Annotated in this window: 52 protein-coding genes (1 of these 52 running past the window's edge); 39 read left to right on the top strand and 13 right to left on the bottom strand. The window is 61.6% G+C overall.

Features of this window, described 5'->3' with window-relative positions; all coding sequences use genetic code 11:
* From HMPREF2993_RS08535 to secG, 27 genes are all read left to right on the top strand, one after another.
* Window positions 1-161, top strand: the 3' portion of a protein-coding gene (locus tag HMPREF2993_RS08535; RefSeq protein WP_070701927.1) for a dihydroorotase. The gene continues 1198 nt to the left of window position 1, outside the view; only the last 161 of its 1359 coding nucleotides appear in the window; its start codon lies off the left edge, out of view; the stop codon is at window positions 159-161.
* A 115-nt stretch (window positions 162-276) separates the two neighbouring features.
* Complete coding sequence (gene carA / locus HMPREF2993_RS08530) at window positions 277-1440, top strand: glutamine-hydrolyzing carbamoyl-phosphate synthase small subunit (protein WP_070701925.1); 1164 nt, start codon at window positions 277-279, stop codon at window positions 1438-1440.
* A 30-nt stretch (window positions 1441-1470) separates the two neighbouring features.
* Window positions 1471-4812, top strand: a complete 3342-nt coding sequence (carB, locus tag HMPREF2993_RS08525) for a carbamoyl-phosphate synthase large subunit (RefSeq protein WP_070701923.1) — start codon at window positions 1471-1473, stop codon at window positions 4810-4812.
* Complete coding sequence (pyrF, locus tag HMPREF2993_RS08520; RefSeq protein ID WP_046649088.1) at window positions 4796-5644, top strand: orotidine-5'-phosphate decarboxylase; 849 nt, start codon at window positions 4796-4798, stop codon at window positions 5642-5644. Before carB ends, pyrF begins: the two co-directional genes overlap by 17 nt.
* Window positions 5645-5914: 270 nt before the next feature.
* Window positions 5915-6235, top strand: coding sequence for an integration host factor, actinobacterial type (mihF, locus tag HMPREF2993_RS08515; RefSeq protein WP_010186801.1), 321 nt, complete (start codon window positions 5915-5917; stop codon window positions 6233-6235).
* Between the two features lie 8 nt (window positions 6236-6243).
* A complete protein-coding gene (gene gmk, locus HMPREF2993_RS08510) occupies window positions 6244-6813 on the top strand; it encodes a guanylate kinase (RefSeq protein ID WP_046649089.1) in 570 nt (189 codons plus the stop codon).
* 38 nt (window positions 6814-6851) lie between these two features.
* Window positions 6852-7154 (top strand): DNA-directed RNA polymerase subunit omega, encoded by a 303-nt coding sequence (gene rpoZ, locus HMPREF2993_RS08505; RefSeq protein ID WP_046649090.1) that lies wholly within the window; start codon window positions 6852-6854, stop codon window positions 7152-7154.
* Window positions 7155-7305: 151 nt separating this feature from the next.
* Window positions 7306-8574, top strand: coding sequence for a bifunctional phosphopantothenoylcysteine decarboxylase/phosphopantothenate--cysteine ligase CoaBC (gene coaBC / locus HMPREF2993_RS08500; protein ID WP_046649091.1), 1269 nt, complete (start codon window positions 7306-7308; stop codon window positions 8572-8574).
* Window positions 8575-8689: 115 nt separating this feature from the next.
* Window positions 8690-9913, top strand: coding sequence for a methionine adenosyltransferase (gene metK / locus HMPREF2993_RS08495; RefSeq protein WP_070516585.1), 1224 nt, complete (start codon window positions 8690-8692; stop codon window positions 9911-9913).
* Window positions 9914-9924: 11 nt separating this feature from the next.
* Window positions 9925-11967, top strand: a complete 2043-nt coding sequence (locus tag HMPREF2993_RS08490) for a primosomal protein N' (protein ID WP_049157475.1) — start codon at window positions 9925-9927, stop codon at window positions 11965-11967.
* 127 nt (window positions 11968-12094) lie between these two features.
* On the top strand, window positions 12095-12604 hold the full coding sequence (gene def / locus HMPREF2993_RS08485; RefSeq protein WP_049157473.1) for a peptide deformylase: 510 nt from the start codon (window positions 12095-12097) through the stop codon (window positions 12602-12604).
* A 53-nt stretch (window positions 12605-12657) separates the two neighbouring features.
* Window positions 12658-13659: a methionyl-tRNA formyltransferase gene (fmt, locus tag HMPREF2993_RS08480; protein ID WP_049157471.1), complete on the top strand. Its 1002-nt coding sequence runs from the start codon at window positions 12658-12660 to the stop codon at window positions 13657-13659.
* Complete coding sequence (locus HMPREF2993_RS08475; RefSeq protein ID WP_070701921.1) at window positions 13656-15290, top strand: RsmB/NOP family class I SAM-dependent RNA methyltransferase; 1635 nt, start codon at window positions 13656-13658, stop codon at window positions 15288-15290. The genes fmt and HMPREF2993_RS08475 overlap by 4 nt, the downstream gene beginning before the upstream one ends.
* 28 nt (window positions 15291-15318) lie before the next feature.
* A complete protein-coding gene (gene rpe, locus HMPREF2993_RS08470) occupies window positions 15319-15996 on the top strand; it encodes a ribulose-phosphate 3-epimerase (protein WP_070701919.1) in 678 nt (225 codons plus the stop codon).
* The gene (gene ribD / locus HMPREF2993_RS08465) at window positions 15993-17018 is read left to right on the top strand and encodes a bifunctional diaminohydroxyphosphoribosylaminopyrimidine deaminase/5-amino-6-(5-phosphoribosylamino)uracil reductase RibD (protein WP_083306514.1); all 1026 of its coding nucleotides are present in this window, start codon (window positions 15993-15995) and stop codon (window positions 17016-17018) included. Before rpe ends, ribD begins: the two co-directional genes overlap by 4 nt.
* A 25-nt stretch (window positions 17019-17043) precedes the next feature.
* Window positions 17044-17682, top strand: a complete 639-nt coding sequence (locus HMPREF2993_RS08460; protein ID WP_070702081.1) for a riboflavin synthase — start codon at window positions 17044-17046, stop codon at window positions 17680-17682.
* 11 nt (window positions 17683-17693) lie between these two features.
* On the top strand, window positions 17694-18956 hold the full coding sequence (locus HMPREF2993_RS08455; RefSeq protein WP_070701917.1) for a bifunctional 3,4-dihydroxy-2-butanone-4-phosphate synthase/GTP cyclohydrolase II: 1263 nt from the start codon (window positions 17694-17696) through the stop codon (window positions 18954-18956).
* A gap of 74 nt (window positions 18957-19030) precedes the next feature.
* Window positions 19031-19513: a 6,7-dimethyl-8-ribityllumazine synthase gene (gene ribH, locus HMPREF2993_RS08450; RefSeq protein WP_046649097.1), complete on the top strand. Its 483-nt coding sequence runs from the start codon at window positions 19031-19033 to the stop codon at window positions 19511-19513.
* An 85-nt stretch (window positions 19514-19598) separates the two neighbouring features.
* Entirely contained in the window at window positions 19599-20225 is a 627-nt protein-coding gene (locus HMPREF2993_RS08445; RefSeq protein ID WP_046649098.1) for a PH domain-containing protein, read from the top strand.
* Window positions 20225-22279, top strand: a complete 2055-nt coding sequence (uvrC, locus tag HMPREF2993_RS08440; protein WP_070511746.1) for an excinuclease ABC subunit UvrC — start codon at window positions 20225-20227, stop codon at window positions 22277-22279. Before HMPREF2993_RS08445 ends, uvrC begins: the two co-directional genes overlap by 1 nt.
* Before the next feature lie 62 nt (window positions 22280-22341).
* A complete protein-coding gene (gene rapZ / locus HMPREF2993_RS08435) occupies window positions 22342-23223 on the top strand; it encodes an RNase adapter RapZ (protein WP_070511748.1) in 882 nt (293 codons plus the stop codon).
* A gap of 87 nt (window positions 23224-23310) precedes the next feature.
* Complete coding sequence (gene yvcK / locus HMPREF2993_RS08430; RefSeq protein ID WP_070701915.1) at window positions 23311-24309, top strand: gluconeogenesis factor YvcK family protein; 999 nt, start codon at window positions 23311-23313, stop codon at window positions 24307-24309.
* Window positions 24310-24410: 101 nt separating this feature from the next.
* Window positions 24411-25400 carry a DNA-binding protein WhiA gene (gene whiA / locus HMPREF2993_RS08425; protein WP_070701913.1) on the top strand — a complete coding sequence of 330 codons (990 nt, stop codon included), beginning with the start codon at window positions 24411-24413 and terminating at the stop codon, window positions 25398-25400.
* Between the two features lie 443 nt (window positions 25401-25843).
* Entirely contained in the window at window positions 25844-26851 is a 1008-nt protein-coding gene (gene gap, locus HMPREF2993_RS08420) for a type I glyceraldehyde-3-phosphate dehydrogenase (RefSeq protein WP_070511751.1), read from the top strand.
* A gap of 207 nt (window positions 26852-27058) precedes the next feature.
* The gene (gene pgk / locus HMPREF2993_RS08415; protein WP_046649104.1) at window positions 27059-28276 is read left to right on the top strand and encodes a phosphoglycerate kinase; all 1218 of its coding nucleotides are present in this window, start codon (window positions 27059-27061) and stop codon (window positions 28274-28276) included.
* Between the two features lie 44 nt (window positions 28277-28320).
* Window positions 28321-29100 carry a triose-phosphate isomerase gene (tpiA, locus tag HMPREF2993_RS08410; protein ID WP_046649105.1) on the top strand — a complete coding sequence of 260 codons (780 nt, stop codon included), beginning with the start codon at window positions 28321-28323 and terminating at the stop codon, window positions 29098-29100.
* A gap of 182 nt (window positions 29101-29282) precedes the next feature.
* Window positions 29283-29516: a preprotein translocase subunit SecG gene (secG, locus tag HMPREF2993_RS08405; protein ID WP_046649106.1), complete on the top strand. Its 234-nt coding sequence runs from the start codon at window positions 29283-29285 to the stop codon at window positions 29514-29516.
* A 119-nt stretch (window positions 29517-29635) separates the two neighbouring features.
* Here the strand turns inward: secG and pgl are convergent, their stop codons facing one another.
* The 5 genes from pgl to tkt form a co-directional block, all read right to left on the bottom strand.
* A complete protein-coding gene (pgl, locus tag HMPREF2993_RS08400) occupies window positions 29636-30397 on the bottom strand; it encodes a 6-phosphogluconolactonase (RefSeq protein WP_046649107.1) in 762 nt (253 codons plus the stop codon).
* A gap of 55 nt (window positions 30398-30452) precedes the next feature.
* Window positions 30453-31385 carry a glucose-6-phosphate dehydrogenase assembly protein OpcA gene (locus HMPREF2993_RS08395; protein ID WP_046649108.1) on the bottom strand — a complete coding sequence of 311 codons (933 nt, stop codon included), beginning with the start codon at window positions 31383-31385 and terminating at the stop codon, window positions 30453-30455.
* A 21-nt stretch (window positions 31386-31406) separates the two neighbouring features.
* A complete protein-coding gene (gene zwf / locus HMPREF2993_RS08390) occupies window positions 31407-32858 on the bottom strand; it encodes a glucose-6-phosphate dehydrogenase (protein ID WP_369816149.1) in 1452 nt (483 codons plus the stop codon).
* A 209-nt stretch (window positions 32859-33067) separates the two neighbouring features.
* A complete protein-coding gene (tal, locus tag HMPREF2993_RS08385) occupies window positions 33068-34156 on the bottom strand; it encodes a transaldolase (protein ID WP_070701911.1) in 1089 nt (362 codons plus the stop codon).
* A 45-nt stretch (window positions 34157-34201) separates the two neighbouring features.
* Window positions 34202-36277, bottom strand: a complete 2076-nt coding sequence (gene tkt / locus HMPREF2993_RS08380) for a transketolase (RefSeq protein WP_210401561.1) — start codon at window positions 36275-36277, stop codon at window positions 34202-34204.
* Window positions 36278-36592: 315 nt separating this feature from the next.
* Between tkt and HMPREF2993_RS08375 the strand changes: the two genes are divergently transcribed.
* Window positions 36593-37537: a heme o synthase gene (locus tag HMPREF2993_RS08375; protein ID WP_049157448.1), complete on the top strand. Its 945-nt coding sequence runs from the start codon at window positions 36593-36595 to the stop codon at window positions 37535-37537.
* Window positions 37538-37541: 4 nt separating this feature from the next.
* On the opposite strand, the gene HMPREF2993_RS08370 is transcribed toward HMPREF2993_RS08375, so the two are convergent.
* The 5 genes from HMPREF2993_RS08370 to mptB form a co-directional block, all read right to left on the bottom strand.
* A complete protein-coding gene (locus HMPREF2993_RS08370) occupies window positions 37542-38510 on the bottom strand; it encodes a quinone oxidoreductase family protein (protein WP_049157446.1) in 969 nt (322 codons plus the stop codon).
* 126 nt (window positions 38511-38636) lie between these two features.
* On the bottom strand, window positions 38637-39647 hold the full coding sequence (locus tag HMPREF2993_RS08365; RefSeq protein ID WP_070701907.1) for a COX15/CtaA family protein: 1011 nt from the start codon (window positions 39645-39647) through the stop codon (window positions 38637-38639).
* A gap of 82 nt (window positions 39648-39729) precedes the next feature.
* Window positions 39730-40491 carry an ABC transporter permease gene (locus tag HMPREF2993_RS08360; RefSeq protein WP_046649112.1) on the bottom strand — a complete coding sequence of 254 codons (762 nt, stop codon included), beginning with the start codon at window positions 40489-40491 and terminating at the stop codon, window positions 39730-39732.
* A gap of 61 nt (window positions 40492-40552) precedes the next feature.
* The gene (locus HMPREF2993_RS08355; protein ID WP_070701905.1) at window positions 40553-41467 is read right to left on the bottom strand and encodes an ABC transporter ATP-binding protein; all 915 of its coding nucleotides are present in this window, start codon (window positions 41465-41467) and stop codon (window positions 40553-40555) included.
* Between the two features lie 6 nt (window positions 41468-41473).
* Complete coding sequence (gene mptB / locus HMPREF2993_RS08350; RefSeq protein WP_046649114.1) at window positions 41474-43210, bottom strand: polyprenol phosphomannose-dependent alpha 1,6 mannosyltransferase MptB; 1737 nt, start codon at window positions 43208-43210, stop codon at window positions 41474-41476.
* Between the two features lie 198 nt (window positions 43211-43408).
* Here mptB and HMPREF2993_RS08345 point away from each other — a divergent pair, with 198 nt between their 5' ends.
* The 7 genes from HMPREF2993_RS08345 (at window position 43409) to HMPREF2993_RS08315 (ending at window position 49706) form a co-directional block, all read left to right on the top strand.
* Window positions 43409-44059 carry a helix-turn-helix transcriptional regulator gene (locus tag HMPREF2993_RS08345; protein ID WP_158395618.1) on the top strand — a complete coding sequence of 217 codons (651 nt, stop codon included), beginning with the start codon at window positions 43409-43411 and terminating at the stop codon, window positions 44057-44059.
* 61 nt (window positions 44060-44120) lie between these two features.
* On the top strand, window positions 44121-45527 hold the full coding sequence (gene sufB, locus HMPREF2993_RS08340; RefSeq protein WP_210401559.1) for a Fe-S cluster assembly protein SufB: 1407 nt from the start codon (window positions 44121-44123) through the stop codon (window positions 45525-45527).
* Window positions 45528-46718, top strand: a complete 1191-nt coding sequence (sufD, locus tag HMPREF2993_RS08335; protein ID WP_049157436.1) for a Fe-S cluster assembly protein SufD — start codon at window positions 45528-45530, stop codon at window positions 46716-46718. It begins immediately after the preceding gene.
* 27 nt (window positions 46719-46745) lie between these two features.
* On the top strand, window positions 46746-47504 hold the full coding sequence (sufC, locus tag HMPREF2993_RS08330) for a Fe-S cluster assembly ATPase SufC (protein WP_046649116.1): 759 nt from the start codon (window positions 46746-46748) through the stop codon (window positions 47502-47504).
* A 79-nt stretch (window positions 47505-47583) separates the two neighbouring features.
* Complete coding sequence (locus HMPREF2993_RS08325) at window positions 47584-48831, top strand: cysteine desulfurase (protein WP_070516605.1); 1248 nt, start codon at window positions 47584-47586, stop codon at window positions 48829-48831.
* Window positions 48828-49277 (top strand): Fe-S cluster assembly sulfur transfer protein SufU, encoded by a 450-nt coding sequence (gene sufU / locus HMPREF2993_RS08320; protein ID WP_070701902.1) that lies wholly within the window; start codon window positions 48828-48830, stop codon window positions 49275-49277. Before HMPREF2993_RS08325 ends, sufU begins: the two co-directional genes overlap by 4 nt.
* A complete protein-coding gene (locus HMPREF2993_RS08315) occupies window positions 49278-49706 on the top strand; it encodes a metal-sulfur cluster assembly factor (RefSeq protein ID WP_010186729.1) in 429 nt (142 codons plus the stop codon).
* A gap of 139 nt (window positions 49707-49845) precedes the next feature.
* Here the strand turns inward: HMPREF2993_RS08315 and HMPREF2993_RS08310 are convergent, their stop codons facing one another.
* Window positions 49846-51846: a fructose-specific PTS transporter subunit EIIC gene (locus tag HMPREF2993_RS08310; RefSeq protein ID WP_070516610.1), complete on the bottom strand. Its 2001-nt coding sequence runs from the start codon at window positions 51844-51846 to the stop codon at window positions 49846-49848.
* A 160-nt stretch (window positions 51847-52006) separates the two neighbouring features.
* Here HMPREF2993_RS08310 and HMPREF2993_RS08305 point away from each other — a divergent pair, with 160 nt between their 5' ends.
* The 3 genes from HMPREF2993_RS08305 to HMPREF2993_RS08295 all read left to right on the top strand — a co-directional run bounded on the left by HMPREF2993_RS08305 (window position 52007) and on the right by HMPREF2993_RS08295 (window position 55495).
* Entirely contained in the window at window positions 52007-53638 is a 1632-nt protein-coding gene (locus HMPREF2993_RS08305) for an ABC-F family ATP-binding cassette domain-containing protein (RefSeq protein WP_070516612.1), read from the top strand.
* Between the two features lie 13 nt (window positions 53639-53651).
* Window positions 53652-54614 carry a nucleoside hydrolase gene (locus HMPREF2993_RS08300; RefSeq protein ID WP_070681245.1) on the top strand — a complete coding sequence of 321 codons (963 nt, stop codon included), beginning with the start codon at window positions 53652-53654 and terminating at the stop codon, window positions 54612-54614.
* Window positions 54615-54739: 125 nt separating this feature from the next.
* Complete coding sequence (locus HMPREF2993_RS08295) at window positions 54740-55495, top strand: hypothetical protein (protein ID WP_070681248.1); 756 nt, start codon at window positions 54740-54742, stop codon at window positions 55493-55495.
* Here the strand turns inward: HMPREF2993_RS08295 and HMPREF2993_RS08290 are convergent.
* Together HMPREF2993_RS08290 and HMPREF2993_RS08285 are read right to left on the bottom strand one after the other, a co-directional pair.
* Complete coding sequence (locus HMPREF2993_RS08290) at window positions 55474-55902, bottom strand: hypothetical protein (RefSeq protein ID WP_232745289.1); 429 nt, start codon at window positions 55900-55902, stop codon at window positions 55474-55476. The genes HMPREF2993_RS08295 and HMPREF2993_RS08290 overlap by 22 nt on opposite strands.
* A gap of 148 nt (window positions 55903-56050) precedes the next feature.
* Window positions 56051-56740 (bottom strand): MerR family transcriptional regulator, encoded by a 690-nt coding sequence (locus HMPREF2993_RS08285; RefSeq protein ID WP_049157427.1) that lies wholly within the window; start codon window positions 56738-56740, stop codon window positions 56051-56053.
* A 211-nt stretch (window positions 56741-56951) separates the two neighbouring features.
* Here HMPREF2993_RS08285 and HMPREF2993_RS08280 point away from each other — a divergent pair, with 211 nt between their 5' ends.
* A complete protein-coding gene (locus tag HMPREF2993_RS08280) occupies window positions 56952-57551 on the top strand; it encodes a lipoprotein LpqH (protein WP_070547332.1) in 600 nt (199 codons plus the stop codon).
* Window positions 57552-57671: the final 120 nt, after the last annotated feature.

Here is a 57671-nt window from a genome sequence, read left to right as displayed (position 1 = left end):
CGGAACACCAGTGGGTATCCGATTCCACGCGCCTGGCATCGAAGTCGGAGAACAACCCGTACGAGGGGGAGGAATTCGGCGCACGCGTGGCCTACACCATCCTGCGCGGTGCGGTGACCTACGACCTAGCGGCTGAAAGCGCCAGCGAGGCGGCCGAGTAATCGGGATAATCGACAATCAGAGTTGCTCACCACTTAAGCAGTCAACGCACACCAACGCACGTCCCCAACACAATCACCCTTCACCGAGAAAATTCACTGAAAGGTTCAACACACAGTGACTTCCACTACCACCACCCCCGCCATCCTGGTCCTCGCTGATGGCCGCACCTTCCGTGGCTTTGGCTTTGGCGCCACGGGTACGACCCTGGGCGAGGCCGTCTTTACTACCGCCATGACGGGCTACCAGGAGACCATGACGGATCCGTCGTACCACCGCCAGATCGTCGTGGCCTCCGCGCCGCAGATTGGCAATACAGGCTGGAATGATGAGGACAATGAGTCCCACGGCGACAAGATCTGGGTCGCCGGTCTGGTCATCCGCGACCTTGCCCGCCGCGTCTCCAACTGGCGCGCCGAGCGCTCACTGCCGGAGGAGATGGAAAAGCAGGGAATCATTGGTATCAGCGGCATCGATACCCGCACCTTGGTGCGCCACCTGCGCAACCACGGCTCCATCAAGGCCGGTATTTTCTCCGGTGCCGATGCTGAGCGGGACGTCGAGGAGCTCATCGCTGAGGTGAAGAACCAGCCCTCCATGGCCGGACTCGACCTGTCGGCAGAGGTCTCGACTGATGAGGTTTATACCTTCCCGGCCGTAGGGGAGAAGCGCTTCACCGTCGTGGCCTACGACATGGGAGTCAAGACCGCCACACCGAAGAACTTCGCCGAGCGCGGCATCGAGACCATCGTGGTTCCCGCCAACACCCCGTTCGAGGAGATCAAGCAGTACAAGCCGGATGGTGTGTTTGTCTCCAACGGCCCGGGCGACCCGGCTACTGCGGACACCATGGTTGGCATTGTCCGAGACATCCTCGCCGCCAAGTACCCGTTCTTCGGCATCTGCTTCGGCAATCAAATCCTCGGCCGTGCGCTGGGCATGGATACCTACAAGCTGAAGTTCGGCCACCGCGGCATCAACGTGCCGGTGCGCAACCAACTGACCGGAAAGATCGACATCACCTCTCAGAACCACGGTTTCGCCCTGGCCAGCCCCTCGGGCAAGGAAGACCCGGCCGGTGAGGAATTCGATACCGACTTCGGCCCGGCAGTGGTGTCCCACACCTGCCTCAACGACAACACCATTGAAGGTGTTGCGCTCAAGGATGGCATGGCGTACTCCGTGCAGTACCACCCAGAGTCCGCGGCTGGCCCGCACGATGCTAACCCGCTCTTTGACCAGTTCATCGAGCTCATGACTGAAAAGTCCCCGAACAAGTAGAACGCAACCAGGAAAAGGAAGAAGAAACACATGCCAAAGCGCAACGACATCAATCACGTCCTGGTTATCGGCTCCGGTCCGATTGTTATTGGCCAGGCCTGCGAGTTCGACTACTCCGGTACCCAGGCCTGCCGCGTGCTCAAGGAGGAAGGCCTGCGCGTTACGCTGGTCAACTCCAACCCGGCAACGATCATGACGGACCCGGAGTTCGCCGACCACACCTACGTGGAGCCCATCGAGCCCGAGTTCATCGAGAAGATCTTCCAGAAGGAAAAGGAAGAGGGCAACCCCATCGACGCCGTGCTGGCAACCCTGGGCGGCCAGACCGCTCTGAACGCCGCGGTGCAGCTGGACCGCCTGGGTATCCTGAAGAAGTACGATATCGAGCTCATCGGTGCCGATATCGATGCGATTGAGCGCGGCGAGGACCGCCAGAAGTTCAAGGATATTGTCGCCTCCATCGGCGGCGAATCCGCGCGCTCCCGCGTCTGCCACACGATGGAGGAGGTCCACGAGACCGTCGCCGAGCTCGGCCTGCCGGTTGTCGTTCGCCCGTCGTTTACCATGGGCGGCCTCGGTTCGGGCCTGGCCTTCAACGAGGAGGACCTTGAGCGCATTGCCGGCGGCGGCTTGGCTGCATCCCCAGAGGCGAACGTCCTCATCGAGGAGTCCATCCTGGGCTGGAAGGAATTCGAGCTCGAGCTCATGCGCGATGGTGACGATAACGTGGTGGTCATCGCGTCCATCGAGAACGTCGACGCCCTCGGCGTCCACACCGGTGACTCCGTCACCGTGGCGCCGGCCCTGACTCTGACGGATCGCGAGTACCAGAAGATGCGCGACCAGGGTATCGCCATCATTCGCGAGGTGGGCGTCGACACCGGCGGCTGCAACATCCAGTTCGCAGTGAACCCGGATGATGGCCGCATCATCACCATTGAGATGAACCCGCGCGTGTCCCGCTCCTCGGCGCTGGCCTCCAAGGCCACCGGTTTCCCGATTGCCAAGCTGGCCGCCAAGCTGGCCATTGGCTACACTTTGGATGAGGTACGCAACGACATCACCGGTGTGACCCCGGCTGCATTCGAGCCGACTCTGGACTATGTCATCGTCAAGGCTCCGCGCTTTGCCTTTGAGAAGTTCCCGGGCGCCGATGACACCCTGACCACCACCATGAAGTCTGTGGGCGAGGCCATGGGTATCGGCCGCAACTACATTTCCGGCCTGAATAAGGTCATGCGTTCCCTGGAGTCCAAGCCCGCAGGTTTCTGGACCCAGCCAGATGAGTACTTGGCCGGGGAGCGCGCTACGGATCTCGAGGCCGTTCTCAAGGACCTGGAGCGCCCGACAGAGGGCCGCATGTACGACGTCGAGCTGGCCCTGCGCCTCGGCGCTACCATTGAGCAGCTGCACGAGCACTCTCACCTGGACCCGTGGTTCCTCGCTGAGTTGGAGGCGCTGGTCCAGTTCCGCGAGGAGCTCGTGAGTGCGCCGGTTCTGGACGCTGATTTGCTGCGCCGCGCCAAGGTCTTCGGCCTGTCCGATGCCCAGATCGCGGCTCTTCGCCCAGAGTTCGCTGGCGAGGATGGCGTGCGCTCCCTGCGCTGGTCCTTGGGTATTCGCCCGGTGTACAAGACCGTCGATACTTGCGCTGGTGAGTTCGAGGCGCAGACCCCGTACCACTACAGCACTTATGAGCTGGATCCGAACGCTGAGTCCGAGGTCCGCGCAAGCGAGGAGAAGACTAAGGGCAAGGTCATCATCCTGGGCTCTGGCCCGAACCGCATCGGTCAGGGTATCGAGTTTGACTACTCCTGCGTGCATGCCGCCCTGGAGCTTTCCCGCGAGGGCTACGAGACGGTCATGGTCAACTGCAACCCGGAGACGGTGTCGACTGACTATGACACGGCAGACCGCCTCTACTTCGAGCCGCTGACTTTCGAGGACGTCATGGAGGTCTACCACGCGGAGGCCGCGTGCGGTGAGGTTGCCGGCGTCATCGTCCAGCTGGGTGGCCAAACCCCGCTGGGCCTGGCTGAGCGCCTGACCGCTGCCGGAGTTCCGGTCGTGGGAACCTCGGCCGCTGCCATCGACTTGGCCGAGGACCGCGGTGAATTCGGCAAGGTGCTCGCCGAAGCCGAGCTGCCCGCACCGGCCTTCGGCACCGCTACCTCCTTCGAGGAGGCCCGCCAGGTCGCCTCGAATATCGGCTACCCGGTATTGGTCCGCCCGTCCTACGTGCTGGGTGGCCGCGGCATGGAGATCGTCTACGACGAAGATTCGCTGCGCAACTACATCGAGCGCGCTACCGAGATCACCTCGGACCACCCGGTCCTCGTCGACCGCTTCCTGGATAACGCCATCGAGATTGACGTCGACGCGCTGTGCGACGGCGAGGAGGTCTACCTCGGCGGCGTGATGGAGCACATCGAGGAGGCCGGTATTCACTCCGGTGACTCTTCCTGCGCCCTGCCGCCGATGACGCTGGGCCCGGAGGATATTGAGAAGGTGCGGGAGTCGACGCGTCGCCTAGCGCATGGCATCGGCGTCAAGGGCTTGATGAACGTTCAGTACGCCTTGAAGGATGACACCCTCTACGTCATCGAAGCCAACCCGCGTGCCTCCCGCACCGTGCCTTTCGTCTCCAAGGCCACCGGCGTCCCGCTGGCCAAGGCCGCCGCGCGTGTCATGCTGGGGGCATCCATCGCCGAGCTGCGCGAGGAGGGCATCATCCCGTCTACCTACGACGGTGGTTCCCTGCCGCTGGAGCACCCGATTGCGGTCAAAGAAGCCGTGCTGCCGTTTAACCGCTTCCGTCGCCCCGATGGCCAGCTGCTGGATACTTTGCTGTCCCCGGAGATGAAGTCCACCGGTGAGGTGATGGGCTTGGCCGATAACTTCGGCGCCGCCTACGCCAAGGGTGAGATGGCCGCCTTCGGCGAGCTGCCCACTGAGGGAACCGTGTTTGTCTCCGTAGCCAACCGCGATAAGCGCACGCTCATCTTCCCGATTCAGCGCCTGGCCTACATGGGTTACACCATCGTGGCTACCGCTGGGACCGCGCAAATGCTGCGCCGCAACGGTGTCGAGTGCGAGGTCGCCCGGAAGGTATCGGAGGCCACGGAGGGCGAGGAGTCCATCGTGGACCAGATTCTTGCTGGAAAGGTTGATCTCATCCTTAACACCCCGGCAGGCTCCGCCGGTGCCCGCCACGACGGCTATGACATCCGCGCTGCTGCGGTATCCGTGGGCATTCCGTTGGTGACGACCGTCCAGGGCGTGACCGCCGCCGTGCAGGGTATTGAGGCTCTGCGTCGCGGGGATCTCAAGGTGCGCGCGCTGCAGGAGCTTGAGCATGACCCAGCCAACTAGGAAGTTGCCGTCTTTTGGTGAGCGCCTCGTAGCAGCTGGTGCGGAGCGCGGGCGCCTGTGCGTAGGCATCGACCCGCACCCGCATCTGCTCGAAGCCTGGGGCCTGTCGGTTGATGTGGATGGTCTGCGCACGTTTACGCTGCGCTGTGTAGAGGCCTTCGGCGAGACCGCCGCGGTGGTGAAGCCACAGGTGGCTTTCTTTGAGCGTTTCGGTTCGCGCGGCTTCGCAGTTCTTGAGGAGGCCCTCGCGGGGCTCCGCGAGCAGGGCTGTCTGAGCCTAGCGGACGCGAAGCGCGGAGACATCGGTTCCACCATGGCGGGCTACGCACAAGCCTGGTTGGGGGAGGACTCGCCGCTGCGTTCCGATGCTGTGACGGTCTCGCCCTACCTCGGTGTGGGTGCTTTGAGTCCAGTCTTCGACCTAGCGGAGGAAACTGGACGAGGTGTCTTTGTTCTTGCGGCGACCTCCAATCCGGAGGCCGTGGCGTTGCAGTCGTTGAGTGTCGACGGCCGCAGCGTTGCGCAGCGCGTCGTCGATGAGCTTGCACAGCGCAACGCCTCTGCGGCTGGGCCAGACACCACCGTGGGTGCCCTTGGTGTTGTCGTGGGCGCGACGTTGGAGGCTCCGCCTGCACTAGACCAATTAAACGGTCCGGTGCTGCTGCCGGGTGTGGGCGCCCAGGGCGCTACGCCCGCCGATGTAAGGGAACTCACCGCAGCGGCGCCCGAGCTCGGCTTTGCCAACGTTTCCCGGGCCATTCTTTCGCAGGGGCCGAGTGTCTCTGACCTGCGGAAAGCCGTAGTGGATACCGCGGCGGAGTTCCGGGATTAATACTCAGACCAGGTGGCGGCGTGCTGGATTAACGGGCGCGCCGTTTACCTGGTATTTTGTTTAAGGCATGTGCGTTGACGTGCGGGAACCTTTAAAAGAAGGGGGCCGCGTTGCGTCATCGCGTACAGACCAGTGCTAGGATTGCCAGAAGTCGGTTCGTGGAGGTAGCAAAAGCTATCCCGCGCTGGGGAAACCTTCCCACCGTGAGCCGAGATTCTGGTGCTAGCCATCAGAAGACAATGTTCGAACTAATGAAATCGGAGGAAACCCGTGGCCCTTCCCAAGTTGACAGATGAGCAGCGCAAAGAAGCTCTCGCAAAGGCCGCCGAGGCCCGCAAGGCTCGCGCTGAGCTCAAGGCTGCGCTGAAGCGTGGCGAGACCAACCTGCAGGAAGTTCTGGAGAAGGCCGAGACCGATGAGATCATCGGCAAGACCAAGGTCTCCGCTCTCCTCGAGGCCCTGCCGAAGGTTGGCAAGGTCAAGGCTAAGGAAATCATGGAGGACCTGGAGATTGCTCAGACCCGCCGTCTGCGTGGCCTGGGTGACCGTCAGCGCCGCGCCCTGCTCGAGCGTTTCGGCTACGGCGAGTAATTAGCGCAATGGCTGACGAAACTGCACGCGGGCGCCTGGTCGTTCTGGCCGGGCCGTCCGCTGTGGGCAAATCCACGGTGGTTTCGCGCCTGCGCGACGATGTCGACAACCTCTACTTCAGCGTCTCCATGACGACGCGCCAGCCCCGTCCCGGAGAGACTGATGGGGTGGACTACTTCTTCGTCTCACCAGAGACCTTTCAAGAGCATATCGACGCCGGTGACATGCTCGAATGGGCAGAGATCCACGGCGGTTTGCAGCGTTCCGGGACACCCGCTCAGCCGGTCCAAGAAGCGATGACGGCTGGACGCCCGGTGTTGGTAGAGGTTGATCTTGCAGGCGCCCGCAACGTGAAGGCGGCGATGCCGGAGGCGGAAACCGTGTTTCTCGCCCCACCATCCTGGGAAGTTTTGGTCGAGCGCCTGACAGGGCGTGGGACCGAGCCGCAGGATGTCATCGACCGCCGGTTGCAGACCGCAGAGTCGGAGCTTGCCGCGCAAAAGGAGTTCGACCACATCGTTGTCAATGAAGATCTCGATGAGGCCGTTGCCGCTATTAGTGCTATCCTGCGTGGATAGACCACGATTTTGACCATCTACCAACAGTAAAGGTGCATGTGACCAACGTGACCACACCTGCTAATTCTGAGGCCGTTAAGCCGGAACCAGTATTCGATCCGCCGACGGGCATTACCGATCCGCCGATCGATGAGCTGCTGGGCAAGGTCTCGTCCAAGTACGCTCTGGTGATCTTTGCCGCTAAGCGCGCACGCCAGATCAACAGCTACTACCAAGAACAGGATGAAGGCGTCTTCGAGTTTGTCGGACCGCTGGTGACCCCGGAACCGGGGGAGAAGCCGCTGTCCATCGCTTTGCGCGAAATCGAAGCCGGCCTGCTGGACCACGAGGAAGGCAACTAAGCTTTTCCGTGCCGGTCGCTGCCTACAGCACATTCTGAACTGAACCCACCCACGTGTCTGCCAAGATACTGGGTGGGTTCAGTGCGTCTTGGGTAACATCGTCCGAGTGAAGGACGTACAGCATTTCCAAGAAGCTCAAGAAAGTAGCGCCGTGAATCATCCAGAGTCCGCAGGGGCGGGGTCGGCTCAACGGCGGCGCATCCTCATCGGAGTGGCGGGAGGAATTGCCGCCTACAAGGCGTGCCATCTTATCCGCGATTTCACTGAGCATGGCGATGATGTTCGCGTGATTCCTACCGAGGCTGCGCTGAACTTCGTTGGGGCAGCGACCTTTGAGGCCTTGTCGGGGCATCCGGTGTCGACCACGGTCTTTGATGCGGTGGATGAAGTCCAGCACGTCTCCCTAGGCCAGCAAGCGGACGCCATCGTTATTGCCCCGGCAACCGCGGACCTGATCGCGCGTTTGGCTGGTGGTCGCGCCGACGATCTTCTCAGCGCATCCGCCCTTGTTGCGACGTGTCCGGTGATTATCGCCCCAGCGATGCACACGGAGATGTGGCTTAACCCGGCAACCCAAGACAACGTGGCTACGCTGCGCCGTCGCGGAGTTACTGTCATGGAGCCCGCCCACGGCCGCTTGACCGGTACCGATACGGGCGCAGGCCGGTTACCGGATCCGGAGCAGATCGCGGAGTTTGCTCGCACCATCATTGCCGGGCACCGCGTGGGCCATGATTGGCAGGGCCGGAAGGTCGTGATCTCCGCTGGCGGCACGCAAGAGAACCTTGACCCAGTGCGCTACTTTGGCAACCGCTCGTCCGGACGACAAGGCTTTGCGTTGGCTGAGATTGCCGCACAGCGGGGTGCCGATGTCACCATCGTTGCCGGTAATACGGAGGCGCTTCCGGTTCCCTCCGGTGCCGCGGTCGTGCGGGTGACCTCAACCCGCGATATGCAGGAGGCAATGAATGCAGAGTCCGCCGACGCGGACATCGTCATCATGGCCGCGGCCGTTGCGGACTATCGCCCAGCCTCCGTGGCTGATTCAAAGATGAAGAAGGGTACCGCGGACGCTGATTTGGCGCATCTGGAACTGGTGGAAAATCCGGATATCCTCAAGGGCCTCGTCGAGCGTCGCGACAGTGGCTCCCTCAACCCCGATGCCATCATCGTCGGCTTCGCCGCAGAGACCGGTGATGAGACGACGACTGTCCTGGAGTACGCCCAGCGGAAGTTCGCAAAGAAGGGCTGCGATGTACTCATGGCCAATGAGGTCGGGGAGGGAAAGGTCTTTGGCCAGCCCACAAGCGCTGGGTGGATCCTGCGGCGTGATGCCGAGCCAGTGGTGGTTGAGCCTGGCTCGAAACAGGTCGTGGCCGCGCAGATACTTGAAGCTGTGAATGAAATCCTGAAAAAGTAGTGGTCGTTCTTGCAGCTGTAGACCGCTTGGTCTACGATGGGGCGGTGTTATCAGCCGAGGCGTGGGCAAGGCGCTGTCCCACCCACGACGCGCAGAACTAGCTTAAGGAAAACTTGTGACTGACAAAGCTGCACAGGCGGTACGCCTCTTTACCAGCGAATCCGTAACTGAAGGCCACCCGGATAAAATTTGTGACGCGATCTCGGACGCCATTCTTGACGCCCTCCTCGAAGAAGACCCCAACGCCCACGTCGCCGTAGAAACCCTCGTGACGACGGGGCAGGTGCACGTCGTCGGCGAGGTGCGCACCACTGGTTATGTAGAGATCCCCCAGATCGTTCGCAAGACCCTCGTGGAGATTGGCTTTACCTCCTCCGATGTTGGTTTCGACGGCCATACCTGTGGCGTCAACGTCGCCATCGGTGAGCAGTCCCAGGAGATCGGGGCTGGCGTGGATGCCTCCACCGAGGTTCGTTCCGGCACCTTCGAAGACGATGACCAGTACGGTGCGGGTGACCAGGGCCTCATGTTTGGCTATGCCACCAATGAGACCCCGGAGTTTATGCCTTTGCCGATTTCCACGGCGCACCATCTATCGCGCCGTCTCACCCAGGTGCGCAAGGAGGGCATCGTGCCTTCCCTACGCCCCGATGGCAAGACCCAGGTCACCTACGCCTACGACGAGAATGATGTACCCACGCGGCTGGAGACGATCGTCATCTCTACCCAGCACGATCCGGACGTCACCCAGGAGTGGTTGGCCGAGCAGCTGCGCACGCACGTCGTCGAATGGGTCGTCAACGACGCCGACTTGGGCAAGTACTACACCGAGGACACCGAGCTGCTCATCAATCCTTCTGGCTCCTTCATCCTCGGCGGACCCATGGGTGATGCCGGGTTGACCGGCCGCAAGATCATCGTGGATACCTATGGTGGCATGGCCCGCCACGGCGGCGGTGCCTTCTCCGGTAAGGATCCGAGCAAGGTGGACCGCTCCGCTGCCTACGCCATGCGCTGGGTGGCCAAGAACATTGTGGCCGCCGAGCTTGCCGACCGCGCCGAGGTACAGGTGGCGTATGCCATCGGCCGCGCCAAGCCAGTTGGCCTCTACGTCGAGACCTTCGGTACTGCGCACGGCGGGCTGAGCGACGCCGACATCCAGGCCGCAGTGGACAAGGTCTTCGATCTGCGCCCGGCCGCCATCATTCGCGAGCTCGACCTCCAGCGCCCGATCTATCGCCAAACCGCGGCCTACGGTCACTTCGGTCGCACCGATGTTGACCTTCCGTGGGAGGACACCTCGCGGGCCGTCGACCTGCGCCGTGCCGCCGGCCTGTAGAATCGGGCGCTATGCCCAAGAAGACACCCGCCGCCCAGCAACCGGTCGCGCGGGTGTTGCCCTTGCTAGGGGTAGCGCACCTCGACCGCGGCTTCGATTACCTCATTGAGGAGGCGGATTCCGACGCCGCGCAACCGGGCGTCCGGGTGCGTATTCGCTTCAACGGCAGGTTGGTTGACGCCATCTTGCTCTCCCGCAGCAGCGATTCTGATTTTTCCGGTTCGCTCCGCTATATCGAACGCGTCATTTCCCCCTATGCGGTGTACACACCGACCATGGCGGCGCTCATCGAATCCCTTGCAGCCCGCTACGGCGGCGTGCGCTCCGATATCATCCGCACCGCCATCCCGGCGCGCCATGCCAAGGCCGAAGAAGCGGATATCACCACTCCCTGGGAAGAGCTCGGCACGGCAGAGCACCCGGATCTCTCTGCGTGGTCGAGCTACCAGCATGGCGAGTCTTTCGTGGATTCGGTGCTGACGGGGAACATTGCGCGGGCAGCGTGGCAGATCGCACCGGGGTCAGATTGGGCTGGCGCGCTTGCGGCCTTGGGCGCTAGCGTGGCGCTGCAAGGCGGCGGGGTGCTCATGGTTGTGCCGGATCAGCGTGACCTTGACCTGTTGGAAGCGGCGTTTCGTCGCCACCTCTCCGCCAAGCAGATCACGGTGCTCGCGCACAGTACTGGCCCGCAGGCTCGCTACCGCCGCTATCTGTCCGCACTGACGGGGCAGGCACGCATCGTTATCGGCACGCGCTCCGCGGCCTTCGCCCCAGTAAAGAACCTGAAGCTGGCCGTTGTCCTCAATGACGGTGACGATAGCCTGGTGGATAACCTCAAGCCCTACGTCCACACGCGAGAGGTATTGAGCACGCGCTCCGCGCAGGAAGAATGCAGCCTTATCCTTGCTGGCCACGCGCGCACGGCCGAAGCGCAGCTGCTCGTTGAGTCGGGATGGGCACACGATCTTCTCCCAACTCCGGAAGCCCTGGAAGCGGCGCGCCCCGATATTGTTGCGGTGGGTGCGTTCGGTATCAATCTGGCGCGGCACATGCAGGGCGGGACGACGTCGGTCAGCGGCCCAGCTTTTCAAGCCACTCGGGCGGCGCTCGACCGCGGTGAACCCGTCCTTGTCCAAGTCCCGCGCAAGGGCTACGCCCCAATTCTGGCTTGTGGGCAGTGTTCATCCCCGGCACGGTGTCGACACTGCAACGGGCCACTAGGTTTGCCCTCTGTCCGTGGCGCGGCGGATGGGGCGCAGGATTCCGCCGCGCTTCCCACGTGTCGCTGGTGCGGGCGTGTCGACGCCCATTACCGCTGTTCCGAGTGTGGTTCCCCACGGCTGCGGGCCATTGTGCTGGGCTCCGAGCGCACCGCCGAGGAGATGGGGCGCGCCTTTCCCAACACGCGCGTTATCCAATCAGGTGGCTCCACAGTCGTCGACGAGGTCCCTGCCGGCCCCGCGCTGGTGATTGCCACGCCTGGCGCGGAGCCACGCGTTGCCGAGGGAGGGCACTATGGTGCTGCGCTCCTGGTGGAAACCGGGGCGTTGCTGGGCCGTCAGGATCTCCGAGCTACGGAGGATACCTTGACCACATGGGCTGCCGCAGCCACCCTCGTGGCCCCGGCTGCGCAGGGCGGAGCGGTGATCGTGGCAGCAGATGAGCAGCTCCCGCTCGTGGGCTTCTTTAGCCGGTGGGACATGGTGGGAGCCGCGGCGGCCGAGTTGCAGGCACGCCGCGAGGTACGCTTCCCGCCCGCGGTGCACATGGCGGCCGTCGACGGTGCCGATGCCTCGCTCGACGCTTTCCTGGAGCTGGCAGAACTACCGGAGCACGCGGAGCTTCTTGGCCCGGTCCCGCTGCCGCCCGGGGTGAGCTTGCCGGGCGAGTATGACCACGAACGCGGCGGCGAGCCCCAGCGCCTGCTGATCCGCACGCCATTGGGGCCGCGCTCGGAGCTTGGGCAGGCGCTGCGAACGGCCAATTCGCTGCGCAGCGCGCGCAAGGACGTGTTGCCTCTGCGCATCGCCGTGGACCCGATCAACATCGGATAGACAGAGCAGCCGACCCCACCCCTGGAGGGCACGCACTGCTTACTGTGAACTATTCTCGGTGCAGGAGCACTACGGATGGCAATCCCTGCTTACCGTGAAAGACTGCAAACCACGAGGAGTTCATACTATGACCGTGCGCGAGGTTCGCCTCTATGGCGATCCCGTCCTGAGCACCCGGGCCGAGGAGATCACCGAATTCGGGCCATCGCTCGAGCGTCTAGCTCAGGACATGTTGGAGACCATGGAAGACGCCGGGGGAGTAGGCCTAGCGGCTAACCAGATCGGCGTGACCAAGCGCATCTTCGTTTTTGACTGCTCTCACTATCAGCACGGCCTGCGCGGTGCCATCATCAACCCCGAGTGGGAAGCAGTGGGAGAAGAGACTCAGCTGGGACCAGAGGGCTGCCTGTCCATCCCCGGTATTTCCCAGCCCACCGAAAGGTTCAATACCGTACGCCTTACAGGCTTCGATCCCCTAGGCCGCCCAGTGTCTATGCTCGCGTCCGGACTGATGGCACGCTGCATCCAACACGAAACGGATCACCTCGACGGAATTTTGTTCCTCAAGCGCCTGAGCGATGAGTTGCGAAAGGAATCCATGAAGATCATCCGCCAGTCGGAGTGGTTCAACGCATAGGCGTCAGACTTTAATCAACAATCAACCTTACGAGAGAAAGGCATGCACCCACTGTGCGCATCGTTTTCGCCGGAACCCCCGAGCCCGCCGTCGTGGCTTTGGAGAAACTCATTGCCTCACACCACGACATAGCCGCCGTCATCACCCGTCCTGATGCCCGCCGCGGCCGCGGGCGCACCCTGCACCCCAGTCCCGTGAAGGCGCTGGCCCAGGAACACGGAATCGAGGTTCTTACGCCAACCACACTCAAGCCAGGCACCGAGGACGGCGACGCCCTGCGCGCGCGGTTGGCGGAGATTGCTCCGGAGGCTATTCCGGTGGTGGCCTACGGAAACTTGATCACCGAGGATCTGCTGGGCCTTCCAACGCACGGCTGGGTCAACCTGCACTTCTCCCTGCTTCCAGCGTGGCGCGGCGCAGCACCGGTCCAGGCAGCCATTGCGGCCGGCGACGAGCGCACTGGCGCCACGACCTTCCGCATCGATCAGGGCCTGGATACCGGGGACATCCTGGCCACCATCGAGGAAGCAATCCTGCCCACCGATACCGCTGATGACCTGCTCACGCGACTGGCATACGCGGGTGGTGACCTCCTAGTCCAGACTATGAATGGCCTGGAGGACGGCAGCATTACGCCGCAGCCGCAGGAAGGTGAGGCCACCTATGCGCACAAGATTGCGACCGACGACGCCCGCATTGACTGGACCCGGCCTGCTGACGTCATTGATCGCCACATCCGCGCCCATACCCCGGGGCCGGGAGCCTGGACCTTAATGGGGGAATCCCGCCTGAAGGTAGGGCCTGTAAGCAGCGTGGTACCCGCCGAACTCGAGGCGCTGCCAGAGCCTGCCGCAGTGCGCGCACTCCAGCCAGGAGAAGTGCACGTGGCCAAGAATGCCGTCATGGTCGGCACCGGTAGCTCCCCAGTACGTTTGGGCAAGATTCAACCGCCCGGCAAGAAGATGATGAACGCCGCCGATTGGGGCCGAGGTCTTGCTAGCCAAGGCTCTTGCGGCACGGATTCCACAGACACAGACGAGGTGAAGTTCTCATGACCGGAGGGTTTAGGTCCCGCAGCAAGTCTGGTGACCCGGCGCAGCGCGCGGGGACAGGCGCAGAGAAGGGAAAGCAGCAGCGGGGCAGCCAACAGCGTGGAAACTCGCGCGGTGGACGCGACCACAAGGGACGCGGAGGCTATCAGAACACCGGTGCGCAGCGTGACCGCCGAGGCGGACAGCGCCAGACTGCTCACCACGATCGCCAGAACCCGTCGCTGATTTCCGCGGCACGGCGCAGCGGGGTGGACGTGCCGCGCGCGGTCGCCTTCGAGGTACTGCAGCGGGTTGCGGTGGATGACGCTTTTGCCAACCTCACGCTGCCGAAGGCCGTGAGCGCGAACAAGCTCAGCGGCCGCGACGCCGCCTTTGTCACGGAACTGACCTATGGCACGCTGCGCACCGAGGGCGTTCTCGATGCGGTCATCGCTGAATGCTCGTCGCGCGGGCTCGACGCCATTGCGCCCGAGGTGCTCACGGCCCTGCGACTGGGCACCTACCAGGTGCTCTACACCCGAGTGGAGGCGCACGCGGCGGTCGATACCACCGTTCGCCTCGTGGAGGCGGCCGGCCACGAGAAAGCCAAGGGCTTTGCCAACGGCATCATGCGGACTATCACCCGCACACCGGCGCAAGAGTGGATGGACAAGCTTGCTCCGAGCGGAGAGGTCGCGGCTTTGGCCTTCCGCCACGCTCACCCCGAGTGGATCGCCCGCTCCTTCGGCCGCGCGTTGGGGCTCCTCGACACCGCTGACGATAACGCGCTCAGCGCCGAGCAAACAGCGGAGCTGGAGCGCGCACTCGAGGCAGACTCTGAGCGGCCCCTCGTGCACCTGGTAGCGCGACCGGGCGAGATATCCGCCGAAGAACTCGCGCTCATTACCGGCTGCGAGGAAGGACGCTACTCCCCTTATGCGGTTTACCTTGAGCAGGGAGACCCGGGCTCCCTCGAGCCTGTCCGCCAGAAACTCGCGGCGGTGCAAGACGAAGGCTCCCAGCTCATCGCACGCGCGGTGACGGAAGCTGAACTTATTGGCGAGGACAGCGGACGCTGGTTGGACCTGTGCGCCGGCCCCGGTGGCAAGGCCGCCCTGATGGGTGCCATCGCTCGCGTCGAGGGGGCGGAGGTCGATGCCGTAGAAGTCTCCTCGCACCGCGCTACCTTGGTGGAAAAGACGGTGGGTGACTTGCCTGTCCGCGTGCACCGTGCGGACGGTCGTGCGCCGGGTCTCGACGCAGGCTTTGACCGGGTGCTTGTCGACGCCCCCTGTTCCGGCCTCGGTGCACTCCGTCGCCGCCCCGAAGCCCGCTGGCGCAAAGCCGAGTCCGATATTGCGGAACTCAACACACTGCAGACCGAGCTCCTCGAGTCCGCGTTGGACCTCGTGCGCCCAGGTGGCGTCGTGGTGTACTCCACCTGTTCGCCCGACCTGCGCGAGACCCGGGGCATCGTGGACGCTGCCGTGGAGCGCCATGGCGTTGGGGCAGAGATCCGCGTCGAGGAGCTGGATGCGCGCGACGTGCTTCCGGACATGGGGGATCTCGGCAGCGAGCTCTCTGCCCAGATGTGGCCGCACCGTCACGGCACAGATGCAATGTTTTTCGCCGTCCTCCGCCGAGTAGCGGACTAGCGGGGCGTGAGGGACTAGGCTGAGTGTCATGTCTGCACACTCGTCTGCTCCCATTATCTCCCCATCCATTCTGGCCGCCGACTTCACCCGCTTGGGCGAAGAGGTCAAAGCAGTGGCCAACGCGGATTGGATCCACGTTGACATCATGGATGGACACTTCGTGCCGAACTTGTCCTTCGGCCCGGATATTACCGCGACGGTGGACGGGATTACCTCGCAGACCCTCGACGTTCACCTCATGATCGAGGAGCCGGAGAAATGGGTGGAAACCTACGCCAAGGCGGGCGCTGATTGCATCATCTTCCACGTCGAGGCCGTGGCCGACAAGGACGCGGCCATCGCCTTGGCCCGCAGGATTCGGGACCTAGGGGTGCGCGCGGGCTTCTCGATCAAGCCGGGCACCCCGATTGAGCCCTGGCTGGATGCGCTGGAGCACTTCGACGAGGTTCTCGTCATGTCTGTCGAACCCGGCTTTGGTGGTCAGAGCTTCATGCCGGATCAGCTGGATAAGGTGCGCACCTTGCGCGCGGCCATTGACGAGCGTGGCCTCGATGTCCTCATCGAAATCGATGGCGGTATTTCTGCCGAGACGATCCGCTCCGCCGCCGAGGCGGGCTGTGATGCCTTTGTCGCGGGTTCGGCCATTTACAAGCAAGCAGATAAGGCGGCGGCCGTCGAGGAGCTGCGCCGACTGGCCACGCTGTGATTCCACGCCACGATTCTGCTGTCCTATCGCAAGCATTGCGCGTCGCCATGGAGGCCGGCGAGCGGGTTCGCGGTACGACGAGTCCGAACCCGCCGGTCGGCGCGGTGATTCTCGATGCTGCCGGCCAGGTCGCCGGCGTCGGCGCCACCCAGCCCCCGGGCGGGCCGCATGCTGAAGTCATGGCGCTGCGCGATGCGGGGGACAAGGCCCGCGGTGGAACCGCCGTGGTGACCTTGGAGCCCTGCAATCACACGGGTCGTACGGGCCCGTGCGCGCAGGCGCTTATCGATGCCTCCGTGGCCGCCGTGTACTACCTCCACCCGGACCCCACCCCACAAGCCGGGGGCGGATCAGCAACACTGCGCCGCGCCGGAGTCACGGTGGGACAGCTCGCGCCGGCGGAGGGCGTGGACGATGCGCTCGAACCGTGGTTGAGCGCGGTGAGTCTCGGCCGCCCGCACGTCACGCTCAAATTTGCACAGAGTCTGGATGGTTTCACCGCTGCCGCGGATGGCAGTAGCCAGTGGATTACCGGAGAGCGGGCCCGCGAGCACGTGCATCGTGATAGAGCTCAGCGCGATGCCATCCTTATCGGAACGGCCACGGCGTTAGCGGATAATCCATCGCTGACCGCGCGCTACCCCGATGGTTCATTGCGTGAGCGGCAACCGCGGCGCGTTGTCATCGGTTCCCGCGATGTTAGCCGGGGCGGGGCTAGTAACCTGGTCGAGCTAGGCTTCGAGCACTATTCCACGCCGCAGGAGGCACTAGATCAGCTGTACGCCAGCGGCGCGCGAGACATCCTTGTCGAAGGCGGCGCAGGGCTAGCCACCAGCTTCATGGAGTTGGGCTACATCGAGCGTATTCAGGCCTACCTGGGCAACGTCATTCTCGGCGAGGGCAGAGGAGTTCTCACCCGTGCACTGTCCCAGAATCTGGCCCAGGCTGAGAGGTGGCAGCGCGTGGCGGTTACCGAGCTAGGCGAGGACCTGCTCGTGGAATATAGAAAGCTCAAAGGTTAAAAGATAGGGAAGGGGAGTGCTGGCTATGTTTACTGGACTCGTTGAAGAAGTTGGCCACGTCGATAGCGTGGAGCTGCAGGGTGATGCCGTGCGCCTCGGCATCGCCGCAACCATCGTGCTGGGGGACGCCCAACTGGGAGATTCCATCGCGGTCAACGGCGTGTGCCTGACCGTTGCTGAGTTGGGAGAAGGAACCTTCACCGCAGATGTCATGAAGGAGTCTTTGAACCGGAGTTCCCTCGGCGAACTCGAAGTGGGCGCGCCGGTCAACCTCGAGCGTGCGGTGCTCCCGACGACGCGCTTGGGTGGCCACATTGTGCAAGGGCACGTCGATGGCACCGGGACCTTGCTGAGCCGCACGCCGTCGGAGCACTGGGAGGTGCTGCGCTTTAGCCTGCCGGCCGAGCTGGAGCGCTACGTGGTGGAGAAGGGTTCCATCGCGGTGCAGGGAACCTCCCTGACGGTATCGGCCTTGTCAGACGGGCAGGGAGAGCCCGACGCGGAGAGCTATTTCGAAGTCTCTCTCATTCCCACCACGCTGCGCGATACCGTGTTTGGTTTGATGGCGCCAGGCGCTCGCGTCAACCTCGAGGTAGACGTGGTTGCAAAGTATGTGGAGAAAATGGTTCACCCCAACGCCTCCGCCAGTGGCACGGAGGGATAGAGTAAGTCCTTATGAGCGCTGCAGATTCAGCTTTTAGTTTAGATAGCGTCGACCAAGCCATCGCGGACATCGCGGCCGGCAAGGCGGTCGTCGTCGTGGACAATGAGGACCGCGAGAACGAAGGTGACCTCATTTTTGCCGCTGAGCTCGCCACCCCGGAGCTCGTGGCCTTTATGGTGCGCTATAGCTCCGGCTACATTTGCGCACCCCTGCTCCCAGAAGACTGCGAGCGTTTGAACTTACCCCCGATGTTCGCGGTGAACCAGGACGTACGGCAGACCGCCTACACCGTCACGGTGGACCTGGCTAATGGTTCCACTGGTATCTCTGCCACCTCACGTTGCGAAACTATCCGCAGGTTGGCCGATCCCTCCTCTAAGCCCTCGGAATTTACCCGCCCCGGACACGTGGTCCCGCTCGCCGCGCGCCCGAATGGCGTGCTCGAACGTGACGGGCACACGGAAGCCGCCATCGATCTGGCTCGCTTGGCAGGCCTTCGCCCAGCTGGCGTGCTCTGTGAGATCGTCTCTGAAGAGGATCCCACGGACATGGCGCGCTCCCCGGAGCTGCGCCGCTTTGCCGACGCCCACGGGCTGAGGATGATCTCCATCGAGCAGCTCATCGAGTGGCGTCGCCACAACGAACAGCAGGTTCACCGCCAAGTCGAAACTCGCCTGCCCACCGAGTACGGCGAGTTTCGCGCGGTAGGTTATTCGAATGACGTCGACAAGCGCGAGCACATCGCCCTTTTCGTTGGTGACGTGGAAAGCTATTCCGGTGCCGAGGATGTACCCGTTCGCGTACACTCTGAGTGCCTTACAGGTGACGTCTTTTCCTCCCAGCGCTGTGATTGCGGTCCGCAGCTGCAGGAATCCCTCCGTGCGGTGCAAGAAGCGGGACGCGGCATCGTCATCTACCTGCGTGGACAGGAAGGGCGCGGAATTGGCCTGGTCAACAAGCTCAAGGCTTACCGTCTGCAGGACGAAGGCCTCGATACCGTTGATGCCAACGTGGAGCAGGGCCTGCCGGAGGATGCACGCGAATACTCCGTGGCCGGACAAATCCTGCGCGACGTCGGCGTGAAGTCCGTGAACCTCTTGACCAATAACCCGCACAAGGGCGAGGGGCTGCAAGGCTTCGGCATTGATGCCCCCGCGCGCACAGCGCTGGCTACCCCCGCCACAGCGGAGAACATCAGCTATCTGCGCACCAAGCGTGACCGAATGGGGCATGATCTGCCCCAGGTAGCCGAATGGGATCAGAAACACTCCTAGAGTTGGGATGAAGCGCTTCAGCGCCCCTAACCATCACGCATTGAGTATCAAGCTTTGAGCACAAGGAGCACACTATGAGCAAGGAAGGCCTGCCCACCCCGAACAATGTCTCCGGGGAAGGTATCCGCGTCGCCGTCGTTACCGCAACGTGGAACGCAGAGATCTGTGATCAGCTGCATCGTCGAGCGCTCGAGACTGCCGAAGCCGCCGGCGCCGCGGTCACGCCCCTGCGCGTGGTCGGGGCCCTCGAACTGCCCGTCGTGGCCCAAGCCGCCGCGCGCACCCATGATGCCGTGGTTGCGTTGGGCTGCGTTGTTCGTGGTGGCACCCCGCACTTTGATTACGTCTGCGATTCCGTGACGCAGGGCCTGACGCGCATCGCGCTCGATGAGTCGACCCCGGTGGCCAATGGAGTGCTGACGGTCAACGACTACGAGCAAGCCGTCGATCGCGCCGGCTTTGCGGACTCTGAAGAGGATAAAGGTGCCGAGGCCATGCACGCAGCTTTAGAAACCGTGCACACGTTGCGTACACTGAACGAGTCAAACCAAAAGTAGGCTGCCAAGTGCAACCACGCCGCCTGGCGTATCCGGCAGGGGGAGTGGCCTGCCTCAGCGGAGTGATGAGGAGATGGAAAACTCGATGACGGACTCACAGGTGCCTTCCGGGCACGAAGAGCGGGCACAGTCGGCCCATGCCAACCAGTCCTCCGCCTCTTCGCAGCCGGCTGCGTCGATGGCGGCCGGGGGACCAGGACGCGGCATGAGCGATGAGCAAATGCTGGCCTATACCAGCGCGGATCCTTTCGCCCAGACGTCGTCCAAGCCCTGGGAGTATGAAGTTACCTCTCCCTACCTGCGCAAGGTGGCCATCATCTGGATCATTCTCGTTATGGCCGCGCACCTTTTCATGGGCTTTACGGTGGGTCTGTCCTTTACCGGTGCGACGGTGACGACGATTGATAAGTTCGCTTTTCCCGGCGTCGGCGTGGTAATTTCCATTTTGTCTTGGCTGGCGCTGACTCGCCCGCGGCTGCGCGCGAACTCCGACGGGGTGGAGGTCCGCAATATCGTGGGAACCCGTTTCTACCCGTGGCAGGTCATCTACGGCTTGTCCTTCCCCGAAGGCTCCCGCATGGCGCGCATCGAGCTTCCGGACTTTGAATACGTGCCGGTCTGGGCCCTGCAGTCGGGCGATAAGGACGACGTGATCACCAATGTCCGCTCTTTCCGCGACCTAGAAGCCCGTTACATGCCGCAGGATGACTAGTGGCTGATCCCTCTCAGTACCGTCCCGCGCCCGGAAGCATCCCTACAGATCCGGGCGTTTATAAGTTCCGTGATGAGAACCGCCGGGTCGTCTATGTGGGCAAGGCAAAGAACCTGCGGGCGCGGTTATCCAATTACTTCCAGGACATCACTCAACTACACCCGCGCACTCGCCAGATGGTGCTGACGGCGGCCTCGGTGGAATGGACCGTGGTGGCCAGCGAGGTGGAAGCGCTGCAGCTGGAGTACACGTGGATTAAGCGCTTCGATCCGCGCTTTAACGTGATGTACCGCGATGATAAGACTTATCCCATGCTCGCGGTATCCGTTGGGGAGACCATTCCGCGTGCGTTTTTCTACCGGGGCCCACGCCGCAAAGGCGTGCGCTATTTCGGTCCCTATTCCCATGCCTGGGCGGTGCGTGAATCCCTGGATCTTCTCACTCGCATCTTTCCCATGCGTACCTGCGCCAAGGGTGTGTTCAACCGCCACGAGCGCTTGGGGCGGCCCTGTTTGCTGGGGTATATCGGCAAGTGCGATGCCCCCTGCATCGGCCGCGTTAGCCCGGAAGAACATCGCGATACGGTTAACCAACTCATCAGCTTCATGAACGGTAACACCGCACCCGTTCGCAAGCGGGTCACGCAGCGCATGGAGGAGGCCGCGGAGAACCTGGAGTTTGAGTTGGCGGCCCGCCTGCGCGATGACTTGGGTGCCATCGACAAGTTGATGGAGCAGCAGGCAGTGGTGTTGCCTGATGGCACGGATGCGGACCTCATTGCGTTTAGCTCGGATGAATTGGAAGCTGCAGTTCAGATCTTCCATGTGCGTTCGGGACGCATCCGCGGGCAGCGCGGCTGGGTTGTGGAGCGTTCCGGAGATCAGGCAACGACTGACGCGGTGCGCGAAGGCGAGCCAGATCCTGGTCTGCCGGCTTTGATCCAAAACTTCCTCATTCAGTTCTATTCTGACGCGGCAGAACGCCAGCGCCTAGAGGCTGAAGAAGACGCGAAGTTGGAGCGTAGGGGAGTGGACCAGGAATCCCATGCCGAGGAGCATCGTGGAAACGCTATTCCGCGGGAGATCTTGGTCCAGGAACTGCCCGATGAAGCCGATGAGGTCAAGATCGTTTTGGAGGAGCTGCGTGGCGCCCAGATCGATCTGCGCGTTCCGCAGCGAGGGGATAAGCGCGCGTTGATGGAGACCGTCGAGCGCAATGCCAAAGAGCAACTGAAACAGCACAAACTCAAGCGCGTTGGCGACCTCACTGCGCGCTCCGCCGCACTCCAGGAGCTGCAGGAAGCACTGGGCATGGATTCCGCGCCGTTGCGCATCGAGTGCACGGATATCTCCCACATTCAGGGCACCGATGTTGTGGCCTCCCTGGTGGTTTTCGAGGATGGGCTGCCCCGTAAGTCCGACTACCGGCGTTATCGCATCAAGGAAGCGGCGGGCGATGGCCGCTCGGACGATGTCGGTTCCATCGCCGAAGTCACCCGCCGCCGGTTTAAGCATCACCATGACGATAAGCGGGCGGTGCCTGACGAAGAGCTAGAGAACACCACCTTCGCTGAGGAGTTGGTGCGCGAAGAGGCGGCGAGCCAGACCAAACGCAGCTCTTATCCGCCTCAGCTCTTCATCGTTGATGGCGGCGCGCCGCAGGTGGCAGCCGCGCAAGCTGTGTTTGATGAGCTCGGCATCGTCGATGTGACACTCATCGGTCTGGCCAAGCGCCTAGAGGAGGTGTGGGTGCCTGGTGATGACGAACCGGTGATTCTACCGCGCAATTCGCAGGCGCTGTTTCTACTGCAGCACCTGCGCGACGAGGCCCATCGCGTAGCTATCTCTTATCACCGCCAGCAGCGTTCAAAGCGGATGCGCTCCTCCGTCCTCGACGCGGTCCCGGGCTTGGGGCCGCAGCGTCGCACGGACCTAGTGAAGCACTTCGGCTCGGTAAAGAAGCTCAAGGAAGCAAGCGTGGAGGACATTGCTGAGGTGAAGGGATTCGGCCCCAAACTAGCTCAGACCGTCTTTGATCACCTTCACGACTCTTAGGAGGGATTCCCACCGTATTCCTAGACAGGATTCCTACCGTGGCAACCACTTAAGTGGTAAGAATGGAGGCCATGACGTTGTTTGATTCTCCGCCCATTTTGATTACCGGCATGTCGGGCGGCGGCCTGACGTCGGCGGCAAAAGTGTTGGAGGATAAGGGCTACTACGTCGCCCACAACATCCCGCCGAAGGCCATCGTTGACCTCTTGAAGCTGTGTGCGCGTCCGGATTCTCCAGTTACGAAGATCGCCGCGGTCACCGACGTACGCTCCCGCATGTTCCCTGGTTCTTTGGCAGAAACCTTGGACGAACTAGAGCAGCTGGATATGAAGCCGACCCTGCTTTTCCTCGATGCGCGCGATGACGTGCTGATTCGCCGCTTCGATTCGGTGCGTCGCACGCACCCGCTGCAGGACGGTGAAACACTGAAGGCCGGCATCCAACGCGAGCGCGCCGCCGTGCAATCCATTCGTGAGCGTGCGGACATTATCATCGACACGACGAACCTGTCCGTTCATGACCTACGCCGTGCCATCGAGGCTGCCTTCGGTGACATGCGCGGGGAACGCCAGCACGTCACGCTCCAGTCCTTCGGCTTCAAGCATGGTTCTCCGCGGGACGCTGACCTTGTCGTCGACGTCCGTTTTCTTCCCAATCCTTACTGGGTACCGGAACTGCGGGGCTACCGGGGCACCGATGAGCCGGTGTCGGATTATGTTCTGTCTCAGGACGCCGCTGAGCCTTTTATCGAGCGCTTCATCGACATGTTGGACTCGATGCTCACGGGGTATCGCCACGAGGGGAAGAATTTCATCACCGTAGGCATTGGTTGCACGGGTGGGCACCACCGTTCCGTGGCCGTCACGGAAGAGATCGCCCGCCGCCTTAGCGAGCGCGGAGACTTGGACGTGAGCACCCTGCACCGAGACATCGCCCGCGACTAGGCGCGATACGTATCGAGAAGATTCGTATTCATTCCTTTTATTACATGACTGAAAGCTAGTACTTACGTGACGACTCTCCCACTCCACATGGCTAGCCTGGGCGGCGGCCATGGTCTTTATCAAACCTTGCTCGCTGCTCGCCGCACGGGCGCGGAGGCAATCTCTGCCATCGTCACCGTGGCCGATGACGGCGGTTCTTCCGGCCGGTTGCGCCGCGAGATGGACATTATTCCGCCAGGTGATTTGCGCATGGCCCTCGCCGCTTTATCCAGCGATACGGAGGAAGGCCAGCTGTGGGCCGAGACGCTGCAGCATCGTTTTCAGAGCACCGGTGCGATGGCTGGCCACGCCGTGGGCAACCTTCTCATCGCTGGACTCACTGAGGTGTTGGGGGATTTCCAGGCGGCTCTCGATGCCGTTGCACGCTTGACGGAGTCAGCCGGCCGGGTACTGCCAGCCGTGAACTTACCTCTGGAGATTGAGGCGGATGTTTCTGGGCTTGACGACGACCCCCGTATCATTCGCTCGGTCCGCGGCCAGGTGGCTGTTGCATCGACCGTGGGGCAGGTGCGCCGAGTGCGCATCATTCCGGAGAAGCCTGGGGCCAACCCGGAAACCATTAGCGCGCTGCACGACGCGGACCTGATCACCCTAGGTCCTGGTTCCTGGTTTAGTTCCGTTCTTCCACACGTCCTGGTGCCGGATATCGTCGACGCGATTACCTCGTCGGATGCTCTCCGCGTGGTGGTGCTCAATCTTTCTGCTGAGCCGGGTGAGACCCAAGGTTTTTCTGCCGAGCGCCACCTGCATGTCCTAGCGCAGCATGCCCCGAGCCTGCGGGTAGACCGCGTTATCGTCGACGCATCCGGGCTTCCGAACGAGTCGGAGCGCGTCTTTGTTCAGCGCGCCGCCAGTGTTCTGGGCGCTACGGCAGTCTTCCGAGACGTGTGCCAATACGACGAGGACGGAAGGTCGATCAATAAGCACTGCCCAGACAAGCTGGCGCAGGTGCTCACCGAGCTTTACACCGAGTATGCCGCCGAACGCGATGCCACAGCGGGAGCCCCAGACACTCATCGCGGTTAAGCACGCGATAGACTATGGGGCATTCATCGTTCACCGCCGCGTCTCGCCCACGCCAATCTGCGCGGTGCGCTACGTCCACGAGTTGAAAGGGGAGGCACGAGGTGTCTGCGTCATTGACCGATCAGGTCAAGGAGGAACTTACGGCGGTGTCCGTGCCGCGCCAGTCCGCCCGCGCGGCGGAGGTTGCCGCGATCCTCAGGTTCGCTGGCGAGCTCCACATCACCGGGGACCGCGTGATGTACGAGGTGGAACTGGAGTCACAAAGCGTAGCGAACCGCCTCGTCACCGCACTCGATGAGCTCTATTCGGTGTCCGCCAGCGCCCACGTCGCTGGGCCTGCGGCTTCGTCCAAGAAGAGTCGCGTGCAAGTGCGCATTACCACCGGTGCCAAGGAATTGACCAGACGCCTTGGTTTGGTAACACGCTCCGGCCACCCCGTGGTGGGTTTGCCTCCACAAGTCATCTCCGGTTCTGTAGCCGATAATGAAGCAGCCTGGCGCGGCGCCTTCTTAGCGCAAGGTTCCTTGACCGAACCGGGCCGCTCCTCAGCGCTTGAGGTGACCTGCCCATGCCAGGAGGCTGCACTCGCTCTTGTCGGCTGCGCGCGCCGTTTGGGCGTGGCGGCGAAGACAAAGGAAACGCGCGGCGCGGACCGCGTCGTCGTGCGCGACGGCGACGCCATTGGCGCGCTGCTGACCCGTATGGGCGCCCAAGAGACGCGCCTGACATGGGAAAAGAAGCGGATCCAGAGAGAAGCCCACGATACGTCTCGCCGTCTCGATAATTTCGATGATGCCAACTTGCGCCGCTCTGCCCGCGCGGCCGTGACGGCTGCAGCACGCGTCGAACGCGCGATGGTCATCTTGGGCGATGACGTTCCGGAGCATCTCGCGGATGCCGGCCGCTTGCGCGTGCAGCATCGTGAGGCCTCTTTGGAAGAGCTCGGCCGCCTGGCTGATCCGCCGATGACTAAGGATGCGGTGGCCGGGCGTATTCGGCGCCTTTTGTCTATGGCGGACAAGCGTGCCAAGGAGCTTGGGGTCCCAGATACGACGAAGGCCGTCACTGAGGATCTTTTCGAAGAGTCCTAGTTACTCGTGCCCGTTCGGGCATTAGACCGGGTATCACGCCCGATTTCCGTGCGGCTGTTGCCGCATTTCTTTTTGGATTAATCCGCTCTTTTTTGCTTTAGTGAGATATCCCACCCCGCAGTGAAAGTCCCCAACATAATCCCACACAAACGGGCATATCTGCAGGTGTATAGCTCGAGGGTTGTCTCAAATTCTCTGCGACGGCCCAACCACTATACGCCTCTTTTTGGCCTCGTGCGACCACTCGCGTTGGGGACGGGCAGGAGCACTGCGGGATGCACAAACCGTGGGTACTATCGGCCGTGTTGGGAAAACCACCGAGCACGTCACGGAAGTGGCAGGGCAACGGTGCCGCAAGAACGGTCCACCGCACTGCCTATAAAGACAAAGTCTCGGAAGCCCCCACGATAGAACTTCACTCGATTATTTGAGGAGACATTACAGTGACCATTCGCGTAGGTATCAACGGATTTGGCCGCATCGGCCGCAACTTCTTCCGTGCAGTCGCACAGGGCAACAATGACCTCGAGGTCGTCGCAGTCAACGACCTGACCGACAACGCAACCCTGGCCAACCTGCTCAAGTACGACTCGGTGCTGGGCCGCTTCGACGGTGAGATCGAGCACGACGACGAGTCCATCACCGTCAACGGTCACAAGATTGCAGTCTCCGCAGAGCGCGATCCGAAGAACCTGAACTGGGGCGAGCACAACGTCGACATCGTCATCGAATCCACCGGTTTCTTCACCGATGGTGAGGCCGCCAAGGCTCACATCGAGGCCGGCGCCAAGAAGGTCATCATCTCTGCTCCGGGCAAGAACGTCGACGCAACCTTCGTCTACGGCGTTAACTCCGATGAGTACGACGCTGAGAAGCACAACGTCATCTCCGCCGCATCCTGCACCACCAACTGCCTGGCCCCGATGGCCAAGGTCCTCCACGAGAAGTTCGGTATCGAGAAGGGCCTGATGACCACCATCCACGCCTACACCGGTGACCAGCGCATCCAGGATGCTCCGCACCGCGACCTGCGCCGCGCCCGCGCCGCAGCCGTCAACATGGTTCCGACCTCCACTGGTGCAGCAAAGGCCGTCTCCCTGGTTCTCCCAGAGCTGGAGGGCAAGCTCGACGGCTACGCAATGCGCGTTCCGACCATCACCGGTTCCGCCACGGACCTGACCTTCCAGGCATCCCGCGACGTCACCGCTGAGGAAATCAACGCTGCTATCAAGGAAGCCGCCACCGGCGAGTTCGGCGAGACCCTGGGTTACACCGAGGATCCGATTGTCTCCACCGACATCATCACCGACTCCCACGGCTGCATCTTCGATGCGGGCATGACCAAGGTTTCCAACGGCAACTTCGTCAAGGTCCTTGGCTGGTACGACAACGAGTGGGGTTACACCAGCCAGCTCGTGCGCACCACCTCCCTGGTTGCCTCCAAGCTCTAAAGCTGACTCTTTAGAATGACCACAGTGAACCAAGCTGTGATCGCCTGTGACAGCTCCACAGGCTAGACACCGGCCCATGCGCCACGCCTCACCCTCCATAATTTCGTGGCGTGCGCTGGGCCGATAGTCGTTTATAAGGAACCAGCACACTTTCCCATTGAATAGCATTAACCTTTAGCTTGAGTACCTACTTTTAAGGAGAACATCATGGCTTTCAAGACTCTGGACGACCTGCTCGCAGAAGGCGTCTCCGGCCGCCACGTCCTCGTCCGTTCTGACTTCAACGTCCCACTTGATGATGAAGGAAACATCACCGACTCCGGCCGCATCACCGCTTCCTTGCCGACAATCAAGGCCTTGATTGAAGGCGGTGCGAAGGTCATCCTGTCGGCGCACTTGGGCCGCCCGAAGGGCGAGGTCAACCCGAAGTACTCGCTGGCCCCAGTAGCAGAAGCTCTGTCTGAGGCACTGGATCAGTATGTCGCCCTCGCCGGGGATGTCAGCGGCGAGGACGCCCACGAGCGCGCTAACGGTCTCAACGAGGGCGATGTCCTGTTGCTGGAGAATGTCCGCTTCGATCCACGCGAGACCTCGAAGGACGAGGCAGAGCGCGGCGCCTTCGCTGACGAACTCGTCGCTCTGGCTGCAGACAACGGTGCTTTCGTCTCCGATGGTTTCGGTGTCGTTCACCGCGCACAGGCGTCCGTGTACGACGTGGCTAAGCGCCTGCCTGCTTACGCCGGCAAGCTCGTGCAGAAGGAAGTGGAAACCCTGGCGGCGGTAGCAGAGAAGCCAGAGCACCCGTACGTTGTCGTTCTTGGCGGCGCCAAGGTATCCGACAAGCTTGGTGTGATTGAGGCGCTTGCCGGTAAGGCCGACAACGTCATCATCGGCGGCGGAATGTGCTACACCCTCCTGGCAGCACAGGGCTACAACGTCCAGAACTCCCTGCTGCAGGAAGACCAGATCGACAACTGCAAGGAGCTGCTGGAGCGCTTCGGCGACAAGATCGTCCTGCCGGTCGACCTCGTCGCTGCCACCGAGTTCAATGCCGATGCAGAAAATAAGGTTGTGGGCCTCGACGGTATCCCGGAGGGATGGATGTCCCTCGATATCGGACCGGAATCGGTGAAGAAGTTCGATGAGGTCATCGCTTCCTCCAAGACCGTCTTCTGGAACGGCCCGATGGGTGTCTTCGAGATGGAAGCCTTCTCCAAGGGCACCGCAGGTGTGGCGCAGTCCATCATCGATGCCACGGCCAAGAATGGTTCCTTCACCGTCGTGGGTGGCGGTGACTCCGCAGCTTCCGTCCGACTGCTCGGCCTCGACGAGGACGGCTTCTCCCACATCTCCACCGGTGGTGGTGCTTCCCTGGAGTTCCTGGAAGGCAAGGAGCTGCCGGGCGTCAAGGTCCTGGAATCCTAATCAACCATCCTCTCAACACAGTCTGACTTCGAGAAAGGCTAATCATGGCACGTACCCCGCTTATCGCTGGTAACTGGAAGATGAACCTCGACCACAAGGAAGCTATCGGCTCCCTGCAGAAGTTCGCTTTCTCCTTGCCGAAGGAATACTACGAAAAGGTCGACGTGGCTTTTATGGTCCCGTTCACCGACATTCGCACGGTCCAGACGCTTGTCGACGGCGACGACCTGCAGTTCACCTACGGCGCGCAGGACATCTCCAAGCACGAGTCCGGCGCCTACACCGGTGAGGTATCCGGCAAGATGCTCTCCGCCCTGGGCTGCTCCTGGGCAGTGGTGGGCCACTCCGAGCGCCGCGAGTACCACGGCGAAACGGATAAGCTCGTCGCAGAAAAGGCCGCAGCGGCGTTGGCCAACGGTATCAGCCCCATCGTGTGTGTCGGCGAGCCCTTGGATGTCCGCGAGAAGGGCACTCACGTCGATTACGTGGTGACCCAGACCCGTAACTCCCTGGAGGGCCTGTCCGCTGAGGATCTGGCAAAGACCGTCATCGCTTATGAACCTGTCTGGGCTATCGGCACCGGCAAGGTTGCTTCCGCTGAGGATGCACAGGAAGTGTGCGCAGCTATTCGTCAGCTCGTCCGCGAGCTCGGCGGCGACGAGGTTGCTGAAGGCATCCGCATCCTCTACGGCGGCTCCGTCAAGGTGGACTCTATCGCGGAGATCGTGGGCAAGCCCGACGTTGACGGTGGTCTCGTCGGCGGCGCCTCCCTCAAGGGCGAGGAGTTCGCCAAGCTGGCGGCTAACGCCGCCCAGGGCGCCTAATCTCCCCGCATCCTGCCGTGGCGGGTCGGAATAGTTTCTGGCCCGCCACGTGGTGTATCATCGAGGATTATTGCGCGCGCTGTCTTCGCGCCCTTTTTTCCACGCGTGACGGTGGCTCACCACGGTGATTCACTAACGCGCGTCATACTCACTGTACATACGCGTAAACAAGGAACTACTTCATGATCTTGGCACTGGAAATCCTCCTCGTGATTGCCGCAATCTTGATGACTATCTTCGTGCTGCTGCACAAAGGTAAAGGTGGTGGCCTGTCGAGCCTTTTCGGCGGCGGCGTACAGTCCAACCTCTCTGGTTCCACCGTGGTAGAGAAGAACCTTGACCGCTACACCGTGGTCATGGTGGTTATCTGGCTTGCCTGCATCGTGGCTCTGAACCTGCTGCAGGCTTATAGCTAGAAGGTCTTTCGGCCCCGCCGCACATACGCCAAACGCCGCGTCCCTCCTCCAATAAAGGTGAAGGACGCGGCGTTGTAGTTTTCATTGGCGGCCCTAGAGAAGCCGCCGGGGAGCTGTTGTTAGAGACGCTGCGCGGCATCGTCGCTTAAGAACAGCAGCGTTTCCTCAGTGCCCTGAGCACCTGCGGCCGGCCAGTCCTCAGCCGCAGCGCCAGCCACGAGGTGGGAGACAGCCTCGGCCTTCTCCTCACCGGAAACCAGGAACCAAATGCGCTGGGAGCGGTTGATGGCCGGGTAAGTCAACGTAACGCGCTCAGAAGGCGGCTTGGGGGAGTCGTGGACCGCGAAGGCATAGTCGGTGTCTTCATAGACCGCTTCTGAATGCGGGAACAGGGAGTTAATGTGGCCTTCGTGACCCATGCCCAGCAGGTGAATATCGAAGCCTTCCGGCGCAAAGTCACGGATCTCGCCCTCATAGGCTTGTGCTGCGTGCTCCATGGATACGGCTCCCAAGTCATAGCCGTGAATGTGGCGCTCCGGGATATCCACGTGTGCCAAGAGAGCCTCACGGGCTTGGCCCTCGTTAGAGTCCGGATCGCTTACCGGCACGTTGCGCTCATCGCCGAAGAAAACATGGATGCGCGTCCAGTCCACAGCCAATGCTGGGTAGTCGCTGCCTTGCTGTTGAGCGGCGTCGTGAAGCCGTGCCAGCTCGCGCAGCATGCCGATTCCTGCTCCGCCACCGGTGAGCACGACGCGGGCGACACCATCCTTGTGGAGGCCGCCGCCTGGGGCTTGAATCGCCGCAACCGTCTCAATAAAGGCGAGTGCGGCGGAGGATATGAGCTCGTCGATGTCGCTAACGCGGCGAAGCGTGACCATGGTGCAGAAAGATCCTTCTGAATGATGAGACTAGGAAACGATGAAATGATTATGCCTACACACTGTAGTCCACGCGGGCTAAGGCGCGGAGAGCGTGAGCGTATGTCTTATCCGCATCGAGATGGCGGAGTTCTTCCGAAAGCACTTCTGCTTCGGAACGCACCGCGAGGCTAACGAGTGATTCCGGGGAGCCCGGAACACTGACCTTCACTGTCGCAGGGTCAACGACAGTGACGCTAACATCGGCAGTGGGACGTTGGAAAACCACCGAGGTAATCGGGAAGGTACCCGCCGCGCAGTCCGACACAGTACGGGTAACGGGGACGGAGAGGGCGTCGAGAAGCCAGCCGGCAGCAAAGTCGACGGCGGCGTGGTGCTCGGCACCGGAGATCTTCACAGAGGTGATCGGCTCGTGCGGGAACCTGTCGAGGGCCGAAGCGACGATACCGCGCCAGAGGGTGATGGCACCCCACGACATGTCGGAATCTCCGGGCTTATAGCCAGAGGAGAGCACGTGGAGGTCATACTGATCGACGCCACTGCCGAAGGCAACGTTGGTAATACGGCGCTGGGCCAGCGCACCGATCGGAACAGAGGACGGGGACGGCGGGCATGCCGTAGGCCACCACGCCACGATTGGCGTATCTGGAAGAAGCAGGGGAGTTACCACCGCTTCTGCCTGATCCGCGAGGGCGCCATGCAGGTGCATGACGACGATCTCCGAGGCACCCGCTTCGCCACCGACGCGCAACTCGGCGTCGAGCCGAGTGTCCTCGTCGAGATTTCCAGTAGCGATGACGATGACACGGGAAGGGTGCTCGTGGGAGGCATCGCGCACCGATGCGAGCAGGTTGTCCAGGTCATCGCCCTCTTCGGTCATGACGATGAGCGTGAGGACCCGGCCGGTCGTGAGCGTGTAGTGCTCCTGCATCTCTACAAGCTTCTTAGAGATCTTGCGCGTCGTCGTATCGGGCAAGGGGATAATCATAAGGCCATTCCTCCTAAGGACCTACGGACGGCGCCAGGAATGACCCCGGCGGCGCAGCATTCTATTAGCGGACTCCGGCCCCCACGTGCCAGCGCGGTATTGCTCCGGCTGTCCGATACTGGACCAGTACTCAATGATGGGGTCGAGGATGGACCACGACAGCTCCACTTCCTCGTTGGTGGGGAAGAGGGAGGACTCGTCCAAGAGGGCGTCGAGAATCAGGCGCTCATAGGCTTCCGGCGATTCTTCCGTAAAGGCCTCGGCATAGGCGAAGTCCATGTTGACGTCACGCACCTCCATGGTGGAGCCCGGAACCTTGGAACCAAAGCGCATGGTGACGCCTTCATCAGGTTGGACGCGGATCACCACGGCATTTTGGCCCAGCGCATCGGCTTGGCCCTGATCAAAAGGCTGGTGCGGGGCGGTCTTAAACACCAGTGCAATCTCGGTTACGCGGCGGCCCAGCCGCTTGCCGGTACGCAGGTAGAAAGGAACGCCCGCCCAGCGACGGGAATTAACCTCGAGGGTGCACGCGGCATAGGTCTCCGTCGTGGATTCCGGATCGAATCCTTCCTCCTCCCGCAGGCCCTTGACATACTCTGAGCCCTGCCAGCCGGCGGAGTACTGGCCGCGGGCGGTGGTCTTGTTAAGCGGGTGCACCGCATTGGTAGCGCGCAGCACCTTGATCTTTTCCGCCTGGAGCGCCTCTGGGTCGAAGGAGGAGGGTTCCTCCATGGCGACGAGGGCTAGTAGCTGCAGGAGGTGATTCTGGATGACGTCGCGCGCAGCGCCGATGCCGTCGTAATAGCCGGCACGTCCGCCCAATCCGATGTCTTCGGCCATCGTGATCTGCACGTGATCGATGTAGTGCGCGTTCCACATCGGCTCGAAGATCTGGTTGGCGAAGCGCAGCGCCATGATGTTCTGCACTGTTTCCTTGCCCAGGTAATGATCGATGCGGAACACCGAAGACTCCGGGAAGACGGCATTGACGATCTCATTGAGCTGGCGCGCGGAAGCCTGATCGTGGCCGAAAGGTTTTTCAATGATGACGCGGCGCCAGGAGCTTTCCGTGCTGTCCGCCATGCCGACGCGCTCTAGCTGGTGGCAAATATCGGAGAAGAACTCTGGCGGAACCGAAAGATAATAGGCCCAGTTTCCACCGGTGCCGCGGGAAGCGTTGAGCTCAGACAACCGGGCGGAGAGCCTATCAAAGCCAGCGTCGTCGAAGTTGCCTTGGACAAACTCGATTCCTTTGGCGAGGTGCTCCCACACATGCTCACTGAAGGTGGTTCGGGCACCCGCCTCGGCGGCCTCGCGGACGTAGTCGCAAAAGGCTTGCTTGTCCCAGTCTCGGCGGCCGTAGCCCACCAGCGTGAAGCCGGCGGGCAGCAGCCCTCGGTTGGCCAGGTCGTAGATGGCAGGGAGGAGCTTTTTGCGCGCCAAGTCACCCGTGACGCCGAAAATCACCATGCCGGATGGCCCGGCGATACGTGGCAGGCGCTTGTCCTTCGCGTCGCGCAACGGGTTGACCCACGCGCTGGTAGTGCTCACTAAGTGTCCTTTCGGTCTGTGTGAGATAAGTCCAACAGCTCAGCATAGCGACACGCGCCCCGCCGGCCACAGTTGCATGGCCGTTGGTGGCGCGCGCCGATGGTGAGCACTTAAAACCTCATGCTCTTTTAGGAGAGGCGGTCTGTCATCGAGGCAAGCAGTTCCTCCCACGCATCGACGAACTTGTCGACGCCCTCCTGCTCGAGCACGGTGAAAACATCGGCGAAGTCGATGCCGACAGCCTCCAGCTGTGCCCATACCTTCTCTGCGTCGTCAGAAGCTTCAGTCAGCGTATCGCCGTGCAGGTTCCCCTGCGCAAGAACCGCATCAATGGTCTTCTCGGGCATCGTGTTGACGGTCTCCGGCCCAGCGAGCTCGGAAACGTACAAGGTGGCAGGGTAGTCAGGGTTTTTGACTCCCGTTGACGCCCACAGTGGCCGCTGCGGGTGGGCACCGGAAGGCAAGTCGCTACCGTTGTCCTTGAACTCCTTCAGGAAAAGCGCATAGGCGCGTTGGGCGTTGGCCACGCCGGCCTTTCCACGCAGCGCGAGGGCTTCATCAGAGCCGTTCAACTCGAGGCGCTTGTCGACTTCGGTGTCCAAGCGGGAGACAAAGAAGGAGGCCACGGAGTGAATAGTGGAGACATCCTTACCTGCTTCGGCGGCGCGCTGAATTCCCTCCTTGTAGGCGGCAATCACCTGCGCGTAGCGCTCGACAGAGAAGATCAGGGTGACGTTGACGGAAATACCTTCTGCCAGAGCATCGGAGATGGCGGGCAGGGAACCGTCGGTTGCCGGGATCTTGATCATGAGGTTGGGGCGGTTGACCTTGGCCCACAGCTCGCGGGCCTGCGCCAAGGTTGCCTCTGAATCCGCAGAGATTCGTGGATCAACTTCGATGGACACGCGACCGTCCCGGCCTTCAGTTGCTTCATAGATCTCGGTGAAGAGATCGCAGGCATTGCGTACATCGTCTATGGCGAGCGAGTACACCGCGTCGTCCGCGGTAGCGGACTTTTCCTTCAGCGCTTCGATGTCGGCATCGTAGGAGGTGCCGGAGGACATTGCGGCAGCAAAGATCGCTGGGTTCGTGGTGACACCCACGATGGACTTGGTGTCGAGGAGTTCGCGGAGGTTGCCGGAATCCAAGCGCTCGCGGGAGAGATCATCGAGCCACGTCGAGGTACCGAGACGGGCCAGCTCATCAATATGTGTCATGGTGTGTGCAGGGTCCTTTCGTATTGGACAGCAGTAGGGAGGGAATCAGCCTGCCTGAGCAGCGGTGAGGGACTCGCGGGCGGCGTCAGCAACGGCCTCGGCTGTGAAGCCGAACTTCTCAAAGAGCTCCGCAGCAGGTGCGGAAGCACCGAAGTGCTCCAAGGACACGGTGCGGCCGAAAGTGCCGGTGTACTTGTGCCACGGCATGGAGACACCGGCCTCGACGGAGACGCGTGCGCGTACCGAGGAGGGGAGGACGGATTCGCGGTAGGAAGCGTCCTGCTCATCGAACCACTCCAGGCACGGTGCGGAAACGACTCGGGTGGCAGTACCTTCAGCCTCGAGTTGCTTGGCGGCCTCCACGGCGAGCTGTACCTCGGAGCCGGTGGCGATAAGAATCACGTCCGGGGTTTCCTTCGATGCCTCAACGAGGACGTAGGCGCCGCGGCGCACACCTTCGGCAGCTTTCTCCTTGGTTCCTTCGAGTACAGGCAGGTTCTGGCGGGACAGAGCGAGGCCCTTCGGAGCGGCCTTGTACTCAAGGGCCGCCGCCCACGCCTGAGCGGTCTCGTTGGCATCTGCCGGGCGGATGACGGAGAGGTTGGGGATGGCGCGCAGGGCAGCGAGCGTTTCCACTGGCTGGTGGGTGGGGCCGTCCTCGCCCAGCCCGATGGAATCGTGCGTCCAGACGTAGTAGGTATCGGTGGACATGAGCGCGCCGAGGCGGACAGCCGGGTACTGGTACTCAGAGAAGATGAGGAAGGTACCACCGTAGACGCGGGTATTGCCGTGCAGTGCAATGCCGTTCATGACTGCGGACATGGCGTGCTCGCGGATGCCGAAGTGCAGGTTGCGGCCGTAGGGGGTGGCAGTCCAAGTATCGGTGGTGATGGACTCTGGGCCGAAGGAATCCGCGCCCTTGATCACCGTGTTGTTGGAGCCTGCCAGATCGGCGGAGCCGCCCCACATCTCCGGCAGGGAGGCTGCAAGTGCCTGGATGGCGGCCTCGGAAGCCTTGCGCGTGGCCAAGGATTCGCCCGCTTCCCATGTCGGAAGTTCTGCGGCGAAGTCAGCCGGCAGCTCGCGAGCCTGGAGGCGGTCGAAGAGCTTCTTCTCCTCCGGGTTGGCAGCTGCCCACGCGTCAAACTTTTTCTGCCACTCTGCGTGCTTCGCGGCACCGCGAGTGGTCAGCTCGCGGGTGTGTGCGAGGACTTCCTCGTCGATGTGGAAGGACTGCGCCGGATCGAAGCCGAGGACCTCCTTGGTGGCGGCTACCTCATCCTCGCCAAGAGCTGCACCGTGGACGCCACCGGTGTTCATCTTGTTCGGTGCCGGGTAACCAATCACGGTCTTAACTCGGATGAAGGAGGGGCGGGAGGTTTCGGCGCGTGCCGCGGCGGCAGCTGCTTCGATGGCTTCGACATCTTCGCCGGACTCCACGGTCTGCACGTGCCAGCCATAGGCCTCGTAACGCTTAGCCACGTCCTCGTTGAAGGCAATGTTGGTGTCGTCCTCAATGGAGATGCGGTTGTCATCCCAGAAGACGATGAGATTGCCCAGCTTCTGGGTGCCCGCCAAGGAAGAAGCCTCAGCGGTGACACCCTCTTGCAAGTCACCGTCGGAGGCGATGACGTAAACGAAGTGATCGAAGGGGGATTCGCCGGCCGGGGCCGAGGCATCGAACAGGCCGCGCTCTTTGCGTGCGGCCATTGCCATGCCGACCGCGGACGCCAAGCCTTGGCCCAGGGGACCGGTGGTGATCTCGACGCCATCGGTGTGGTGAACCTCGGGGTGGCCCGGAGTCTTCGAGCCCCAGGTGCGCAGCGACTTGAGATCCTCCATCTCGAGACCGAAACCGCCGAGGAAGAGCTGGATGTACTGCGTCAGGGAAGAGTGTCCAACGGAGAGTACGAAGCGGTCGCGCCCTGCCCAGTGAACATCGGCCGGATCGTGGTTAAGCACGCGCTGGTAGAGCGTGTAGGCCAGCGGTGCCAGGGACATGGCGGTACCGGGATGGCCGGAGCCGCAATTCTGGACGGCGTCGGCAGCTAGGACGCGCACGGTATCCACGGCGCGAGTATCGAGGTCACTCCAGTCCGAAGGATAACGGCGCTCAACCATAGCCTGCAGTTCCGGGGACAACTTTTCGTTCGACACGGCGAAAACCTCACTTCGCTTCTGGAAACAGATATACCGTTAATCAGTGTAAAGGTTTTTCGATCTTCGGCGGGGGATTATATAAACCAGGTTTCGGGCGGTAGTCTGGCATGGTTGACGCTGTTGCCCCGCTGCCAGCCAGTGGGCGGCGACTATCCCCGAAGAACGCTTGGGGGATTCGCCACGAAGTTCTCGGGAACTTTTTGGCGCGGGCAGCCGACCAGTACGTCAGACCCATAAGCCATACACCCACGTGCCGGATATACGGAGGATTGTTCCTTGGAGACCATCAAGGCCTATTTTGCGCTAACGAAACCGAGGATCATTGAGCTCCTCCTCGTGGCGGCAATTCCGGCTATGCTCCAGGCGCAGCGTGGATTCGAGGCAGTGTCCTCCAACTTCTGGCTCATCGTCTCCACCATCTTCGGTGGATGGATGGGTGCCGCGGCTGCCCACACGTTCAATAACGTCGTCGATTATGAGATCGACCAGAAGATGCAGCGCACCCGTGCCCGGCCGCTAGTGCGCAAGACCATCTCGCGGCGCAATGCCGCGATCTTCGCGTGGATCATGTTGGCGCTATCCGTCTTTTGGCTGGGTGTGTTAGCTAACTCGTGGTTGGCCGCGTTCTTCGTGCTCTTGACCAACTTCTTTTATGTCATCGTCTACACGAAGTTCCTCAAGATGCGGAACTCCCAGAACATCGTCTGGGGTGGCCTCGCTGGCTGTATGCCCGCCATGGTGGGTTGGGCCGTCATTCGTGATAATGCACCGGCAGGGGAGCCGGACCGTTGGTGGCAGGCCGTGGTGCTGTTCCTCATTATCTTCTTCTGGACCCCGCCCCACACGTGGGCGCTGGCGATGAAGTACAAGGAGGACTACCGCAAGGCTGGGGTGCCGATGCTGCCCGTCGTTGCCGGGGAAGTAGAGGTGACCCGCCAAATCGTGTGGTACACGATCGGCACGGTTATCGTGACCTTCCTTATCATCCCTGCGGCCTCGTGGATCTACTTGGTGGCCGCGGTGTCTTCCGGCGCGGTCTTCCTTTGGATGGCGATTCGTCTGCACCAAGGGGTAAAGAAGGGCGCAAAGGTCAAGCCCATGCGCCTGTTTATTTACTCCAACAACTACCTGTCGGTTCTCTTTATCGGCCTGTCCATCGACGCCGTCGTGGGCTGGGAGCCCATCGGGCGCATGCTGGGATGGTCGGCCGCGCTGTTCTAGCGAGCTAGTCTTCGCGTACCCGGAGGACGATCGAGCCTGTGGTCTTGCGCTCTTGGAGGTCGCGGTGGGCCTGAGCAGCTTCGGCGAGCGGATACTCCGCGGAGATGCGGAAGTCGAGGTCGCCATCGATGACCGCCTGCACCACTGCCTGGGCGCGCATCTGGAACTCGCCTTCCTGGGAGGTCCAGGCGCCGAGTGAGGGGCGGGTGAGGAAGATGGAGCCGTGCTTGTTCAGCAGCTGCGGGTCCATCGGCGGGACGGGGCCCGACGCGGCACCGAAGAGCGCTACCGTGCCGCGTGGTCGTACAACCTCAAGGGATTCACCGAAGGTGGCTTTGCCGACGCCGTCGTAGACCACGTCCACGCCGCGCCCACCGTTGTGACGACGCACCTGCTCGGCCAAGCCGCTGCTGTAGCGGAACACGTGGTCTGCGCCCGCGCCATAGGCCAGCTCTTCCTTCTCATCCGTGGAGACCACGGAATAGACGGTGGCGCCCAGGGACTTCGCCATCTGGGTGAGGATCAAGCCCACGCCGCCTGCACCGGCAGTGATCAGACAGGATGCTCCTTCCCCTAGCTGATACACACCGTGGGTGAGGTAGTGCGCCGTCATGCCCTGCAGGAGCATCGAACCGGCGACGGCGGAGGGAATCTCGTCGGGGACGGCCACCACGCGGTCGCGCGGCACGCAGACCTGCTCCGCATAGGAGCCGAAAGCGTGATCCCAGGCCACCATCGTGCCCGGGGCGATTTCTCCCTGGGGGTCGTGCACAACGCGTCCGGTTCCTTCGAGACCGATGATGAAAGGCACGGAGGCGTTGTAGATGCCTTCGCGGTAGTAGGTGTCGATGTAGTTGACACCGGCCACGGAGACGTCGACAAGCAACTGCTCCTTCGTCGGCGTGGGGGATTCTACCTCGGCGTAGGTGAGGACCTCGGGCCCTCCGGTCGTGGTCACCTGAATAGCATGCATGGTGTCTAGGCTAAACGAAGCACAGGCACCCGCGCAGCAAAAAGCACCGCCATCCTCACTTCCTGGTGAGAACGGCGGCGCTACGAGTACCTGTTGTAGTGGCTTTACTGGCTCCGCTGACTCTGCTTAGCCTTGGGCGGCGGGAACGTTCTCGTCACCGCGCTGGGCAGTGCTGGCAGTAGTGCCATCCTCGTTTCCGACGCGGCGCAAGCCATGCGCCCACAGCAAGGCGGTGAAGGCCGTGACCACTGAGGACATGCCCACGTGGAAGGGGACGGTCCAGCGGGGGATGTGGAGATAGAACTGGGTGACACCGATAGCCCACTGGATGACGATGCACGCAATGAGCACCCAGCCGGCTTTCTTGGCCACCTTGGGGGCGCCGGTGCGGTGCAGGAGGAAGACCACGATGAGTGTCAGCGCTAAGTAGACGTACATGCAGACCGCGTGAATGATGGCCATGCCATAGGTGTCCACGCCGAGGCGTCCCTCCATGCCCACACCGGCATCACCGGAGTGGGTACCCGAGCCAGTCACAAAGGTACCGGTCAGCAGAACGATGGACAGGGCTACTGTGGCCACCACCGCGAGCGTGCGCACGGCGGCGGGGAAGAGGCGAGTGGGAGTGCCGTCATCGGGTTCATTGATGCGGGAGAACAGCATGGCCGCAATCCACACTAGGACCATAGATGGGAGGAAGTGAATTGCCACACTCCACCAAGAAAGCTTCAGCACGACCGACAGAGCGCCGATGAGTGCCTGCACGAAAATACCTGCGAGCCCCGCCCAAGCATAGACCTTGAGCTCCTTGCGACGCTGCGCCTTGTGGACCACCACGATGCTGGCGATGGCCGCCGCCGCCACAACGAAGGTCAGCAGGCGGTTGCCGAACTCAATGGCCTGGTGGAGCATGGGAGCCGCGCCCTGGATGGGAACCAAGGAACCAGGGTGGCAGTTAGGCCAGGTGACGCAACCAAGACCGGAGCCGGTTACGCGCACGATGGAACCCGACACTGTAATGCCACCCTGGCAGAGCAGGAGGATGAGCGCGACGATGCGCTGCGTCTTTAGCGACGGGCCAGAGGCCGCGCCGGCAGGCGCAAAGGGACGTTGAGAAGAAATATTGGCGGTACTCACGGCTATTCAGCCTACCGCCCGGCCCCATCCGGGAACCAATATCGACGGGTGGGTCACACCACGCAAGGGAGAAGAATCACTTTTAGCCCTCGAAGCGGAACCAACGCACTGCGGCAAACGACGCCACCGCTGACCACCCGACGAGTACAAGGAGCTCAATGCCCGGGAAAGACCCGTTCAGGGCGGTATCGAGACCGGCGGCCATGGCCACCGTGGGCACTAGGGTGAACACCCCGTTATCACCGAGCCCCTGGGAAAACATGACCCAGCCGACGGTGCCGAGGAGGATGAACCAAATGAGGTTGGCCACCGCCAAGACCACCTCCGAACTCAGTGTGCCGCCGAGCAGTAGGCCTAAGGCCGTAAACGTAGCCACACCCAAGGCGAGCGTGAGCACACCGATGGCCGCACCCCCAGCGGTGATCCGCAGCCCCAGGAAGGCGGCAATCGTCCCCAGCACAAGGACCTGCAGCACCACCATCGACAGCACGGCGAGAATCTTTCCCACCACGATGGCCCAGGCAGGAACGCCTGAAGCGCCTGTGCGCTTCAGCGCACCATAGCGACGGTCGAAGGCCAAGGAGATGGCCTGACCCGTGAAACCGGAGGAGGTCGCCGCAACGGCCAGCACCATGGGGAAGATTTCCTCCACGCCGTGGCCAGTGCTGTCTTGCAGTGTCGCGGCGCCGATCAGGATGGCCACAGGGATGATGATGCTCAGCAGCTGCTGCTCACCGTGGCGCAGCATGAGCTTGGATTCGATAGCCCCTTGGGCACGTGCCATAGCCGCTACGCCCACGCGCTGCGGGTGCGGGCTAAAAGTGCCGGGTGCGAAGGTGCTCATGGAGCTTCTCCTTGTTCAAACAACTTGATAAAAGAATCGTGCTAAATGGCCGAGGGCGGTTCTAGCTGCGCATGTCGCGGCCCGTGAGATCGAGGAAGACTTCCTCGAGATTCCGGTGTGAGGTGTGCAGGTTGCGGAGGATGACGTTTTGCGCGGCCAAGCATGAAGCCAGCGCTGCGATGCCGGCGGGGCTGGCCTCCGAGGTGAGACGGGAGTGCAGGGGGCGGAGAGCTTCCGCCGCGATGCCGGCGTCCCGCAGTGCTTCGAGGTCCACCGGTGTTGCGGTATCGAAATTCACCTGCGGAACATCGTCCGAGTCCGTCAGCGATGCTGCGGTGCCGCTCGCCACGAGTTGTCCGTGGTCAATGATGACGACGCGGTCGCTGAGCGCTTCCGCTTCATCCATGAGGTGCGTGGTGAGGATGACGGTTACGCCATCGGCCCGGAGGGCGCGGATGAGGTCCCACACGGCAAGGCGCGACTGGGCATCCATGCCCGCGGTGGGTTCATCGAGAAAGACCAACTCTGGGCGCCCGATGATCGCTAGGGCTAGGGAGAGACGTTGTTGTTGCCCGCCGGACAGGCGGCGGTAGCTGCTCTTCGCCACCCCGCGCAGTCCGAGCGTGTCCAGCAGCCACTCCGGGTCCAAGGGATTCTCGTTATAGGAGGCGCTAAGCTCAAGCATCTCCTTGACTTTGATTCCGGAATAGGAGCCGCCGCCCTGCAGCATGATGCCGATGCGGGAGCGCACGGCATCGGGATTGCGCGCGGGGTTAAGCCCCAGCACCTCGATGCGGCCCGACGTGGGCTTCTTGAAACCCTCACACATCTCGATGGTGGTGGTCTTACCTGCACCGTTAGGGCCCAGCAAGCACAGGATCTCGCCGTAATTGGCGCGGAAACTCAGCCCGTTCACTGCGTTGACGTCGCCATAGGTCTTCATGACGTTATCTAAGACAAGAGCTGATGTAGTCACGAATCGCTAGTTTAGGACACGCACGCCCGCCCTGCGCAAAGCAACCCACCCCACGCCGGCGAGGACGAGGAATGTCACCAAGGCGGCGAGGTAAATGACGAAGACTGTCCCTGGGGGAAGGCCGAGGCCGCGGGGAAGCACGATGAAACTCATGAACCCGGAGTAGATGATCACAGCCATGCGGAAGAAGCGCCGGTTGGCCCAGGCCGCCAGCGGCAGCACCGCCCACAGGATGTACCAGGGTTGGACGACAGGAAAGAACACCACGAGCACGAAGGTCGATACCCCCAGGCCGCCCACGGGGTGGATGGCGCCGCGGTAGGTGGCAAAGAGCATGCGGATCATAAAGCCCGCGGCAATGATGACGCCCACAGTCCGGGTCACGGTGAGGATGGCCTCGGTGTGATCACCCAATCCCAACAGCATCCCAAGGAAGCCGGCGCCGACGCCTACGGAGGTCGTCGCAGACAGCCACGACCGGATGGTGGCCGCGCCGCCCTGGCCAAAGACCCAACCAATGTCGATCCCCGTGAGTACCGTCACTGCGGCGATGGAGGTGGCAAGCAGGAGAAGCTGCGCGGCCCCGGCGCCCAGCACTGCCCGCACGCCGGACACGCCGTGCTTGTCGACGAGCCTGCGTGCCGCCGCCATGCCAACGAACCCGAGGCCGATAAAGCCAGTCACCTTGACCATTCCGGCACACGAGATCAGGACGCCAGATGCGATAAACAGCGACCATGCTCGCCAGCGGGCCTCGTGGGAATCGTTAACCGCCCGCAACCCCAGCTCCACACCGACGAGAGCTAGCCCCAGCATGAAGGATTCATTGTGGATGCCTCCGACGAGGTGGAGGATGGTCAAAGGGTTAAGGATGCCCAGCCACAGCGCTGCCTCCGGGGATACTCGGCAGCGCGTAGCAAGCCGCGCGATGGCCCAACCGGCGGCGATGATACCGACGAGGGACAGTACCCGGTGCAGGACAACACCCCAGATAATGGAGTCGTTGGTCAGCCAACTGACCACCGCCGCTACACCTAGCGCCACAGGGCCATAAGGGGAAGGTGAGTTCGCCCAGATGAACGGGACGGAGCGGGCCAGGTCGTTATCGGCGCCTAGTAGCTCCACCGGCCCCGCCGAATAGGGATCGAGGCCTTGGAGCACGATGGAGCCGTTAGCGAGGTAGGAGTAAATGTCCTGCGTGAACAGGGGAGCGGTCACCAAAAGCGGGAGAACCCACCCTAGCCAGGTGCGCCACATCTGGCTCTGCGTGACCCCCCGGGGCGAGTGGCTAAAGCGCCGAACCTTGGCCGGCTTCTGTAGGCGCAGGGGCGCGCCCACCAGCGGTGCCATGCAAATCCACGCCGTGACCATGAAACCGACCCCGATGAACACGATGGCGGAGGCTGACTGCAGCATCCGCGTCATGAGCGAGCCAAAAGGCAGAGACTCATAGGGGTTGCCCACCACCGGAAGCGCACCGGCGCCCAATCCGCCGAGCGCAATGAGTAGCGCACCAATGGTGCCGAGCCACCGGAGGCTAAAGAGCGTGCGCAGCTGGGCGATGGTGTGGCGGTGGACGTCGCCAAGCGCGGCGCCCTCTGCACCGTCGGAAGAATCTGGAAAATCTTGGTGCAAGAGCGCGGAACGGGATCCGGGCAGGCCCATGCGGGGGAGTTCATCGCGCACGCCCCAAAAGACGCGGTGCAATCGCCCCGATCGGGTGTAATCGCGCTCCATATTCATGAGTGTCTACCTTAGTCGCTCGGTGCTGAGAGAGGACGAGCTGCCCGCGACACGAATGAAAGAGTGGAAATCGGGAATGAATTAAGGAACACTAGTGTTGTCTAAAGAGAGAGTGTTTCATTCAAGGAGGTGTACACCGTGACGAAGGAGCTACCTAGGGAGACTCGCTCGACTGAGGGCGACACCCGCCGACACGTCATGTTGTTGCTCCTAAAAGACGGCCCGGTAACGGCGTCGTATCTGGGTGAACGTCTCGGTCTCTCTGCAGCCGGCATCCGTCGGCACTTAGACATTTTGGTGGAGGAAGGACTCACCGAGGTGGTGCATCGCCGCCCATCAGCCCGCCCTGGGCAGTCGGTGGGCCGTGGTCGCCCCGCCAAGCATTTCCGCCTCACGGATCAGGGCCGCGCCCAATTTGGGCACGCCTACGATCAGCTGGCGGCGGAAGCGCTCACCGCACTGCGTGAAGCGGGCGGGCCGGAGGCGGTTCGTCGCTTCGCCAAGGCTCGCTTCGAGCGCCTCGTGGAGGACGTGAAGCCCCTGGTAGAAGATCAGGAATCCGTTCCGGAGGTGGCGCGTCAGCTGGCCGAAGTGCTCGACGCGCATGGCTACGCGGCCACGGTGACGTCGGTGGGCAACGGAGTACAGATTTGCCAGCACCATTGCCCGGTCGCCCACGTGGCGGCCGAGCATCCGGAGTTGTGTGAAGCTGAACAGGAAGTCTTCTCCGCGCTATTAGGCAAACATGTGCAGCCCTTGGCCTCCATTGCGGATGGTCATGGAATCTGCACCACGAATATCCCCTTAACCCCAGTCCCGCCTTCCGCGGCGGAGCCGGGGAAGAACTAATCGAACTAGAAAGGAGCGGGCTTTGACACAGGCACAACCGGCACCAGGCCTTGAAACCAAGATGAGCGATGACGAGATCATCTCCTCTATCGGCGGCTATGAGTACGGCTGGCACGATTCCGACGAAGCCGGCCAGGCAGCACACCGCGGTTTGAGTGAGGACGTCGTCCGCGATATTTCTCGGAAGAAGAACGAGCCGGAGTGGATGCTCGAGTCCCGTCTGAAGGCTCTGCGCGTCTTCAACAAGAAGCCAGTTCCGACCTGGGGCCCAGATCTGTCCGGAATCGACTTTGACAACATTAAGTACTTTGTCCGCTCCACCGAGAAGCAGGCCCAAACCTGGGATGACCTGCCGGACGACATTAAGGAGACCTACGACAAGCTGGGTATCCCGGATGCTGAGAAGAAGCGTCTGGTCTCCGGTGTTGCCGCGCAGTACGAGTCCGAGGTGGTTTACCACAAGATCCGCGAGGACCTGGAGGCCCAGGGCGTTATCTTCGTTGATACCGACACCGCGGTGCGCGAGTACCCGGAGATCCTCCAGGAATACTTCGGCACCGTGATTCCGGCCGGCGACAACAAGTTCTCCGCGCTGAATAACGCCTGCTGGTCCGGTGGTTCCTTCGTGTACGTTCCGAAGGGCGTCCACGTGGATATTCCGCTGCAGGCCTACTTCCGCATTAACACCGAGAACATGGGCCAGTTCGAGCGCACCCTCATCATCGTGGAGGAGGGCGCCTACGTTCACTACATCGAGGGGTGCACCGCGCCGATCTACAACTCGGATTCGCTGCACACCGGTGTCATCGAGATCATCGTGAAGAAGGGCGGCCGCTGCCGCTACACCACCATTCAGAACTGGTCCACCAACGTCTACAACCTGGTGACCCAGCGCGCCAAGGTCGAAGAGGGCGGCACCATGGAATGGGTCGATGGCAACATCGGCTCCAAGGTCACTATGAAGTACCCGTCCTGCTGGCTTACCGGCGAGCACGCCAAGGGTGAGGTACTCTCCCTGGCCTTTGCTGGCGATAACCAGGTCCAGGACACCGGCTCCAAGATGATCCACATGGCGCCGAACACCTCCTCCAACATCGTCTCGAAGTCCGTGGCCCGCAACGGCGGCCGCGCGGCCTACCGCGGCTTGGTGCAGGGCAACGCTAACGCTACGAACTCCGCTGCCAACGTCGAGTGTGATGCCTTGCTTGTGGACAATGACTCGAGGTCGGACACGTATCCGTACAACGACATCCGCAATGATCACGTCACCCTCGGCCACGAGGCAACGGTCTCCCAGGTCTCTGAGGAGCAGCTGTTCTACCTCATGTCCCGCGGTATCGCTGAGGAAGAGGCCATGGCGATGATTGTGCGCGGCTTCGTCGAGCCGATTGCTAAGGAGCTCCCGATGGAATACGCGCTGGAGCTGAACCGTCTTATCGAGCTGCAGATGGAAGGATCGGTGGGCTAAGTGGTAGCTTCCAACGAATTTAATCCGGCTGACGTCACTAAGGGAGACCAGTTCACCTCCTTCGATGTCGAGGACTTCCCGGTCCCGCACGGCCGCGACGAGGTCTGGCGTTTCATCTCCTTGCGTAACCTTCGCGGGCTGCACAATGGTGAGTTCGCGCCGGCAACCGCCCAGAAGATTGACGTGGTGGCCCCGGAGGGCGTAACGGCCGAGACCGTGGCGCCTGACGACGACCGCCTCGGCACCGCCGGTGCACCTGCTGACCGCGTTGCAGCTCAGGCCTGGTGCTCCATGCCGGAGGCGCAGATCGTCAGCGTTGACGCCGATGCACGACTGGATAAGCCGGTGGAGATCACCATCACCGGCGCTGGTGAGGGCGTGACCTCCTTTGGTGCGACCTCCATCCACGTGGGCAATCACGCGGAGGTCACCATCGTTCTTAAGTACGTCGGTTCCGGTACCCACGCAGACAACGTGGAGTTCGTGCTGGGCGACGGCTCCCAGGTCACCGTCGTCGTCGACGCCGACTGGGAAGACGATGCAGTGCACCTGTCCCATCAGATTGCGAAGGTGGGCCGCGACGCCGTACTGCGCCACAACACCGCCATCTTTGGCGGCGAGATTGTGCGCCTTGTTCCGCGCGTAGTTTTCGATGGCCCCGGTGGCGATGCCGAGCTGCTCGGCGTCTACTTTGCTGATGCCGGCCAGTACTTCGAGAACCGCCTGCTGGTGGACCACGACGTGCCGAACTGCCGCTCTCGCGTCTTCTACAAGGGCGCTCTGCAGGGTGCTACTGCTGCGCAGAAGGCCGAGGCCGGCTCCGCCTCCCGCACCCCGGAGGCCCGCACCTGCTGGGTCGGTGACGTGCTCATCCGCAAGAATGCGAACAACACGGACACCTATGAGACGAACAACAACTTGATCCTCACCGAGGGTGCGCGCGCTGACGCCATCCCGAACCTGGAGATCCAGACCGGTGAGATCGTCGGTGCTGGCCACGCCGCAACGGTGGGCCGCTTCGATGACCTTGAGCTGTTCTACCTCATGTCCCGCGGTATTCCTGCCGCCGAGGCACGCCGCCTCATCATCCGCGGCTTCTTCTCCGAAGTCATCTCCCGCATCCCGGTCGAGTCCCTGCGCGAGGATCTGGAATCCCGCGTCGTCGACGAGCTCGCCAAGATCAACGCTTAAAACTTCCCGAAAGCAGGTACCAACTCAATGTCTACTCTGGAAATCAAGAATCTCCACGCGCAGGTGCTCCCACACGAGGAGGACGGTGAGCCCACGCCGATCCTCAAGGGTGTCAACCTCACCATCAATTCCGGTGAGACCCACGCCGTCATGGGCCCCAACGGCTCCGGCAAGTCCACCCTGTCCTACGTTATCGCCGGTCACCCCAAGTATGAGGTGACCGAGGGCGAGGTGCTTCTCGACGGCGAGAACATCCTCGAGATGGAAGTCGACGAGCGCGCCCGCGCTGGTCTTTTCCTGGCCATGCAGTACCCGACTGAGGTGCCGGGCGTGAAGATGTCGCAGTTCATGCGCTCCGCCGTGACCGCTATCCGTGGCGAGGCTCCGAAGCTGCGCGAGTGGAACAAGGAGCTCACCGAGGCCCGCGAGAAGCTGGCCATCGATAAGTCCTTTGCACACCGCTCCGTGAACGAGGGCTTCTCCGGTGGTGAGAAGAAGCGCCACGAGGTCATGCAGCTCGACATCCTCAAACCGAAGTTCGCCGTCATGGACGAGACCGACTCCGGCCTGGACGTCGACGCCCTGCGCGTCGTCTCCGATGGCATCAACAGCTATCAGGAGGAGACCAACGGCGGCATCCTCCTCATCACGCACTACAAGCGCATCCTCAACTACGTTGTCCCGGACTTCGTTCACGTCTTCGCCGACGGACAGATCATCAAGACCGGCGGCGCCGAGCTGGCTGACCAGCTTGAGGCAGACGGCTACGAGCAGTTCCTCAAGTAGGCTGTACCGCCGACCCCGGTAACACCACGACAGACCACACCACGACACGCTAGAGAAAAAGAACCGAGCACAAGGACCTATGCCTGAACTAGACGTTAATGCGATTCGGGAACAATTCCCTATCCTCTCGCGCACGGTGCGCGACGGTAAACCTTTGGTGTACCTGGATTCGGGAGCGACCTCGCAACGTCCCCTGCCGGTATGGAAGGCCGAGGAGGAGTTCGTGCTCGGCACCAACGCTCCGGTGCACCGCGGTTCCTACCAGCTGGCGGAGGAGGCCGATGACGCGTACGAGTCCGCTCGCCAGGCCATCGCCGCCTTCGTTGGTGCCGACCGCGATGAGATTGCCTTCACCAAGAACGCCACTGAAGCGCTCAATGAGGTTGCCTACGTGCTCAGTGATGAGCGCGCCGGCGAGCTTTATGTCGGTGAGGGCGATACCGTCGTGGTCACCGAACTGGAGCACCACGCGAACTTGGTGCCGTGGCAAGAGCTGTGCCAGCGCACCGGCGCGACGCTGAAGTGGTACTCCATGACCGAGGACGGCCGCATTGATCTCGATTCGCTTGAGCTCGATGACTCCGTGAAGGTCGTGGCTTTTACCCACCAGTCCAACGTGACCGGGGCCGTGGCTCCCGTCGCAGAGTTGGTACGTCGTGCCCGTGCCGTAGGTGCCATGGTGGTTCTCGACGCCTGCCAGTCGGTGCCGCACATGCCGGTGGATTTCCACGAACTTGATGTGGATTTTGCCGCGTTCTCTGGGCACAAGATGTGCGGGCCGACCGGCGTGGGCGTGCTCTACGGTAAGCAAGAGCTGCTGGCGCAGCTGCCGCCTTTCCTCACCGGCGGTTCCATGATCGAAGTAGTCAAGATGGAAGGCTCGACGTTTGCCGCGCCACCCACCCGCTTCGAGGCCGGAACCCAAATGACCAGCCAGGTTGTGGGCCTTGGTGCAGCAGTGAAGTTCTTGAGCGAGGTGGGCATGGAGGCCATCCACGCCCACGAGCAGAAACTCACTGCACTGGCCTTGCAGAAGCTTGCCGAGATCCCCGGCGTGCGTATCATCGGGCCTGAAAACACCGAGGATCGCGGAGGAACGGTCTCCTTCATCGTGGATGGGATCCATCCGCATGACCTAGGCCAGGTTCTTGACTCTCATGGCGTATCCATCCGCACCGGCCACCACTGTGCGTGGCCGCTGCACCGCGCGTGCCAGGCTAATTCGACCGCACGCGCTAGCTTTTACCTGTACAACACTGAGGACGAGGTCGACGCCCTCATAGAGGCGGTGCGGGCTGCCCGCACCTTCTTTGGAGTGAGCGAATGAACCTAGATTCCATGTACCAGGACGTCATCCTGGACCACTACAAGAACCCGAAATTCTCTGGCCTGCGCGAAGGCCAGGCAGAAGTTCACCACGTCAACCCTTCCTGCGGTGATGAACTCACCCTCCGCGTGAAGCTTTCCCCCGACGGCGCAACCGTCGAGGACGTGTCCTACGACGCCGAGGGATGCTCCATTTCGCAGGCCTCGACCTCTGTTATGGCGGAGGAAATCGTCGGCATCCCCCTCGAGGAGGCAAACGCCAAGCTGGCCGAATTCGAGAGGATGGTGACCTCCCGCGGCGAAGTGGAAGGTGACGACGAGATCATCGGGGACGGCATCGCCTTCGCCGGCGTAGCCAAGTTCCCCGCCCGTGTTAAGTGCGCTCTCCTCGGGTGGAAGGCTTTCCAAGCCGCCACCGTGGAAGCGTTGAACGAATTGGAGAAGTAGATGGCTGATAACACTGAAACCACCGGTGGCAGCACCGATCCTTACCAGGACCAGAATGCCTCCTTCGATGGCGCTGCTGTCAAGCCTGAACAGACCGAAGAGCAGATTGCGAAGACCTTCGATATCACCGAGTACCTTCGTGATGTCATCGACCCAGAGCTTGGAATCAACATCGTTGATCTGGGCTTGGTCTATGACGTCTGGCTCGACGATATTGACGGCAAGAACACCTGCGTCATTAACATGACGCTGACCTCCCCGGCCTGTCCTCTCACCGATGTCATCGGCGAACAGATCGAGGATGTCATCGTAGGCAACAAGCTCGCCGAGGCAGTCCAGCTCAACTGGGTCTGGATGCCGCCGTGGGGCCCGAACATGATTACCGAGGAGGGCCGCGAGATGCTCCAGGCCCTCGGCTTCGCCGTCTAGTTTCGGCTGCAAGTCCCCATTACCGTCAGCCCGAGGCGCCTAAGGTCTTCACAACATGACCTTGCGCACTCGGGCTGGCGGTTTCTTTTTCCATAATGCGCGGTATTTTAAGTAGCTTTAAGAGCTTGAGTACTCACTGCTATGACGAAGCGGGTGAGGACGCCGGATCCAAAGCCGAGGAGATGATGTCCACCGCTTCATCCTTGGATGCGGCGGATTGTAGGCGAGTACGGAAATCATCCTTCATGATTGCCCGCGCCAGCTTGGAAAGCAGCTTGAGGTGCTGCTTGCCGGCGTCCTCAGGCACTGCAATGAGGAAGACCAACGTCGTTGGTTCCTCGCCCTCTGCCCACGTAATCCCCTCGGGAAGACGAGCAAAGGCCAAAGTCGGCACTGTCACTCCCGCGGAACGAGCATGTGGGATAGCCACACCATGCCCCACACCGGTCGAATGCTTCGCTTCCCGCTCTAGGGCCGTAGTGATAACTGCGGAAGGATCAGAAAGCCGAGGGGAGACAAGCTGGACTAGCGAATCGATCGTTTCCTTGCGATTCGTGCCAAGGTCTTGGTCAAGGCTCACCGTGTCGGCAGAAAGCAAAGGTTCTTCCTGGACCGGTGCTTCTGACACATCCTCCTTAGCTATGCCCGCTTCACCCCGTTCACCAGAGCTCTCATTCTTACTCTGGGCCTTTCTATTTTGGGTAAGTCCGATCAACAGAAGCATGACGGAAGCACAGACAACGACACCAATAAGCAGTGCGATGAAGAAGCCCACGACGTTGTCGACAGCCCCGAGCACAGCAACGATGGGGCCACCATGCATGACATGGTCCTTGACCCCGAATGCACCTGCCAGGGCGCCTGCTACCGCACCACCGATGACGTTGGCTGGGATGACCTGCAGCGGGCGTGCCGCCGCAAGAGGGATAGCGCCTTCAGTGATGCCAAAGAACCCCATGAAGAGCGCGGCGATACCGGCGTCCTTCTCCGCCTTATTGAACCAAGCACGGCGTACGAGGGTCGCAACACCCACCGCCAGGGGCGGTACAGCGATGGCGGTAGCCGCCATGCCCATCGGAGCCGCATTGCCGGCTGCAATCATGCCCCCGCCGAACAGGAAGGCAGTTTTATTAAAGGGACCGCCCATGTCGAAAGCGATCATCGCGCCAATGACGAGACCGAGGACAATGACAGAGGAGCCTTCCATCCCGGCGAGGTACTCGGTCATGGCTTCAAAGGCGCCGGCTACTGGCGCACCGACAAAGTAGATAAAGATTAGCCCCACGATGAGTGTGGTGAAGATCGGAATAACGATGATCGGCCAAATCGGGGCGATGTACTTATTAACGGGAATCTTTTTGATTCCCAGGGCTACGTAGCCTGACAGGATGCCTGTGACGATGCCGCCTAGGAAGCCCGCTCCAGCTTCAGAGCCGTAAAGCGAGCCGGTCGTAGCGATAAGACCAGTGATGAGTCCCGGCGCTAAACCGGGGCGGTCCGCAATGCCGACCGCGATATAACCGGAAAGGATCGGCACCATGAGAGAAAAGGCTAGGCCGCCAAGCTCATTCAGGGTGTTCCAGAAGGAGTCTTCGGGGATAGCCAGGCCCTCGGGCGTGGGTGTTCCTCCGATTGAGAGTGCTACCGCGATGAGGAGACCACCGGTGACCACGAACGGAATCATGTGGGAGACACCATTCATTAGCGCCTTGTAGAGGGTCTCACTCACGGCACGGAACCCAGTGGCGCTGCCGGAGGTCTCTACGCCTTGATTCCCTTGTACCGCTTCGCTCGAAGTCTCCTCTTGCCACTTCGCCGCTGACAGTGCGCGAGTGAGGAGTTCCTTTGGATGCTTAATAGCTTCATCGACACCAGTGGCTGCTAGGCGCTTTCCGCGAAAGCGGTCCTTTGCAATGACGGTGTCGGCACCGATCACGATGGCATCGGCTTCCTCGATGTCCTGAGAGCTAAAAGTGCCTTCGACGCCAATTGAACCATGTGTCTCAATCTTGATGCGGTAACCCAGTTCAGCGGCAGCAGCCTCCAGGTTCTCAGCGGCCATGTAGGTGTGGGCGATTCCGGTCGGACATGCGGTAATCGCGAGGATTAATGGAGATCTCGATGTGTCTGATGTGCTCATGACGCCAATCTAGTCACATCGAACTTCATGCATAAGTGAAACGCGCCGAACAGGAACCAGGTTTTCCAAGGTGCTCTTCACTCTGGATTCCCAGATACAAGCTGAAGCGTCCTTGCCGCCGGTTCGGGATTAACTACCCTGGTTGCTAGACTGTTTCGACGTGATTGTGACCAATGATTTCGAGGTGCGCGTGGGCGCACGCACGCTTCTCGACGCCCCCGGCCAGCACCTTCGCGTGCAGCCGGGGGATCGCATCGGCCTGGTCGGGCGCAACGGCGCGGGCAAGACGACCACCATGCGCATCCTGGCGGGGGAGACCGAGCCCTATGGTGGCTCGGTGACGCGATCAGGTCCCATTGGTTACCTGCCGCAGGATTCCCGCGAGGGCAATATTGAGCAGACTGCGCGTGAGCGCGTACTCTCTGCGCGCGGTTTGGATGAGATCAAGCGCCGCATGGCCAAGCAACAAGAGCTGATGGAAACCGCCACGGACGATAAATTCCGCGACAAGGCCATTCGTAAGTTCTCCCGCCTGGAGGAGGAGTACCACACCTTAGGTGGCTATGAGGCGGACTCCGAATGCGCGCAGATCTGCGATAACTTGGGGCTGCCGCAGCGTGTGCTCGACCAGCAGCTTAAGACGCTGTCCGGCGGTCAGCGCCGCCGCGTGGAGCTGGCGCAAATTCTCTTCGCAGCTTCGGCTGGGTCAGGCAAGTCCCAGACAACGCTGCTTCTCGACGAGCCCACCAACCACCTCGACGCGGACTCGATTACGTGGCTGCGCGGCTTTCTGTCCAAGCATGAGGGTGGCCTCGTGATGATTTCGCACGACGTCGATCTGCTGGAGGCCGTGTGCAACAAGGTTTGGTTCCTCGATGCCGTTCGCGCCGAAGCAGACGTCTACAACATGGGCTTTAAGAAGTACCTTGATGCCCGCGCCACCGATGAGGCTCGTCGCCGCCGCGAGCGCGCCAACGCGGAAAAGAAAGCCGCAGCCCTGCACAAGCAAGCCGCCAAGTTGGGAGCGAAGGCCACGAAGGCCGCCGCCGCCAAGCAGATGCTGCACCGTGCAGAGCGCATGATGAACGAGCTTGATGACGTCCGCGTGGCCGATAAGGTTGCCCACATCAAGTTCCCCGAACCTGCTCCCTGCGGCAAGACTCCGATGAACGCCAAGGGCCTGACAAAGATGTATGGCTCGCTGGAGGTTTTTGCCGGTGTCGATTTGGCCATCGACAAGGGTTCCCGCGTGGTTGTGCTGGGCTATAACGGTGCGGGCAAGACGACTCTGCTCAAGCTTCTGGCGGGCGTGGAGCGCACCGATGGCGAAGGCGGCATCGTCTCCGGGCACGGCCTGCGCATCGGTTACTTTGCTCAGGAGCACGACAACATCGACCCAGACAAAACCGTGTGGGAAAACACCATCGAGGCCTGCCCGGATGCCGGCCAGCAGGACTTGCGTGGACTGCTGGGCGCCTTCATGTTCTCCGGTGACAAGTTGGAACAGCCTGCCGGAACGCTCTCCGGTGGTGAGAAAACCCGACTGTCGCTGGCAACGCTGGTGTCCTCACGCGCCAACGTGCTGCTTCTCGACGAGCCCACGAACAACCTAGACCCCCAGTCCCGCGAGCAGGTGCTCGATGCCCTAGGCACCTACACAGGTGCCGTGGTCTTGGTTACTCACGACCCAGGTGCGGTCAAGGCACTCAAGCCGGAGCGCGTCATCATCATGCCCGATGGCGATGAGGATTTGTGGAACGACGAGTACATGGAGATCGTGGAATTGGCCTAATAGAATTTCGGGCATGACTGCCCAGCCTGTTCTCCTTGATTGCGACCCCGGTATCGACGATGCCCTAGCGTTGATCTACCTCGCCGCGCTTCACCGCGCCGGAGAGATCGAACTGGTCGGTGTTACTACCACCGCTGGAAACGTCGGGATTGAACAGACCACCCGCAATGCTGCCTACATCCTGCAACTGTGTGGCCTGGATGAGGTGCCCGTCGCGGCGGGGCTTCCGGAGCCCAGCCAGGTGGAGCTGGTAACCACTCCGGAAACTCACGGCCCAAGCGGTCTTGGGTACCTGAGCGTGCCGGAGGGGCACGCTAGTGCTGAGCCTGCCGAGTGGACCAGCATTTGGACCGAAGCTGCGGACCGCAACGCGCAGCTCATCGTGACCGGACCATTGACCAATGCCGCGCACTTTGCTGCGGAGCACGCTGCCGACTACGCCTGCTTCTCCGGTGTCACCATCATGGGTGGTGCTGTGAACTATCCCGGCAACACCACGCCAACGGCGGAGTGGAACTTCTGGGTCGACCCGCATGCTGCGCGCGACTTCTTTGAATCCACCTCAAGGCCCACCACGCTGTGCCCACTCAACGTCACTGAGACGATGCTCCTCGGCCCGACGCAGCTGGAACGGCTGCGTGAAGCGCTCGCGCAGCACCCAGTGGCGGACGTTCTACCGGAGATCATGCGCTTCTACTTCGAGTTCCACGAGGCGCACGGCTCGGGTTATCAGGCTCAGATACATGATCTGCTCACCTGCATGGTGGCGTTGCAGAAGGTCCCGTTCTTTTCCACCGCGACCACCGTACGGGTAGTCAGTGAACCGGAATGGTTGCGCGGAACGAGCGTGGCGGACCTGCGCGGTCACTGGGATCGGGCCGCTAATGCCGCGCTGGTTACCGCCGTCGATGTTGGCACCGCCCATCGAGAATTTCTGCGCGCAGCATCTCTTCTTGGTCTTCCAGTAAACCTATAGTGCGCTAGAATCGGGGCCACAACCACACACCGCTCAAGACTCTTCTCTTGGGTCCTTCCGCTTCCCACGCACAGGGTCTAGAAGTGGTCAGACCCCGGCGTGCTGCCGCAGGAGAGGAAGAAGTCATGAACACCGCCAATAACCTCGATTCCGTTATTGAACCGTTGCTCACCGGATTAGTGAGCAAACGACCTGAGGTCCGCGTGGACTGGGCCTATACCGAATTGAAAGAGGGCATTGAGTCTGGTCAGTGGGATGACCATCTTGATCAAATTCGTGAACGCCTCAGCGGCTACCTGCGTACAGACAAGGTGTGGACGAAGGCTTTGTCCGCTCGGTTGCTCAACGTGCTGGCGGAGGCAGGCCACTTCCGCTATGAGGACTACCTCACCTTCCGCGCGTGGTATGTCACGGAGGATGACACACGCGGCATTGTTAAAGACATCGGCCCTATTATGGCCGTTGGTTGCGGCGCTGACTATGTAGAAACCTGTGTTCGCAAGGGGAGGATCCCTGCCGTCGAAGGCGCAGCGATCATCTCGTGCCGCCTTCGCGCCCCCGGAGGAGTGTGGCATGACGATGAGGGCTTGCGGCTTGCGCGTGCTGCCTGCACCACAATTGGCAAAAGCACCTCGACTCACATCCTCGAAATCTGGATCGAAAGGCTAAGCAATACCGTGCTTACCGAAGGCGTGCGCAACAACAACCGCGCCGTCGTGGAAAACTTCGCCCGCTTTCTCAAGGCCACAGCCCACATGGTCCGCAGTGAACCGGAGAAGTGGGGAATTGATGCCGAACGCGCGGAGCTGGCCTTGCCAATGATTGCGGAGCTTGAGGAGCAACTACGCAACGCTGGCGACTACCGAGAAGCAGCACCATAAAAGCGCACCTTCGTAACCTCCATCGAGCGAACACGCTGCCATGGGTAGCGGTCTGGTGATGCTTGGACCGGCTCACTGAGGTCGAGGAGAGTATCGGTCCCGGCTGGGCCGCCTACTATGAGCTCGTCGTTGCTTAGGATAACCGCTGATTCGAAGGTGCGGTCCGCCTGTGTGGTGCGGACAAAAGCCATCGGTACCTCAACGAAGATTGTTTTCCCGCGCCGCAAAACCGTGAGGTCTTCGGTGACATAACTGGGGCGAATGCGTTCAGCGGCAATCAGGCCCCACACAAAGATGATGGCCCACAGCGACAACAGCAATGCCACAATTCGCAGAACGCCCGCAGGTAAAAGAAGGTGAACAACTACCATTTCAACCAGCAATATCGCGGTGATGAAGCCAAGCATGTGGAGCCTTCCAGGAGGGTGGGGAAGTGCCACGGCGCCAACTGGAAGTAGCGTTTGTCCTCGCATCCAGCGCCACAGATCCCGGTAGAGGCCCAATTCATACTTGGCAAGGCGAAATCCAGGATGCCTTTCTACACATCGCCAGATGCTAGTCACGTGATCCTCCAGCCAAAGCCTCGAGTGCTACACCTTGCGCACCAGTCGTCGGCGCATCAGTCACGGTGAGCAAAGCGTTCCCAGGCTGCAGCGTTGGGTAGATTCCTCGCATCAACCCGTGTTCGCTCACGTTGCGCAGCTTCTCGACGATAAGCGCAACCCGACAATCACGCGGGGACAGCGAGCCAAGCTCTCGCCACAAAGTTTCAACTCTGCGGAGAACTGCACGGCAATCGTCGTCAGCGAGGTTCTTTCGAAGCTGTTCCCAGGTCGCTGATGTAGCGACGCCGGTAAGCGCCATGAGATCCCAGGAGTCCAATTCCAGCTGCAGCATTGCTGGGTCTTCGATAACTTCGCTCAAGGACTCTCGAATATCGTTGGGGGTTCCATGAGGTGCTGCGGCTAAAGCACGCAGCTTCTCACGTTGTCGCTGCAGACGAGCGATTCTTTCGTCCACAATGGCGAACGAGCGCTCGATGGCGTCGGGAGAGGAGACATCAGCGACGGCAACGCCGGCGTCGATCAGCGCTCGCGCACGAACAACTGCGGCGAGATCAGAGATCGAGTAATCGCGATAGTTTCCGCTGGTGCGTGCTGGTTCGGGAACCGCACCTGTCTCGTGCAAATGGCGCACGGATCGCACTGAGCAACCAGCGACCGCGGCAACGTCTGAGATCTTCATAGAACCAAACTAAACCCTCACATTGTGTGAGGGTCAAGCGGTCAGTGGAGTGGACTAGTCGTAGGGGGCGTCACTCTTCATTGATCAACACCATTGAGAATGATTACCCCTGCGTGGGGGAGCATGTCTGCGCCCCGCTAAACGAACCTTCACTAGTGTTTGTGTTACCTGCGTCACGCATGAGTGGCCAAACTCAAAGAAGGGAAAGCCAATGAAAATAGCCAAGTCTATTACGTCTCTTGTAGCGGCTATCGCGTTGACAACGCTCGCCGCGTGTTCACAATCTGACAGTGACGTCAGCGAGAAATCAGCAGTTGATACCACCCAAGCTGCAGCTGGAGGAGAGCAAACTTCCGAAGACACCAACGTAGATTCCGCCGCAACCTCAGAGTCTGCCGATAGCACTGACTCCGACGCAGAGTCCACTGCAGGATCAGACGATCAGTCCGGTTCAACAGGCGGCAGCTATGAAGCCACTGTCGATGGAAAGGCGATCGAGGTAGAAAACGAAACTATCCTATGCCAAGAGGCAGCTGGTTCGATGAACCTGACCGTAGCACCCGAAGGGGCTGGTACAGCCGGCATTACCGCCGTGCTTAGTACTGATGAAAACCTAACGGTCAAGGCTCTCGGAATGGTAGATGGGGAGGGTAACACGCTGGCATACGCCGAGAGCAGCCCGATGGGTTCCGCCACGGCATCGAAGGAAGGCGACACCTACACGATGTCGGGTGAAGGCCTTTTGTCTAATGGGAGTAATCCAACCACTGGGGAAACGAAGCCATTCGAAGTGAAGATTACCTGCAGCTAATCGGAGTGAGTCGGGGTGAATAGACAACAAGTGCTGACCCTGTGGTGTGTAGAGGCCAGCACTTGTTGGTTTACGTGATTATTGGGAGTGAGGTTACCCTCGTTTAGTGGACACCCTATT

Source organism: Corynebacterium sp. HMSC068G04, assembly GCF_001814885.1.
Taxonomy (GTDB): domain Bacteria; phylum Actinomycetota; class Actinomycetes; order Mycobacteriales; family Mycobacteriaceae; genus Corynebacterium; species Corynebacterium hiratae.
The sequence above is the reverse complement of the archived record's forward strand: the minus strand, read 5'-3'. Positions and strand labels throughout refer to the sequence as shown.

Coding starts and splice junctions, on each gene's coding strand:
- carB (WP_070701923.1), top strand. CDS start 1,471: ATGCCAAAGCGCAACGACATCAATCACGTCCTGGTTATCGGCTCCGGT.
- pyrF (WP_046649088.1), top strand. CDS start 4,796: ATGACCCAGCCAACTAGGAAGTTGCCGTCTTTTGGTGAGCGCCTCGTA.
- gmk (WP_046649089.1), top strand. CDS start 6,244: ATGGCTGACGAAACTGCACGCGGGCGCCTGGTCGTTCTGGCCGGGCCG.
- HMPREF2993_RS08490 (WP_049157475.1), top strand. CDS start 9,925: ATGCCCAAGAAGACACCCGCCGCCCAGCAACCGGTCGCGCGGGTGTTG.
- def (WP_049157473.1), top strand. CDS start 12,095: ATGACCGTGCGCGAGGTTCGCCTCTATGGCGATCCCGTCCTGAGCACC.
- HMPREF2993_RS08475 (WP_070701921.1), top strand. CDS start 13,656: ATGACCGGAGGGTTTAGGTCCCGCAGCAAGTCTGGTGACCCGGCGCAG.
- rpe (WP_070701919.1), top strand. CDS start 15,319: ATGTCTGCACACTCGTCTGCTCCCATTATCTCCCCATCCATTCTGGCC.
- HMPREF2993_RS08460 (WP_070702081.1), top strand. CDS start 17,044: ATGTTTACTGGACTCGTTGAAGAAGTTGGCCACGTCGATAGCGTGGAG.
- HMPREF2993_RS08455 (WP_070701917.1), top strand. CDS start 17,694: ATGAGCGCTGCAGATTCAGCTTTTAGTTTAGATAGCGTCGACCAAGCC.
- ribH (WP_046649097.1), top strand. CDS start 19,031: ATGAGCAAGGAAGGCCTGCCCACCCCGAACAATGTCTCCGGGGAAGGT.
- HMPREF2993_RS08445 (WP_046649098.1), top strand. CDS start 19,599: ATGACGGACTCACAGGTGCCTTCCGGGCACGAAGAGCGGGCACAGTCG.
- rapZ (WP_070511748.1), top strand. CDS start 22,342: ATGGAGGCCATGACGTTGTTTGATTCTCCGCCCATTTTGATTACCGGC.
- yvcK (WP_070701915.1), top strand. CDS start 23,311: ATGGCTAGCCTGGGCGGCGGCCATGGTCTTTATCAAACCTTGCTCGCT.
- pgk (WP_046649104.1), top strand. CDS start 27,059: ATGGCTTTCAAGACTCTGGACGACCTGCTCGCAGAAGGCGTCTCCGGC.
- tpiA (WP_046649105.1), top strand. CDS start 28,321: ATGGCACGTACCCCGCTTATCGCTGGTAACTGGAAGATGAACCTCGAC.
- secG (WP_046649106.1), top strand. CDS start 29,283: ATGATCTTGGCACTGGAAATCCTCCTCGTGATTGCCGCAATCTTGATG.
- pgl (WP_046649107.1), bottom strand. CDS start 30,397: ATGGTCACGCTTCGCCGCGTTAGCGACATCGACGAGCTCATATCCTCC.
- HMPREF2993_RS08395 (WP_046649108.1), bottom strand. CDS start 31,385: ATGATTATCCCCTTGCCCGATACGACGACGCGCAAGATCTCTAAGAAG.
- zwf (WP_369816149.1), bottom strand. CDS start 32,858: ATGGTGATTTTCGGCGTCACGGGTGACTTGGCGCGCAAAAAGCTCCTC.
- tal (WP_070701911.1), bottom strand. CDS start 34,156: ATGACACATATTGATGAGCTGGCCCGTCTCGGTACCTCGACGTGGCTC.
- tkt (WP_210401561.1), bottom strand. CDS start 36,277: ATGGTTGAGCGCCGTTATCCTTCGGACTGGAGTGACCTCGATACTCGC.
- HMPREF2993_RS08370 (WP_049157446.1), bottom strand. CDS start 38,510: ATGCATGCTATTCAGGTGACCACGACCGGAGGGCCCGAGGTCCTCACC.
- HMPREF2993_RS08360 (WP_046649112.1), bottom strand. CDS start 40,491: ATGAGCACCTTCGCACCCGGCACTTTTAGCCCGCACCCGCAGCGCGTG.
- mptB (WP_046649114.1), bottom strand. CDS start 43,210: ATGAATATGGAGCGCGATTACACCCGATCGGGGCGATTGCACCGCGTC.
- HMPREF2993_RS08345 (WP_158395618.1), top strand. CDS start 43,409: ATGTTGTTGCTCCTAAAAGACGGCCCGGTAACGGCGTCGTATCTGGGT.
- sufB (WP_210401559.1), top strand. CDS start 44,121: ATGAGCGATGACGAGATCATCTCCTCTATCGGCGGCTATGAGTACGGC.
- sufC (WP_046649116.1), top strand. CDS start 46,746: ATGTCTACTCTGGAAATCAAGAATCTCCACGCGCAGGTGCTCCCACAC.
- HMPREF2993_RS08325 (WP_070516605.1), top strand. CDS start 47,584: ATGCCTGAACTAGACGTTAATGCGATTCGGGAACAATTCCCTATCCTC.
- sufU (WP_070701902.1), top strand. CDS start 48,828: ATGAACCTAGATTCCATGTACCAGGACGTCATCCTGGACCACTACAAG.
- HMPREF2993_RS08315 (WP_010186729.1), top strand. CDS start 49,278: ATGGCTGATAACACTGAAACCACCGGTGGCAGCACCGATCCTTACCAG.
- HMPREF2993_RS08310 (WP_070516610.1), bottom strand. CDS start 51,846: ATGAGCACATCAGACACATCGAGATCTCCATTAATCCTCGCGATTACC.
- HMPREF2993_RS08300 (WP_070681245.1), top strand. CDS start 53,652: ATGACTGCCCAGCCTGTTCTCCTTGATTGCGACCCCGGTATCGACGAT.
- HMPREF2993_RS08295 (WP_070681248.1), top strand. CDS start 54,740: ATGAACACCGCCAATAACCTCGATTCCGTTATTGAACCGTTGCTCACC.
- HMPREF2993_RS08290 (WP_232745289.1), bottom strand. CDS start 55,902: ATGCTTGGCTTCATCACCGCGATATTGCTGGTTGAAATGGTAGTTGTT.
- HMPREF2993_RS08285 (WP_049157427.1), bottom strand. CDS start 56,740: ATGAAGATCTCAGACGTTGCCGCGGTCGCTGGTTGCTCAGTGCGATCC.
- HMPREF2993_RS08280 (WP_070547332.1), top strand. CDS start 56,952: ATGAAAATAGCCAAGTCTATTACGTCTCTTGTAGCGGCTATCGCGTTG.